Annotated in this window: 53 protein-coding genes and 2 pseudogenes (1 of these 55 only partly in view); 23 read left to right on the top strand and 32 right to left on the bottom strand. The window is 59.0% G+C overall.

The window, feature by feature from the left end:
* The 4 genes in view from MHY13_RS06260 to MHY13_RS06245 are tightly spaced (at most 53 nt apart) and all read right to left on the bottom strand, a layout consistent with a single transcriptional unit that may run on beyond the window.
* On the bottom strand, positions 1-79 hold the 5' portion of the coding sequence (locus tag MHY13_RS06260; RefSeq protein WP_239191829.1) for a hypothetical protein. It extends 1616 nt beyond the left edge of the window; 79 of the gene's 1695 nt are visible here — the first part of the coding sequence; its start codon is at positions 77-79; its stop codon lies off the left edge, out of view.
* A 53-nt stretch (positions 80-132) separates the two neighbouring features.
* Positions 133-1113: a decaprenyl-phosphate phosphoribosyltransferase gene (locus tag MHY13_RS06255; RefSeq protein WP_204610781.1), complete on the bottom strand. Its 981-nt coding sequence runs from the start codon at positions 1111-1113 to the stop codon at positions 133-135.
* Entirely contained in the window at positions 1106-1621 is a 516-nt protein-coding gene (locus tag MHY13_RS06250; protein ID WP_204610779.1) for a phosphatase PAP2 family protein, read from the bottom strand. The genes MHY13_RS06255 and MHY13_RS06250 overlap by 8 nt, the downstream gene beginning before the upstream one ends.
* Positions 1611-3563 (bottom strand): glycosyltransferase, encoded by a 1953-nt coding sequence (locus tag MHY13_RS06245; protein WP_239282393.1) that lies wholly within the window; start codon positions 3561-3563, stop codon positions 1611-1613. The genes MHY13_RS06250 and MHY13_RS06245 overlap by 11 nt, the downstream gene beginning before the upstream one ends.
* A 106-nt stretch (positions 3564-3669) precedes the next feature.
* On the opposite strand from MHY13_RS06245, the gene MHY13_RS06240 reads away from it, so the two are divergent.
* Positions 3670-4932, top strand: coding sequence for a hypothetical protein (locus MHY13_RS06240; protein WP_239191833.1), 1263 nt, complete (start codon positions 3670-3672; stop codon positions 4930-4932).
* Here the strand turns inward: MHY13_RS06240 and MHY13_RS06235 are convergent.
* Positions 4929-5516 carry a three-helix bundle dimerization domain-containing protein gene (locus tag MHY13_RS06235; RefSeq protein ID WP_239191834.1) on the bottom strand — a complete coding sequence of 196 codons (588 nt, stop codon included), beginning with the start codon at positions 5514-5516 and terminating at the stop codon, positions 4929-4931. The genes MHY13_RS06240 and MHY13_RS06235 overlap by 4 nt on opposite strands.
* 58 nt (positions 5517-5574) lie before the next feature.
* Complete coding sequence (locus MHY13_RS06230; protein WP_049377535.1) at positions 5575-5781, bottom strand: hypothetical protein; 207 nt, start codon at positions 5779-5781, stop codon at positions 5575-5577.
* A 465-nt stretch (positions 5782-6246) separates the two neighbouring features.
* Between MHY13_RS06230 and MHY13_RS06225 the strand changes: the two genes are divergently transcribed.
* From MHY13_RS06225 to MHY13_RS06210, 4 genes are read left to right on the top strand one after another with little or no spacing between them, the layout of a single operon-like run.
* Entirely contained in the window at positions 6247-8241 is a 1995-nt protein-coding gene (locus tag MHY13_RS06225; RefSeq protein ID WP_239282391.1) for an AlpA family transcriptional regulator, read from the top strand.
* 53 nt (positions 8242-8294) lie between these two features.
* Positions 8295-9926, top strand: coding sequence for a class I SAM-dependent DNA methyltransferase (locus tag MHY13_RS06220; protein ID WP_239282389.1), 1632 nt, complete (start codon positions 8295-8297; stop codon positions 9924-9926).
* Positions 9926-11116 (top strand): restriction endonuclease subunit S, encoded by a 1191-nt coding sequence (locus MHY13_RS06215; RefSeq protein WP_239282387.1) that lies wholly within the window; start codon positions 9926-9928, stop codon positions 11114-11116. Before MHY13_RS06220 ends, MHY13_RS06215 begins: the two co-directional genes overlap by 1 nt.
* A gap of 35 nt (positions 11117-11151) precedes the next feature.
* Positions 11152-14370, top strand: coding sequence for a type I restriction endonuclease subunit R (locus MHY13_RS06210; protein WP_239282385.1), 3219 nt, complete (start codon positions 11152-11154; stop codon positions 14368-14370).
* Here MHY13_RS06210 and MHY13_RS06205 read toward each other — a convergent pair.
* Positions 14367-15863: an ATP-binding protein gene (locus MHY13_RS06205; RefSeq protein WP_239235657.1), complete on the bottom strand. Its 1497-nt coding sequence runs from the start codon at positions 15861-15863 to the stop codon at positions 14367-14369. The genes MHY13_RS06210 and MHY13_RS06205 overlap by 4 nt on opposite strands.
* Positions 15864-16124: 261 nt before the next feature.
* Positions 16125-17321 carry a UDP-galactopyranose mutase gene (gene glf, locus MHY13_RS06200; protein ID WP_040425343.1) on the bottom strand — a complete coding sequence of 399 codons (1197 nt, stop codon included), beginning with the start codon at positions 17319-17321 and terminating at the stop codon, positions 16125-16127.
* 146 nt (positions 17322-17467) lie between these two features.
* Between glf and MHY13_RS06195 the strand changes: the two genes are divergently transcribed.
* Positions 17468-19387 carry an N-acetylmuramoyl-L-alanine amidase gene (locus MHY13_RS06195; protein ID WP_239282383.1) on the top strand — a complete coding sequence of 640 codons (1920 nt, stop codon included), beginning with the start codon at positions 17468-17470 and terminating at the stop codon, positions 19385-19387.
* Here MHY13_RS06195 and MHY13_RS06190 read toward each other — a convergent pair.
* The 6 genes from MHY13_RS06190 to serS all read right to left on the bottom strand — a co-directional run bounded on the left by MHY13_RS06190 (position 19384) and on the right by serS (position 27469).
* Positions 19384-20214, bottom strand: a complete 831-nt coding sequence (locus tag MHY13_RS06190; RefSeq protein WP_005327047.1) for a Cof-type HAD-IIB family hydrolase — start codon at positions 20212-20214, stop codon at positions 19384-19386. The genes MHY13_RS06195 and MHY13_RS06190 overlap by 4 nt on opposite strands.
* 22 nt (positions 20215-20236) lie before the next feature.
* Positions 20237-21784 (bottom strand): glycerol kinase GlpK, encoded by a 1548-nt coding sequence (gene glpK / locus MHY13_RS06185; protein WP_239228404.1) that lies wholly within the window; start codon positions 21782-21784, stop codon positions 20237-20239.
* Positions 21785-21812: 28 nt separating this feature from the next.
* Positions 21813-22550, bottom strand: coding sequence for an MIP/aquaporin family protein (locus MHY13_RS06180; protein WP_239282381.1), 738 nt, complete (start codon positions 22548-22550; stop codon positions 21813-21815).
* A 3-nt stretch (positions 22551-22553) separates the two neighbouring features.
* On the bottom strand, positions 22554-24278 hold the full coding sequence (locus MHY13_RS06175) for a glycerol-3-phosphate dehydrogenase/oxidase (protein ID WP_239282379.1): 1725 nt from the start codon (positions 24276-24278) through the stop codon (positions 22554-22556).
* Between the two features lie 297 nt (positions 24279-24575).
* On the bottom strand, positions 24576-26111 hold the full coding sequence (locus MHY13_RS06170) for a 1-acyl-sn-glycerol-3-phosphate acyltransferase (RefSeq protein ID WP_239191855.1): 1536 nt from the start codon (positions 26109-26111) through the stop codon (positions 24576-24578).
* Positions 26112-26212: 101 nt separating this feature from the next.
* Positions 26213-27469 (bottom strand): serine--tRNA ligase, encoded by a 1257-nt coding sequence (gene serS, locus MHY13_RS06165; RefSeq protein WP_150850412.1) that lies wholly within the window; start codon positions 27467-27469, stop codon positions 26213-26215.
* A gap of 65 nt (positions 27470-27534) precedes the next feature.
* Between serS and MHY13_RS06160 the strand changes: the two genes are divergently transcribed.
* The 3 genes from MHY13_RS06160 to MHY13_RS06150 are packed head-to-tail and all read left to right on the top strand — an operon-like array spanning position 27535 to position 29741.
* Complete coding sequence (locus MHY13_RS06160) at positions 27535-28284, top strand: GntR family transcriptional regulator (protein WP_239191857.1); 750 nt, start codon at positions 27535-27537, stop codon at positions 28282-28284.
* 36 nt (positions 28285-28320) lie between these two features.
* Complete coding sequence (locus tag MHY13_RS06155; RefSeq protein WP_204610769.1) at positions 28321-29394, top strand: septum formation family protein; 1074 nt, start codon at positions 28321-28323, stop codon at positions 29392-29394.
* A complete protein-coding gene (locus MHY13_RS06150; RefSeq protein WP_239282377.1) occupies positions 29394-29741 on the top strand; it encodes a metallopeptidase family protein in 348 nt (115 codons plus the stop codon). The genes MHY13_RS06155 and MHY13_RS06150 overlap by 1 nt, the downstream gene beginning before the upstream one ends.
* On the opposite strand, the gene MHY13_RS06145 is transcribed toward MHY13_RS06150, so the two are convergent.
* A complete protein-coding gene (locus tag MHY13_RS06145; protein WP_239282375.1) occupies positions 29738-30391 on the bottom strand; it encodes a histidine phosphatase family protein in 654 nt (217 codons plus the stop codon). The genes MHY13_RS06150 and MHY13_RS06145 overlap by 4 nt on opposite strands.
* 9 nt (positions 30392-30400) lie before the next feature.
* On the bottom strand, positions 30401-31297 hold the full coding sequence (gene pheA / locus MHY13_RS06140; RefSeq protein WP_239282373.1) for a prephenate dehydratase: 897 nt from the start codon (positions 31295-31297) through the stop codon (positions 30401-30403).
* Positions 31298-31330: 33 nt separating this feature from the next.
* Between pheA and MHY13_RS06135 the strand changes: the two genes are divergently transcribed.
* The 3 genes from MHY13_RS06135 (at position 31331) to MHY13_RS06125 (ending at position 34470) form a co-directional block, all read left to right on the top strand.
* Positions 31331-32467: an amidase gene (locus MHY13_RS06135; protein WP_239282371.1), complete on the top strand. Its 1137-nt coding sequence runs from the start codon at positions 31331-31333 to the stop codon at positions 32465-32467.
* Positions 32464-33162: a CPBP family intramembrane glutamic endopeptidase gene (locus tag MHY13_RS06130; RefSeq protein WP_239282369.1), complete on the top strand. Its 699-nt coding sequence runs from the start codon at positions 32464-32466 to the stop codon at positions 33160-33162. Before MHY13_RS06135 ends, MHY13_RS06130 begins: the two co-directional genes overlap by 4 nt.
* A 63-nt stretch (positions 33163-33225) precedes the next feature.
* Positions 33226-34470: an LCP family protein gene (locus tag MHY13_RS06125; protein ID WP_239282367.1), complete on the top strand. Its 1245-nt coding sequence runs from the start codon at positions 33226-33228 to the stop codon at positions 34468-34470.
* Between the two features lie 49 nt (positions 34471-34519).
* Here MHY13_RS06125 and MHY13_RS06120 read toward each other — a convergent pair whose 3' ends face one another.
* The 3 genes from MHY13_RS06120 to MHY13_RS06110 are packed head-to-tail and all read right to left on the bottom strand — an operon-like array spanning position 34520 to position 37112.
* Positions 34520-35440 (bottom strand): DUF5926 family protein, encoded by a 921-nt coding sequence (locus MHY13_RS06120; RefSeq protein WP_204610761.1) that lies wholly within the window; start codon positions 35438-35440, stop codon positions 34520-34522.
* Positions 35441-35460: 20 nt separating this feature from the next.
* Positions 35461-36165: a glycerophosphodiester phosphodiesterase family protein gene (locus MHY13_RS06115; RefSeq protein WP_239282365.1), complete on the bottom strand. Its 705-nt coding sequence runs from the start codon at positions 36163-36165 to the stop codon at positions 35461-35463.
* Positions 36165-37112: an L-lactate dehydrogenase gene (locus MHY13_RS06110; RefSeq protein ID WP_179387159.1), complete on the bottom strand. Its 948-nt coding sequence runs from the start codon at positions 37110-37112 to the stop codon at positions 36165-36167. Before MHY13_RS06110 ends, MHY13_RS06115 begins: the two co-directional genes overlap by 1 nt.
* A gap of 87 nt (positions 37113-37199) precedes the next feature.
* Here MHY13_RS06110 and MHY13_RS06105 point away from each other — a divergent pair, with 87 nt between their 5' ends.
* The gene (locus MHY13_RS06105) at positions 37200-38942 is read left to right on the top strand and encodes an alpha/beta-hydrolase family protein (protein ID WP_204610759.1); all 1743 of its coding nucleotides are present in this window, start codon (positions 37200-37202) and stop codon (positions 38940-38942) included.
* On the opposite strand, the gene msrA is transcribed toward MHY13_RS06105, so the two are convergent.
* Positions 38939-39586, bottom strand: a complete 648-nt coding sequence (gene msrA / locus MHY13_RS06100) for a peptide-methionine (S)-S-oxide reductase MsrA (RefSeq protein WP_204610757.1) — start codon at positions 39584-39586, stop codon at positions 38939-38941. The genes MHY13_RS06105 and msrA overlap by 4 nt on opposite strands.
* Positions 39587-39749: 163 nt before the next feature.
* Between msrA and MHY13_RS06095 the strand changes: the two genes are divergently transcribed.
* On the top strand, positions 39750-40352 hold the full coding sequence (locus tag MHY13_RS06095; RefSeq protein WP_005325362.1) for a superoxide dismutase: 603 nt from the start codon (positions 39750-39752) through the stop codon (positions 40350-40352).
* A 42-nt stretch (positions 40353-40394) separates the two neighbouring features.
* Here the strand turns inward: MHY13_RS06095 and MHY13_RS06090 are convergent, their stop codons facing one another.
* Positions 40395-41249 carry a LysR family transcriptional regulator gene (locus tag MHY13_RS06090; protein ID WP_239282363.1) on the bottom strand — a complete coding sequence of 285 codons (855 nt, stop codon included), beginning with the start codon at positions 41247-41249 and terminating at the stop codon, positions 40395-40397.
* Between the two features lie 71 nt (positions 41250-41320).
* Here MHY13_RS06090 and MHY13_RS06085 point away from each other — a divergent pair, with 71 nt between their 5' ends.
* The gene (locus tag MHY13_RS06085) at positions 41321-42472 is read left to right on the top strand and encodes an MFS transporter (RefSeq protein WP_239282361.1); all 1152 of its coding nucleotides are present in this window, start codon (positions 41321-41323) and stop codon (positions 42470-42472) included.
* A gap of 10 nt (positions 42473-42482) precedes the next feature.
* A complete protein-coding gene (locus MHY13_RS06080) occupies positions 42483-43781 on the top strand; it encodes a copper oxidase (RefSeq protein ID WP_239282359.1) in 1299 nt (432 codons plus the stop codon).
* Here MHY13_RS06080 and MHY13_RS06075 read toward each other — a convergent pair.
* Positions 43768-45204: a TM0106 family RecB-like putative nuclease gene (locus MHY13_RS06075; RefSeq protein ID WP_239282357.1), complete on the bottom strand. Its 1437-nt coding sequence runs from the start codon at positions 45202-45204 to the stop codon at positions 43768-43770. The genes MHY13_RS06080 and MHY13_RS06075 overlap by 14 nt on opposite strands.
* 69 nt (positions 45205-45273) lie before the next feature.
* Here MHY13_RS06075 and MHY13_RS06070 point away from each other — a divergent pair, with 69 nt between their 5' ends.
* On the top strand, positions 45274-45906 hold the full coding sequence (locus tag MHY13_RS06070; RefSeq protein WP_239282355.1) for a DUF6474 family protein: 633 nt from the start codon (positions 45274-45276) through the stop codon (positions 45904-45906).
* A gap of 202 nt (positions 45907-46108) precedes the next feature.
* Positions 46109-46405, top strand: coding sequence for an Lsr2 family protein (locus tag MHY13_RS06065; RefSeq protein WP_367398073.1), 297 nt, complete (start codon positions 46109-46111; stop codon positions 46403-46405).
* On the opposite strand, the gene MHY13_RS06060 is transcribed toward MHY13_RS06065, so the two are convergent.
* Positions 46402-47040 (bottom strand): response regulator transcription factor, encoded by a 639-nt coding sequence (locus MHY13_RS06060; protein WP_005327021.1) that lies wholly within the window; start codon positions 47038-47040, stop codon positions 46402-46404. The genes MHY13_RS06065 and MHY13_RS06060 overlap by 4 nt on opposite strands.
* 37 nt (positions 47041-47077) lie before the next feature.
* On the bottom strand, positions 47078-48241 hold the full coding sequence (locus tag MHY13_RS06055; RefSeq protein WP_239282353.1) for a sensor histidine kinase: 1164 nt from the start codon (positions 48239-48241) through the stop codon (positions 47078-47080).
* Between MHY13_RS06055 and MHY13_RS06050 the strand changes: the two genes are divergently transcribed.
* A complete protein-coding gene (locus tag MHY13_RS06050; protein ID WP_239282351.1) occupies positions 48240-48776 on the top strand; it encodes a DUF2020 domain-containing protein in 537 nt (178 codons plus the stop codon). The two genes, MHY13_RS06055 and MHY13_RS06050, sit on opposite strands and share 2 nt — an antisense overlap.
* Here the strand turns inward: MHY13_RS06050 and MHY13_RS06045 are convergent.
* Complete coding sequence (locus MHY13_RS06045) at positions 48773-48925, bottom strand: hypothetical protein (RefSeq protein WP_049377502.1); 153 nt, start codon at positions 48923-48925, stop codon at positions 48773-48775. The genes MHY13_RS06050 and MHY13_RS06045 overlap by 4 nt on opposite strands.
* Positions 48925-49587, bottom strand: a complete 663-nt coding sequence (locus MHY13_RS06040; protein WP_239282349.1) for a class E sortase — start codon at positions 49585-49587, stop codon at positions 48925-48927. The genes MHY13_RS06045 and MHY13_RS06040 overlap by 1 nt, the downstream gene beginning before the upstream one ends.
* Positions 49588-49620: 33 nt before the next feature.
* Between MHY13_RS06040 and yidC the strand changes: the two genes are divergently transcribed.
* Entirely contained in the window at positions 49621-50565 is a 945-nt protein-coding gene (yidC, locus tag MHY13_RS06035; protein WP_239282347.1) for a membrane protein insertase YidC, read from the top strand.
* Here yidC and MHY13_RS06030 read toward each other — a convergent pair.
* From MHY13_RS06030 to MHY13_RS06015, 4 genes are all read right to left on the bottom strand, one after another.
* The gene (locus tag MHY13_RS06030) at positions 50522-51130 is read right to left on the bottom strand and encodes a TetR/AcrR family transcriptional regulator (RefSeq protein ID WP_239282345.1); all 609 of its coding nucleotides are present in this window, start codon (positions 51128-51130) and stop codon (positions 50522-50524) included. The two genes, yidC and MHY13_RS06030, sit on opposite strands and share 44 nt — an antisense overlap.
* A 78-nt stretch (positions 51131-51208) precedes the next feature.
* Complete coding sequence (locus MHY13_RS06025; RefSeq protein ID WP_239191905.1) at positions 51209-51457, bottom strand: GlsB/YeaQ/YmgE family stress response membrane protein; 249 nt, start codon at positions 51455-51457, stop codon at positions 51209-51211.
* A 117-nt stretch (positions 51458-51574) separates the two neighbouring features.
* Entirely contained in the window at positions 51575-52474 is a 900-nt protein-coding gene (locus MHY13_RS06020; protein ID WP_239191906.1) for a universal stress protein, read from the bottom strand.
* Positions 52475-52515: 41 nt separating this feature from the next.
* Positions 52516-52659: a hypothetical protein gene (locus tag MHY13_RS06015; protein ID WP_239191909.1), complete on the bottom strand. Its 144-nt coding sequence runs from the start codon at positions 52657-52659 to the stop codon at positions 52516-52518.
* Between MHY13_RS06015 and MHY13_RS06010 the strand changes: the two genes are divergently transcribed.
* The gene (locus MHY13_RS06010) at positions 52658-53626 is read left to right on the top strand and encodes a pseudouridine synthase (RefSeq protein ID WP_239191912.1); all 969 of its coding nucleotides are present in this window, start codon (positions 52658-52660) and stop codon (positions 53624-53626) included. The two genes, MHY13_RS06015 and MHY13_RS06010, sit on opposite strands and share 2 nt — an antisense overlap.
* Positions 53627-53656: 30 nt before the next feature.
* On the opposite strand, the pseudogene MHY13_RS06005 reads toward MHY13_RS06010, so the two are convergent.
* Positions 53657-54654: pseudogene (locus MHY13_RS06005) on the bottom strand (IS3 family transposase).
* A 74-nt stretch (positions 54655-54728) separates the two neighbouring features.
* On the opposite strand from MHY13_RS06005, the pseudogene MHY13_RS06000 reads away from it, so the two are divergent.
* Positions 54729-54995: pseudogene (locus MHY13_RS06000) on the top strand (integrase core domain-containing protein); the annotation flags it as partial.
* Positions 54996-55186: 191 nt separating this feature from the next.
* Here the strand turns inward: MHY13_RS06000 and MHY13_RS05995 are convergent.
* Positions 55187-55597, bottom strand: coding sequence for a hypothetical protein (locus MHY13_RS05995; protein WP_239191914.1), 411 nt, complete (start codon positions 55595-55597; stop codon positions 55187-55189).
* A gap of 62 nt (positions 55598-55659) precedes the next feature.
* Between MHY13_RS05995 and MHY13_RS05990 the strand changes: the two genes are divergently transcribed.
* A complete protein-coding gene (locus MHY13_RS05990; RefSeq protein WP_239282343.1) occupies positions 55660-56268 on the top strand; it encodes a hypothetical protein in 609 nt (202 codons plus the stop codon).
* Positions 56269-56925 lie beyond the last annotated feature (657 nt).

Below are 56925 nucleotides of genomic sequence, written 5' to 3'. Positions count from 1 at the left end.
AGAAAGATAAAACACCGATCACAAGAACGACCGCTGGGGCACTCCAGCGGGCGATACTCTTGTGGTCGGTGTTAAGCACGGGGAGAAAGTTTATCAGCCCCGCAGAAAATTTCTATATCGATTCCGCTGTGTCTAGAACAACGGCATGATATAAACCGCCATTGCGATGCAGGCGAGCCAGGCCAAGGCGAGAACCTGCAAAGTGCGGTCCTCGAGTGCAATCTCATCCGGTGCGCCGCCCTGGCCGCGGTCCACATCGGCCGCGTAGCGCAGGATGGCGATAGTAAACGGCACCATGGAAATCTGGTACCACACGCCACCGGTCTGGGCGTCGTTAGCGAGCTCGAAGCCCCACAAGGTGTAGCAGATGACCACTGCGGTGGCGGCTAGGGTCCACACGAAGCGCAGGTAGGTGGGCGTATAGCCCTCCAGGGATTTGCGGATTTTCGCGCCAGTCTGTTCTACCAACAGGATCTCCGAGTAGCGCTTGCCGGAGGCCATAAACAGCGAGCCGAAGGCCGCCACCAGCAGGAACCACTGGGAAAGCTCGATGCCTGCGGCTACGCCACCGGCCATGGTGCGCAGCATGAAGCCGGAGGACACCAGCGCAATATCGATCACCGGCATATGCTTCCAGCCAAAGCAATAGCCCAACTGCAGTGCGATATAAATCGCCATCACGATAGCCAGCTGCGGCCCGGCCGTAGCGAGGAAAGACAAGCCGATGGACAGGCAGATGAGCACCACGGCCATGACATAGGCGAGCTTGATCGGTAGCACACCCGAGGCAATCGGGCGGAAGCGCTTGGTCGGATGCTCTTGGTCCTCTCGCCAATCCTTCGCATCGTTAATCAGGTAAATGGAGGAAGCACCGAGGCAGAAGACGACGAAGGCCAAGAGGACGTCGAGAAGCACGCGGCCATGGAACAGCGCTTCGGCGCCGGCCGCGGCGGGGGCGGCCAGCACCAGGACGTTTTTGACCCACTGCTTGGGGCGCAGGGCCTTAATCATGCCATCGGCAAGATTCTTCGGCGGCTTGCGCTTGCGGCCGGTGTCTACGCCAGAGGTGTGCGGTTCCGAATGGAAAAAGTGCTGGTTTCCATCATCACTCATGCTTCATTCCTTTCATCACGACCTCCGCGGTAGCAGCGCCGATGGCCGCACCCACGGCCGTATCTGTTGGGTAGTGCACTCCGAGCACCATACGCGATGCCATCATTACCGGCACGCCGAGAAGAGGCGCCTTGCGGCCGGTAAGGCGGCTTACCGCCACCAGGAATGCGGTGGTCGAAGTCGCGTGCGAGCTGGGAAAGGAGAGCTTGGAGGGCGTTTTTACACCCACGCGCACGTAGGGATAATCCGGGCGCTTGCGGCGCACGATGCGCTTGAGCACCACGCTGGCGGCGTGCGCGAGGAAGGCGGCGGCTCCAACACGGATCCAGCCTTCGCGGCGGCGCTTGTCGATGCCCGCCCCTACCGCAGCGCTGCCCATCCAGCCCAAGGCATGCTCGCCCCAGTGGCTAAGCCCGCGGGCGGTGGGAAGCACACCGGGCACGTCGAAGGCCGCATTTTGGATGGATTCGAGGACGCGCGATTCTGCTACGGAAAGCTTATTGGGCATCGAAGACCTTCTTCCAGGACTCGCGCGAAGTCAGCTCCGGCTGTGCCGCGCGGTATTCGGCGCGCAGGTCGTCGAAGTTCTCCTCGATTTCCTTCAGCAGCTCGCGGGTCTGGGTCACGAGGTCCTTGGCTAGGTCGCGATCACGCTTGCGGAAGGCGACGCCGGTGCCACCCGCGGTGGAGACGGTGGCCGAATCTACGCGGGACAAGGTGAACCAGCGGGCCTCGTCCGGGGTGAGGTTTAGCTGCGGCGCCTCATGGTGCGCAGCGTCTTCCTTACTGACGAGGTGCTTGAGGCCCTTGATGGCCCACGGGATCTTCTTAATCTTGGCCAGGCGGCCGCCGATATTACGGGTGGGCACGCCCGGCGCGCCGGTGGGAGCTGGGAGCTCATCGGCGGATTCCAGGATGACGGCATCGGAGTAGTTCTTGCGGATCTGCGCGATGCGCGGCAGCGAAGACTCCAGGATGTCGAAGAGATGGTCCGGTCCGGCCAGGAAGTCTCGCATGGCCTCAATCTGGATGGCCATGGTGGAATATTCCATGCACATGGTGTGCTTGAGGGTGGACTTAAAGATGGACTTGGTAATGCCCTTGGCCGGTCCCTCGTGGTACATCGCGGCAACGATGAGGCGGTTGCGCAGGTGGAAGTAGGCCTGCCAGTCAATGGCATCGTCCTTATCCGCCCAAGCCATGTGCCAGATAGCGGCACCCGGCCAGGTCACCGTGGGGAATCCATTGCGCGCCGCGCGCAGGGAGTACTCGGTATCGTCCCACTTGATAAACAGCGGCAGCGGCTGGCCGTTGGTTTCTGCCACGATGCGTGGGAAGAGGCACATCCACCAGCCGTTGTATTCCACGTCAACGCGGCGGTGCAGCGCGCGGGAATCGTACTTCTTGGGATCCAGGTGAGTCTCGCGGGTGCCGATGGCGCGCAGCGGGTACTTGGCAAAGTCGTGGTCGTAGACGGCGTGCGGCGCCGCGCCCCACATGAAATCGGCACGGTTGACCTGCTCGCCGGTGGTGCGCAGCTGGGAGCGCTCCTGCAGATTGAGCATCTGGCCGCCGACGATGATGGGCTTAGCCGCGTAGCGGGCCGCTTGAACCGCGCGCAGCACGGAGTCCGGCTCGATGGCGATATCATCGTCCATGTACAGGATGAAGGGCGATTCGGTATTCTCCAGCGCCTCGTACATGATGCGGGAGTAGCCGCCGGAGCCGCCCAGGTTGCCCTGGCGGAATTCGCGGAAGCGCTCGCCAAAGTGGGCCACTGCCTCGTCGTAACCCGGCTCATCGGCCGGGTGCTGGTTGCCTTGATCCGGCATGAGGACGAAGTCGATGATCTCGTCTACTACCGGGTCTTCGGCCAGTGTCTTGAGCGCTGCCACGGCATCAGTCGGGCGGTTAAAGGTGGGGATGCCAACCGCCACGCGCTTGTCCTGCGCCGGCTGCTCGGTGCCGTTCGGCAGCAGCTGTGGGCCGGGGGCGTGGGGGGAGCACCAGGCGGCGTCGGCAAGCGTGGTTTCCTGCTCGGCGGTGATATCGAACCACAGCCAGCCGCCGTCCTCGAAGTTTTTAAGCGGCAGCTCAAACTCGTGGTGGCCGGTGCCTACCAGGTGGTTGGCCACGGAAATGCGCTGGCCATCCTGCTTGGAGCGGTAGAGGGAAATATTTGCTTGACCCTCAATGTCCAGGCTGAGGATTACGGAGCGCAGCTGGGACCAGCGGCGCCAGTAGGAGGCTGGGAAGGCATTGAAGTAGGTTTCAAAAGAGGCTTCCTCACCGGCCGGGATGGTAACGGAGGTGCGGTTAAACCAGCTGAGGCGTTCGCGGTTTTGCTCGGCTTCGATGAGGTAGAGCATCCGCACATCAAAGGGCTCGCCGCGCTTAGGCAGCAGGATGCGCTGCAGGGGCTCATGGGCCTGGGTGTTGTTGGCAGTCACGATAGCTTCGATTCTCCAAACGGTATAAACAGTAGTCAGCGATTTAGCGTAGTTGCTTTTGCATATGTACTACGGTTTACACGCGGAGCCCGTATTATGGAACATCATGAGATGGGTTCCTTGCGCGGCAGCAGTAGGTCTTCTCGCTGTAGCCAGCGCGCCCGTCGCTTTCGCAGAGGAAAAGCCCGCGGTGGAGTTTCTGGACCACGCCCAAATCCTCAGCACTTCGGACGAAGAGGCCATCAAATCGCAAGCACAGTCCATGCATTTGCCGGATTCCGTGCACGAGGTCCTCTACGCTACGTATCCGAATTCGGGCGAGGAATTTTCCCGCACTCTATTCCATGACTTGGAACGCGAGCATCCGCATTTCATCAACGGAAGTGGGCTACAGAAAAATGTCCTCGTCATCGCGGTAGGTTTCGAACCCAATAGCATGGCCGTGCACTGCGGCACAGAGGTGTGCCAGGACATCAAGATTTATGACGAGGGCCGCGTGGACGGCATCTTGGACCAGATGCGGCCGGCGCTGGCGGACGATGACTATACCGTCGGCATGATCTTGGCCACTCGCGCCGCCGCGGATACTACCGTGCGCCGGCAATCTATGCAGGATGTGCCCACGTGGTCCGTATTCATCGCAGCGACTATGGTGCTCGTAGTTCTGGGCGCGGTTGGCCTCATTACCTACTTGTTCATCCGCCGCGCCCGAGTGCGCACGCGCTTCGATTATATTAAGGGCGCTCGCGACGGGGCTGAGGAACTCATCAAGCGCACGGAGGCACGGATTGACGCCCTGCATTCCCCCTTAGCGGGCGACTACCTGAAGGTACAGTGGCGCTCTCTGGTCAATCAGTACACCGATGCGCGGCCGACGCTCAAGGCGCTGGAGAACATCCAGGACTATTCCCTGCACGCTGCCTCCATCAAGGAGGCATACAAAGCGCTCAAGCAGATCAATACGGCCGCGGCGCAGATAGATTCCCTGGAAAATTTCTGCGCCGGTGATACTGCGGTGCGCGCGGACGAGGTGCAATGGCTGCTTGGCGACGCCCAAGCGGCCCTCTCCCGCCAGCCCGACAACGCCAGCTTGCGCCAGATAACGCAGCGCATCAATGACCTGTCCCAGGAACTGTCGCGGGAAGACTTCGACTCCGCCTTCGCTCGCGTCCTCGAGGACTACCACCCCATGGTGGGCGCGCTGCCAGAACGGCTATATCCGCAGCGCGACCGCAAAACTCCCCCACTGTTGGGCACGCCGGAATGGCGCCCCGGTATGGGCACGCACTACATGCCCTATAGGTTTGCGGGCTTCTGGGTGGCTAATAATAACGTCTCCTCCCAGCTGCCCAACCCGTATCGCTTCTAGGCGTTGACCGGCTCGGTCACCGGATCGATACCTAGCTTGTTGAGCATGTAGAGCACGCGAGCTTCGAGGTCATCAGCCAATTCGCGCGCCTCCTCCACGGTATCCGCAGCAGGAATATCCCAAATCTTGATGTCCTTGCCCGCCTCATCGCGCTCTACCTCGCGGCCCAAGAACACGATGTAATCCGGCATCGCTACCGTGCGCACCTCGTCGAGGTACTTATTCGGGGCCTCACCCATGCCGCGCTCGTTCATGACGTGGGCAAGGTGGCCTTCCGCTTCGTTTTCTGGGTGAGCAACGGCGGTATCTACAAAGAGGGCATCGCCGGCGTGCTTGCGGGTCAGTTCCGCTGCAGCTTGGGCCAGCGCATTATTGGTACCGGCAGCAAAGCGAACGTGCAGGCGGTGAGCACCGAAGTAGTCGCGCACCTCACGCTCCACCAAAAGCGGCACGAATTCATCGAGCTCCGCCTTCTTGGTGTGCTTGGCAATAACCTCATCGAGCTTGGCATCGATTTCCGCGGCCGTGTACTCGTGGCCGTAGTTCTCGTGCAGATCCTGGCGCAGGGTTTCAAACTGGTTCATTGTTATCCCCTTTCTCGGATTATTGTCCCGTTTGCTAATTGTTAACCTGTCGTTAACTTTAATAGTTAACGTTGGGTAAAGTCAAACGGTTGGGGATAACCCAATAGTTTTCTGCACCGAAAAGCGGAAAGGCCCGCCGGGAGTTCCGGCAGGCCTTCTTGGACTGTTCCTTCTTTTTATCGGGAATGCGCGATGCCCGGCTACGCAATTTCAAATGCTCTTGCAGCCGCTCCGGCGACATTTTCCACATGCGGCGGTCAGCCATACCGTCACCTCCTTTCCTCAGAGGTGATTAAGCATAGCTTCTAGTGGCCTCGCTCCCGCTCAAGGGCCTTGCCCTCGTTCCAGAACGGAGCCAGCTTGTTGTCGAACATACTCAGCGCGGAGACGATAACCATGCACATATCGACGTCGACAGACAGCCCGAGCCAACACGTTCACCAGCAGGAAATCGGCCACAAAGTGCACATCAATCCCCCGCTTTAGCACCGAACCTGACCGAACACGTCAGCAAGTCATGCGCTTTTGAAGCCCGATCCCCACGAAAACCGAACCACTCTTGGGCGACACTCTTGTAGTTTGAATTACCCAGCCTTAAGACCCCTTCAGGACGATTAACAGACTAAAAGCTGGGCACTCCACTCGAGTTCGTTTAACGTATTGGGCAGAGCAATCAGCAATGACCGCTCACCCTTATTCCCCATCACTACCCTATGAAAGGAGGCCTCAAGTGACCGCAACACTGACACTCGCCGATGTCGCCCGGCTGACCGGCGTTACGCGCCCCGCGGTCAACGAGTGGATTCAGCGCTTTAACTCAGAATCCATCACGCCCTTCCCCTCCCCTTACGGAGAACATGATGGCCACCCCTACTACGCCATCACCGAAATTCAAGACTGGCTGCGAGCAACTAAGCTCGGCCGCCGCGACACAGCCGTTGAAGATGCCCTCTTCTATTCTTCGCTCTACCGAATGCTGCTCCACAATCCGGCACGCGCGGCCTTGGGCCTTTTAAACTGCAACACGGCTCTCTCCCCTCAGGATTTTTCGCCCTCTGCTGCAGTAATCGACTCTCTTACCGCGGCGTACCAGCGCGCAGCAGACAACATTCCTTCTGATGACCCTGAAGCTGACATCGCACAAGCCGCAGAGCAGGTAGCCGAGGCAGCTTTCGGGCCCGCGACCGCGCTCGCCCGTCTTGCAGATGACCTCAGTGCTCAGCGTCAAATAACACTCTCTTCCCGGTTTACTTCCCGCGCTATGCAAGCAGTATCGGAAGCCCTCACGCTAGAGGACCCAACTCCACCTATCATCCCTACTGATGAATACAGCCTAGGTTTCGTCACTGGACTCGCCCGGGAACTCGAGGAAACGCTAGCGCTCAACATCGGATATCGAAAGGACTGCGCACCAGACTCTCTTTATTGGGCCGAACTAGCGTGCCGAAACGTGGAATTCATCGACGCTAGCGAGGAGATCCCAGCGAATTCTCTCATCGTCCACGCTGCTCCTTCCCCTCTCAAGAATGCACCCGAATACTTCGAGCACCTCCAGGACTTGCTCGACAACCTGAACGAGCGCGGCGCAATGTTCTGCATTTCCACCGCAGACATGCTTATCGAGGACTCTTTAGCGCAGGTCGTCCGACGGAGCTTCCTCGCACCGACTGAAACCGGTGCAATTGCACCGCTGCGTTACAGCGCACGGCTGCCCCGAGGCATTTTTCCGGACCGCGGACAGCAGCAGGGCGCACTATGGATTCTCAAGCGCCCTAATCGCAAGGCCATAGGCAACCCTGCCGATGCTGCTGCCGTTATCGCTGACGTGCCGGACCTTAAGACACCCGGTCTCGTCTCAGACTGGGCAACCATGCTCACCACACCGGATGAAGCGCGCAAGCACACCTTTGTCCGTGGTCGTATTCTTCGCGCCGCTGATGCCTGGCGCAGTCGTACTCATTCTCTCGATGACTCGGTCTTTTCTTCTACGTCGACGTCCTCCGCCGCCGATCTCATGCACACCGCACATCTAACAGGATTAGACATCAGTTCAGTAGGGTTGGAGGACGCGCAGCCAAAGATTGGTATGCGCGCTGAATCGGGGGCAACGCGCCTTGAGTACCTACCGTGGAAGGCCGCGACCAACGCTCGCACTGGGGTACTGCAGAAACTCAGCGGCTCCCGCATTGCCGAACGTGATCTCGCCCCTGAAGCAGTAGCAAAACTGGAACTCATCGGTGAACCCGAAATTCTGGGGAGCATTCCACAGGGCGCACGGTGCATCGATCGTCTCCGGTTGGAAGACATTGCACCGCGCGGCACCCTCACAGAACCAGGGGACGTGGTCTTCATCAAGAGCCCAAGACCACGCGCGCTCATCGATGAAGAAGGCGGCAAGCTAGTCACTGCACCGGCTCAAGCACTACGATGCCGCACCTTCCGTGGACGCAGCCACACTCCCTTGGAAAAGGTCTGCCTTCCCTACCTCGTAGAGAAGGCTATTAACGAAGCTGTCTCCTCCGAGCTGAGCTCGCTGTACTTCCCCGTCTTTCCACGTGGGAATGCGAAGCACCTCGGCTCGGTGGAACACCAGCTCCGCGCACGACGCCAGCAGCTCTTAGAACAGTTACATAGCCTCGATGAACTTGAGCACGGCCTCGTCATGTCGATAGGTACCGGTGCTGTCACCATCGCTGAATCTCGTGGACAATCCCCGCCAGGCTAATAACAGAGTTCAACATTCAAACGAACAAAACCCCGTTATATGTAAGGAGAAAAATGACTAACTCAGTCAAGGATGAGCAGAACGTAGAGTCTGCCTCCGCCACCACCCTCAAAGAGCTCAAGGACACTTTATGGAAGGCAGCAGACAAGCTGCGCGGTTCCATGGATGCATCCCAGTACAAGGACATCGTCCTAGGACTGGTGTTCCTCAAGTACGTCACTGACGCCTTCGATGCCCGGCGCGCGGAGCTGCGTGCCGAAGGCGAGGAGCGCGGCGATAGCGAAGAGTACATCCAGGAAGACCTGGAGGATATCGACGCTTACCGTGAGAAGAACGTTTTCTGGGTCGACCCCATCGCTCGCTGGACCTTCCTGCGTGACAACTCGAAGGGCAAGACGAGCGACGCCGGCCAGGAGTACCAGTCCATTGGCAAGCTCATCGATAACGCGATGAAGCAGCTCATGCTGGACAATGAGTCGCTGTTAGGTACCCTGCCCACGAACTTCGCCTCGGATAGCGTTGACCAGCGTCGTTTGGGCGAACTCATCGACTTGTTCAGCACCACGCGTTTCACCGCGGAGGGTCCCGAGCGTGCTCGCGATTTGCTGGGTGAGGTCTATGAATACTTCCTGGAGAAGTTCGCCCGTGCTGAGGGTAAGCGTGGCGGTGAGTTCTACACCCCGCGCCCCGTCGTCCGCACTCTCGTAGAAATCCTGGAGCCGACCCAGGGCCGTGTCTATGACCCTTGCTGTGGCTCAGGCGGCATGTTCGTTCAGGCAGAGAAGTTCCTCGAAACCGCAGAGAAGGACCGCACTGCTCTGGCCATCTACGGTCAGGAGCTCAATGAGCGCACCTGGCGCATGGCCAAGATGAACCTGGCCATCCACGCCATTAGCTCTGCCGGCCTCGGCGAGCGCTGGGCCGACACCTTCGCTCGCGACATTCATCCGGATAAAAAGATGGACTATGTCATGGCCAACCCGCCTTTCAACATCAAGGATTGGTCGCGAAACGAGGAGGACTCCCGCTGGAAGTACGGCGTCCCGCCCAAGCGCAATGCAAACTTCGCGTGGATGCAGCACATCATTTCCAAGCTCACCTCTCAGGGTGAGGCTGGCGTCGTCATGGCTAACGGCACGATGACGTCGAACTCCTCCGGTGAAGGCGATATCCGCCAGGCCATAGTGGAAGACGACATCGTCTCCTGCGTCATCGCTCTTCCTGCACAGCTCTTCCGCGGCACGCAGATTCCGGTCTGTGTCTGGTTCTTCGCCAAAGACAAGAAGGCTGGTTCCAAGGGCACCATCGACCGCACCAACCAGGTGCTCTTCATCGATGCCCGCGAGCTCGGCCACATGATTGACCGCACGGAGCGCACCTTCAGCGACGACGACATCCAAAAGATTGCGAACACCTACCGCTTGTGGCGCGGCCGCACCTCCGCACCTGAGGGCAAGGCCTACGAGGACATCGCCGGCTTCTGTAAGTCTGCTTCCCTCGACGACATCCGCGACGCCGACTTCGCCATGACCCCCGGCCGCTACGTCGGCTTCGCCGAGGTCGAGGAAGACGACGAACCCATCGACGAGAAGATTGCCCGCCTCACCAACGAGCTCACCGCCGCGCTTGACGACGCCGCCCGCCTTGACAAGGCTGTGCGCGAACAGCTGGGGAGGTTGAAGTAATGCCAAAGCTACGAATCCGCGAAATTGGTGAAGTCTTTGATGGTCCTCACGCGACACCCAAACGACGTGAAGAGGGGAAATACTTCCTGAACATCAGCTCACTCCAAAACGGACGCTTAATTCTCGACGAATCCGATTTCATCGATGACGAAGACTTTCAGCGTTGGACTCGTCGAGTAACGCCACGAGAAAACGACCTTCTATTTTCTTATGAAACTCGGCTCGGGGAAGCCGCGTTAATGCCGCCTGACATCGATGCAGCCCTCGGTCGCCGTATGGCACTGCTTCGACCGAACCCAGAAGTCGTCGATCCGACCTTCCTACTCTACTATTGGCTTTCCCCGAAATGGCAGCAAAAGATTGCCCAAAACACCCTATATGGGGCAACCGTAAACCGTCTGCCGATCACCACGTTGCCCAATTGGGAAATAACACTTCCAGAACTTAAAGTTCAACGCCCAATCGGGCGGACATTGGCATCCCTCGACGACAAAATCGCCGCTAACCAGTTAGCAATTCACAAGATTCAGGAGCTGCTGCATGCTCAGTGGCATGCCATCACCAACACCGGAGTTAGTTCTACTGAGCCGATTTCCAGTATCGCCGACGTCAATCCCCGCACGTTAAAGCCGCAAAGCGATGAATGTAGTTTCCTGGAGATGAAGGATCTTCCGGAGTACGGATTGATTGTGGACCGCTGGGGAAAGCGCGAGACCAAAGGAGGCACCAAGTTCAGGAACGGTGACGTCCTTCTCGCGCGCATCACCCCGTGTTTTGAGAACGGCAAGATGGCGATTGTCGACTTCCTTGAGGATGACGAAGTGGGAATGGGTTCTACCGAATACATCGTCTTCCGTCCCAAGGAAGGCATCCCTGCCGCTGCAATCCATGCCATTATCAGCAGCCCCGAATTCCGTAGCTTTGGGTACAAAGCACTTACCGGCACCTCTGGACGTCAACGGATTGCAGCCGACGACCTCAAGGAAATTGCGGTTCCTTGGCCCTCCGAAAGCGCTTCGACAGAGTACAGGCAGCTCGCAGACGCGCTCCTCAAGAAGGCTACGGCGCTTCGAAATGAAAACCAAGTCCTCGCCCGCACCCGCGACGAGCTCCTTCCCCTCCTCATGAGTGGCCGCATTACGGTCGGTGAGGCGGAGAACGTTGCGGGCACGGCGGCGTCGGAAAGCTAAGCACCCCTATCCCTACAACTCCTAAGGAGAAGCTCATGCTGAGCGAAGAATCCCTCGAACTCATTGTTCAGGACCACCTGGCTGAACTGGAATGGCAGGCTGGACACGGCCCGGACTTTGCGCCGGGCTCCGGCGAGCGCGACACGTGGAATGACATCGTGCTGCGCGGGCGACTGCGCAATGCCGTGCGCAACCTCAACCCAGATGTGCCGGAGGAGTACCTTGACCAGGCCATCGGTGAGGTCATCACGCCGAAGTCGCAATCCGCGATTGCGGAGAACCGGCGCATTCACCAGATTCTTGTGGAAGGCTACCGCGGTATCGAGTACATCGACCACGAGGGCAACGTCCAGAACCCGACCATCTACTTCCTGTCCTCGCAGCCGCACAAGAATGACTACTTGTCGCTCAACCAGGTCACCGTTGCGAACCTCGATGGGGAACGTCGCTTCGATGTGGTCTGCTACGTCAACGGCATGCCGCTGGCATTCATTGAGCTGAAGAAGACGGGCGCGAATACCTCCGTCGAGGGCGCCCACAACCAGCTGCAGACGTACGTCAAGGAATTCGGCATGGCCTTCCGCTTCGCCAATATTGTGATTCCTTCGGATGACCTCAGCGCGAAGTACGGTACGCCGTTTACTCCGTGGAACCACTTTGCGCCATGGAACGTGGATGAGGACGGCAGCCCGGTCGACCCCAACAACATGGTTGTGGCCGGCGAGCCGGTCACGCAGCTGGACCTGTTGCTTGATGGTCTGTTTAATGTGGAGCGTTTTGGGCAGCTCTACAGCGACTTCACGGCGTTCGATGACACGGCCGAGGGGCTAGTCATGCGCATCGCGAAGCCGCACCAGTACTTCGCGGTGACCAAGGCTGTGGGTTCCACGATCACGGCGGCGCGCGGCGACAAGCGCGCTGGCGTCATCTGGCATACAACGGGTGCCGGCAAGTCCATGGAGATGGAACTCTACACCGCCAAGATTATGCGTCGGCCGGAGATGCTCAGCCCGACTGTCATCGTGCTCAATGACCGTACGGAGCTAGATGAGCAGCTCTTCGAGACCTTCAACCGGTCCACCATCCTTCCGGAGGCACCGCGCAATATCGAGTCGCGTGCTGAATTACGTGAGCTGCTGTCGCAGAAGACTTCCGGCGGCATCTACTTCTCGACGCTCCAGAAGTTTGGCTTGAACGGCCAGGGTGAGTTGCGTGAGACCGAGCACCCGTTGCTCTCTGACCGGAGCAACATCGTGGTCATCGTCGACGAGGCACACCGTTCCCACTATGGCTTTGGCGATACCGCGGCTGACGGTTACGCACAGCACCTACGCAATGCGCTGCCGAATGCCTCCATGCTGGCGTTTACCGGTACCCCGCTCAAGAAGTGGGACCGCGATACGCGCAAGGTCTTCGGTGACGACGTAGATGTCTACGACATGAACCGCGCCGTCGAGGACGGTGCCGTCGTTCCCGTGTATTTCGAGCCACGCCTCATCCCGCTCAAGCGCATTGCTGGAATTACCGATGACGAGATTGATGACACCGCTGAGGAAGTACTTGCGGGTCTCGACGAGGTAGAGCGCGAACGGATTCAGCGCTCCGTCGCCGCGTTGGAAATCATTTACGGTTCCGACGACCGCTTAGATGCGCTCGCTGAGGACTTTGTACGCCACTGGGAAGACCGCCGCGAGAACATGCGGGAATTCATCGGCGCACCGGGCAAAGCCATGATTGTCACCGCCACGCGTTCCATTGCAGCACGCCTCTACTCCAAGATCGTGGCGCTGCGCCCTCAGTGGCACTCGGATGCCGATGACAAGGGAAAAATCAAGGTCCTCTACTCTGCCGCGCCGTCCGATCCGGATGAGCTCAAGGTCCATATGCGCCGCCCGAGCGCGCTCAAGGCCGTGAAGAACCGCATCAAGGACGTCGACGACGAGCTGGAAATCGCCATCGTTCAGTCCATGATGCTCACCGGCTTCGACGCACCGCCGCTACACACGCTCTACATTGACCGTTCACTCAAGAGTGCACTGCTCATGCAGACCCTCGCCCGCGTCAACCGCACGTTCCGCGACAAGCAGGATGGCCTCCTTGTCGCCTATGCTCCGCTGGTCGAGCACCTGGAGAAGGCTCTGGCTGAGTTCACGCTCAACCCCTCCGACGACGGCACGAAGGTCACGGGACAGGACGTCGAAGAATCGCTCAATCTGGCGAAGGGATTCCTGGCTCGTCTCGACGACATTGTGGGAATCGAATGGAAGAACACCGCTTTCATCGATGACGCCAACCTTCGCCGTGCCTTGCTCGATGTCACTGGTTTCCTTCGCAATCCAAGAACCGAAGGCAACTACGACCCCGAGAAGCCAAACGCGCGTCCCGTCGCTGATGAGTTCAAGCGTCAGGCTGGAAGGCTCGCGCGTGCCTGGGCACTAGCTTCGGGCAGCCCCGACGCCGAGGAATACCGCGACAGCGTGCGGTTCTACTCCGAGGTCAAGAACTGGCTCATCAAGCTCGATGCGGGCGACCGCGTGGCCAATGGCGAGCCAATTAGCGACTCCATCCGCAACGCCCTAGGCAAGCTGGTCGTTGATTCGGCTGAGGCCACCGGTGTCATCGACATCTACCGCCAGGCCGGGATTGAGATTCCGAACTTGCAGGATCTCACCGTCGACCTGTTCAAGGACAAACAATCCCCCTCGGAGGTCTCGTTGCTCATTGATGCGTTGCGCCGCCAGCTCCAGCAGGAAGCCCGCACCGCCACAGGAAACAACGAGCTGCGCTCCAAGCAGTTCTCCGAGCGGATCACTGAGCTGATGAATCGGTACACCAATCAGCAGCTCACGGCCGCTGAAATCATCGCCGAACTCATCCGCCTGTCCAAGGAGATCGTCAAGGAAAGCAAACGCGGTGAACAATTCACCCCGCCACTAGGCAATGACGAGCTCACCTTCTTCGACGCGGTGTCGACAAACGAATCCGCAACCGAGCTCATGGACGACGAAGTTCTTGCTGAAATCGCACGCCAGCTCGTTTCCATGCTGCGGCGCGATGCAAAGACCGACTGGACAGTACGCGACGACGTACGTGCGAAACTACGCCGCTCGGTCCGCAGGTTGCTACGCGACTACAAGTATCCACCGGACAAGGCGCCGGAGGCCATCAAGCTCGTGCTTGAACAGATGGAGAAATTCGCGCCACGGTATTCAGCGGCGGCGCGCGAACAAGGTGACGTTGAACACCGTGGTTAGCCCTGCAGCCGATAGCGCTGCTTCGGGCTCTTCAGCGGCTCAGTGCGCACGATGACGCCTTCCTCAACAAGTTCGTTGATGGTCCTGCGCACGCCGTTGAGGGACAGCCCCGCAGCCCCTGCCAATTCGCGACTGGACGCTGTCCTGTGTTCGCGAAGATAGTCGAGCACGCGCTCGCGGGTTCCGCCACCCAACGCCGCGGTGCGCTCCGGGGTAGTCGGATTTCGCCGCACAAAGGTGAGTTCAAATTCGGTCAATGAATCCCGTGGTACCGGCGGCGGCAGCAGCTGCTGCTCCAATTGGTCGAGAATCTCGATATATCCGGTACCACGATTTTCCGCAACGTACCCATCCCCGTCACCGGCAGGAGTCACCTCCAGCAACGCAGACAAATGCTGATTGCGCGCGCTAGACATACCCGCAGTGCCCAATCGATCAACGGTGACCGTTCCATAAAGACCACCGGGGTTGAGGATCTCCAGCCGGTCGACATACAGGTTCACTTGTACCTGCGTGCCCCGCGCCTGCGGCGAATAGTCACGGTGCATAAGCGCATTAGCGACTGCCTCACGCACGGCCTCCGGAGGATAGTCCGGCAAGTCCTTACGGAAGACTCCCTCGATTACGCCTCCGACGCGCATATTGCGTCGGACTGCCCGCACGGCATCCGCGACCAGCACCGGAATGGGCCCCACCAGACTTTCGTTGTCGAGGAAGCGCTGCTTGCCCATCCCGGCCGCTTTATCAGTGCCGGGATATGCTGCAAAGGTCACGTTGAGCCGCGGGAAAAACTGTTGCGGGTAAGTGCCCGCTGCCATAAGCCCGCCCAAAGTTGGCACTAGTTTTCCGTTGTCGTTCCGGGTAATCAAGTGGAGCGCTAACATCGCCTCTTCATCGCTCAACCGTCCAAAAATGCGTTCATGGATGGAGCGCTCGCGGGCCAAGATCTCGGCCACAATGTCAGGATCCAGATCGTCGATGTCAGCATCCGCAACCGGCTCCAGATCCCATTCCGGCTGGGTCTTGTTTTCCTCCAGCCGGTCAATCTCGTATGGCTTTAGTACGCGGTCCCCATCATGGACCCGGATATAGCTGCCGTGATACTTCGACTGGGAAACGACCCAGCAAGGCTTTTCAAAAGGAGCACATTCGGGAATGGTGCCAACGACAATGCTCGCGCCCTCCCACTCAACAATGTCGATCTGGGCGCGAACCGACGGGGTCACGTGGTCTGCGCATGCGCCAGCCAGGGCATCCGCCATGGCAGTAGCATCAAAGCCTGGTACCGTAACGAACCCGTTGTCTTCATCCAGCCCCAAGATGATGATTCCACCGGTCCCGTTAGCAAAGGCAGAGATAGAGCGAACGAGCTTCTTGGGAAAACCTCCCGCAGCTGCCTTGACCTCGACAGCGCGCGTATCGGTGTCCTGAGATCGCAGGCTTCCAATGATCTCGGCGATCTCCGCCTGGTCATCATCCCAGACCACAATCACTCACCCCTATCAGCGCTCAACGCTCCTGAACGCCCTCAAACACTACACACAACACTACACACACTGTGGTGTGTTGTGTAGTGTTCGCACGTGTTCCTCATCCGAAATTCTCACAGCTCAGGATGTTTTCGCAGTTCAATCATAATTTTCTCGGTCTGCGCAACACTACACAACACTACATACAACACACCACCCAACACTCCATAGTGTGGTGTGTTGGGTGGTGTATGAGTGTTAAGTGTTCTGTTGACGAAGTTCGGCTTAGTGGCCACGCTCCTGTTCGATAGCCTTGCCCTCGTTCCAAAATGGTGCGAGCTTATTATCAAACATGGACAGCGCGGAACCGATAGCCATGTGCATATCCAGGTACTGGTAGGTGCCCAAGCGGCCACCGAAGAGAACCTTATTATCCTTCGACTCCTGAGCGGCGAGCTTACGGTAAGCCTCCAGCTTGGTGCGGTCCTCTGGGGTATTGATGGGGTAGTACGGCTCATCGCCCTTGTCGGCGAAGCGCGAATACTCCTTCATGATGACCGTCTTATCCTTCGGGTACTTATCCTTGCGCTCCGGGTGGAAGTGACGGAACTCATGGATGCGGGTGTAATCCACGTCCGCATCGTTGTAGTTCATCACCGGGGTGCCCTGGAAGTCGCCGGTATCCAGCACCTCCAAGTCAAAGTCTAGGGTGCGCCACCCCAGCTCGCCCTCGGCAAAATCAAAGTAGCGATCCAGTGGGCCGGTGTAGACCACAGGCGCATCTGGGGACTCAGCACGCAACTCTTCGCGTACCTCGAACCAATCGGTATCCAGGCGGACCTCAATATTGTCGTGGTCGGCCATATTCTCTAGCCAGGCGGCGTAGCCGTCGACCGGCAGGCCCTCATACGTATCGTTGAAGTAGCGGTTATTGAAGGTATAGCGCACCGGCAGGCGGGTGATATTCGCGGCCGGCAGCTCCTTCGGATCGGTCTGCCACTGCTTTGCGGTGTAATCGCGGATGAAGGCCTCATACAGCGGGCGACCGATGAGCGAGATGGCCTTCTCCTCCAGGTTTTGCGCCTCTTCCGGGGAGAATTCGCCGGCCTGATCCTTAATGAGCTGGCGAGCCTCATCCGGGGAGTAGTAACGGCCGAAGAACTGGTTGATAAGACCCAGGCCCATCGGGAATTGGTAGGCGGTGCCATCGTGCATGGCAAAGACGCGGTGCTGGTAGTCGGTGAAATCGGTGAACTTATTGCAGTAATCCCACACGCGCTTATTAGAGGTGTGGAAGAGGTGCGCGCCGTACTTGTGCACCTCAATTCCGGTGGTGGGTTCGGCCTCGGAGTAGGCATTGCCGCCGAGGTGATTGCGGCGCTCCACAATGAGCACCTTCTTATCCAGCTGGCTAGCGGCGCGCTCGGCAACCGTTAGACCAAAAAATCCAGAGCCAACAACGATGAGGTCATAAGAAGTCATGGCCTCCACTTTATTGCACTACGGCAGTTGACACGGCGCATCGGCGTGTCGCAACAGATTTCACAGAAGTCACAAACTTACCATCACTATCAACTCTTAACTTTTGGCAACCGTTTTTACAGCTGCACAACCCTAGGGAGATAACAGTGCAACAACGACGTCGACTAGTACCCACCAGGTCAAAATGGTCCACCCCCGTCATCGCGGCGGTCACCTCCATCGCGCTCGCCGTGACGGCCGCATTCGGCGGACAGCAAGTTCTCAAGACCCAAGACTCCAGCAACGGCGGTCCCATTGAGGTCAAAAAATCCTCCTCTAGCTTCAGTGACGGCGAATCCATCGTCGTCGATGACCCCGCCGTAGCCGCGCAGGGCGAAGGCGAAGGCCGCCGCGCGGTCAAGCAATTCCACCGCGACGAAACCTTCAACATGTTCGCCGTCACGTGGGAAGGCAAGCGCGATATCAACTCCTTCGTGCGCTCCAAGCAGCAGGACGGTTCCTGGAGCGAGTGGCTGCCCATGGACGCAATGAACTACACCGAGGGCAAGAACGGCACCGAGCTCATCTTCGTGGGCGATACCAACGATGTGCAGGTTTCTATGGCCAACGTTGACCTCGTGACCGGTTCCAACCTCGACAAGAAGGAAGACTCCCTCCTGGACAAGGCCGCCAAGGGCGCTGATGCCAACCGCCCCGCGCCGCTTGCGTACAACGTCGGCGATATCTCCCCCGTGGCCGATGAGCGCACCCAGGTTGCGGATCTCGACGCCGTGTTTATCGACGGCAACGCCCAGGAAGGCGAAGCCATCGAGCCCACCGCAGAAACCGCGGGCATGCCCAAGGTGGTCACCCGCGCCGGCTGGGGCGCAGACGAATCTAAGCGCTGCCAGCAGCCAACCTACGACGATGGCATCAAGGCCATGACCCTGCACCACACCGCGGGCACCAATAACTACACCCGCGCACAGGCAGCGGCACAGGTACGCGGCGCCTACGAGTATCATGCGCAGAACCTGGGCTGGTGCGATATCGGATACAACGTGCTGGTGGATAAGTTCGGCACCATCTACGAAGGCCGCTACGGCGGCTTGGACAAGGCCGTCCAGGGTGCCCACGTAGGTGGCTTCAACTCCAATAACTGGGGCATTTCCATGATTGGCAACTACGAGACAGCGGAGCCGTCTCGTGAGATGCTCAACTCCGTCGCCGAGATTGCAGGCTGGAAGGCTGCTACCTCCGGCATCGACCCGATGGGCACGGCCAGCTTGTACTCCGGCGGCTTCTACGGCTCCAAGTTCCCGGCGGGCACCATGGCCAACGTGCCGGCCTTCGCGGGCCACAATGATTTCCACAACACCGCCTGCCCGGGTCAGTACACCATGCGCCACTGGGACGAGATTCGAAAGAATACCAAGCGCAAGGCGGATGCCATCAAGTCCGGCAAGAACAGCACGGACCTGAACTGGCAAGAGTCTCCACAGCCAAATACCCCCAAGACTCCGCAGGATATCCCCAAGACCCCGCAGCAGGTGGGCGAAGAAATCACGTCCTCGCTGGGCGACGTCGAGGTACCGGTCTCGACCATCTCCGCCCTCGCTGGAATCGCTGCCGCCGTCTTCGGCGTGCTCATCGCCAGCGAACGCGTAGAAAAGCCAGACGCCGACCAGAAGGTGGCGGGCAACATGACCACCGGTGATATTCCGGAGATTGTCAATAAGGTTGTCCAAGTCTCCAGCAACGAAGGCCTGAAGGAATCGTGGACCTCCGTCCTCAACGCTTTCGGCCCAGTCCTAGGCCTGGCAGTCGGCGGCCCGGACACCACCGATGGCGGCAAGATCCTTTACCAGCTCTTCCAAAATGGCGTGGTGCTCTCCTCCAAGGAGTCCGGCACCAAGGCCCTGACGGGTGAGATTGCCAAGAAGTGGTCCGAGGGCGATAATGCCTCCAAGCTCGGCCTGCCTACCTCCAACGAGGAAAAGAATGGCAAGGAAATCCGCGTGAAGTTCCAGGGTGGCGAGATTGTCTACAACACCGAAACGGAAAAGGTAGACATCTTCACCGACTAGAACCAGCGCTCTAGCACCTTAGCGACGCCCGCCTGGTGGTTAGCCACGGTGACCGCATCCGCGGCCGCCTTAACCTCCGGGTGGGCGTTTTCCATGGCCACACCACAGCCGGCCCACGTCAGCATCTCTATATCGTTGGGCATATCCCCAAAGGCAATAGTCTCCTGCTGGGCGACGCCGGTGTGCTCCGCCAGCCATTCCACCCCGCGGCGCTTAGTCACATTGGGCGCGGCAACCTCCAAGATTCCTTCCTGCATGGAATAGGTCAGGTGCGCAAGCTCGGGATCGATGTGCGGCGCAATGAGCTCATAGAGCTCTGGGGCGGAGTAGTCCGTGTTGCGGATGAGGAACTTTACCGCCGGCTGCCCCACTAGCTCGCCCATGCTGACCACGCCGAAGCCCTCAAACAGGGCGTTTTCGGAATAGTGGCGCTCGACTACGAAGAGGTCCTCGACGGCGTCGGCAAGCGAGCCCCCTGCCCGCTCCGCGCCAAAGCCCACAGTGCCCAGTACGGTCTGGGCCACGTCCACCACTTCCGCCAGCGCGGCGGGCGAAAGCTCGTGGGCGGACATCACCCGATCCTCCGCGGAGTCATACAACACAGCACCGTTCGAGGTCACGCATACCGGCCGCACGGGCAGCTGCTCCAGCACCGGGGCAATCCAGCGGAACGGACGACCGGTAGAAAGCGCAAAATAGGCACCCTGTTGGACTGCCCGCGCCACGGCGTCACGGTTGCGACGCGGGACGCGGTGATTGCGGTCCAGCAGGGTGCCGTCAATATCGCTCGCGATGAGGCGAGGCGCGCGGGCTGGGAAATTCTCCATACCCGCGAGTTTACGTCAGGACTTAGATGTTCAGGTCCTCGTCCTCGTTATCCTCCCACTCCAAGGAGCGCTTAATAGCGCGCTTCCAGTCGCGGTAGAGCCCTTCTACCTCTTCCTTTTCGCGCTTCGGCTTGAATACCTTCATGTCTCCGGTCTGGCTGCCCAAGACGCTGAGGTCATCCCAGAAGCCGTGGTCCAGGCCTGCTGCGAAGGCAGCACCGGTGGCGGTAGTCTCAATATTCTTCGGGCGGTGTACTTCCACGCCGAGGATATCGGACTGGAACTGCATCAGCAGTTCATTCATGGTCATGCCACCATCCACGCGCAGCTCGGTAATCTCCACGCCGGAGTCCGCCACCATGGCGTCGGCGACATCGCGCGTCTGGTACGCGGTGGATTCGAGCACGGCGCGAGCCAAGTGCTTGCGGTTAGCAAAGCGGGTCAGGCCCACGATGACGCCGCGAGCATCCGGGCGCCAGTACGGAGCAAAGAGGCCAGAAAAGGCCGGCACGATGTACACGCCGCCGTTATCCTTAACCTCGCGCGCGAGGTTTTCGATGGACGCAGCGTTGGGAATGATCTGCAGGTTATCGCGCAGCCACTGCACCAGGGAACCGCCCATGGATACAGATCCCTCAAGCGCGTACACGGGGCGCTCGCCCTCGCGCTGGAAGCAGACGGTGGTCAGCAGGCCGTTCTCGGAGAACTTCGGGGTAGTACCCGTATTCAGCAGGAGGAACAGGCCGGTTCCGTAGGTATTCTTTGCGGAACCTGCACGGAAGCAACCCTGGCCGAACATCGCGGACTGCTGGTCACCCAGGATGGCGCGGATAGGAACGCCGGAAAGCGAGCCGCGCTCACGCACGGTACGGAAATCACCCAGGGACGGGCGAATCTCCGGCAGCATGGACATCGGGATGCCCATTTCCTTACACAATTCCTCATCCCACTCCAGCTTTTCGATGTCCATAAGCAAGGTGCGGGAGGCGTTGGTGACGTCGGTGGCGTGCAGCGCTTCGCGGCCGGCATCGCCCTCGGCGCCGCCGGTGAGGTTCCACAGCAGCCAGCTATCGATGGTGCCGAAGAGCAGGTCGCCTGCCTCAGCACGCTCGCGGGCACCTTCGACGTTATCGAGGATCCACTTCACCTTCGGTCCCGCCGGGTAGGAGTTGATGATTAGACCAGTGCGGCGGCGCCACTTTTCTGGTCCTTCCTCACCCGAGAGTTCCTTACAAATGGCGGTGGTACGGGTATCTTGCCAGACAATGGCGTTGTAGACCGGCTTGCCGGTGTGCTTATCCCACACCACGGTGGTCTCACGCTGGTTGGTGATACCTACCGAGTCAATGTCTTCCACGGTGATGTCGCCATTGGCAAGAGCCTCACCGACGGCGCGACGGGTATTGCTCCAGATTTCTTCCGGATCGTGTTCTACCCAGCCTTTTTCCGGGAAGATCTGCTCGTGCTCGAGCTGGCCAACGGCAGCCTGCTCGCCGTTGTGGTCAAAGATGATGCAGCGCGTCGACGTGGTTCCCTGGTCGATAGCGGCGACGTATTTCTTGTTAGTCATGTGTCTAGTCTCCTATACGAAGATGGAATTAGAGCGCAACGGACAACAGGCCAACGGCTACGGCCGCGACCAATGGGGCCACGATGGGGACCCAAGCATAACCCCAGTTCGCGCTGCCTTTGTCCTGGATGGGCAAGATGAATGCATAAGCAATTCGCGGGCCCAGGTCACGGACCGGATTGATGGCATAACCCGTAGGGGTACCCAGGGACAGGCCGACCGACACCACAACGAAAGCAACGGCAAAGTAGCTCATTGGGCCAAGCTCGCCGCCGGTGGGGCCGAAGGCGATGAACATCAACAGTACGCAGGTGGCGATGAACTCCGTCACCGCATTCCAGCCGTTCTTAGGATGTGCCGGCTTGGTAAAGAAGATACCGTTCGTGTCCTTATTGGCGCCGGTGACATTTCCGGCGTCGTCGTAATTATTGGCGTCGAAAAGCTGCTTGAAGGCAGCCCATGCCAGGATGGCACCGAGGATAGCGCCGAGGATCTGGCCCAGGAAGTAGTACGGCACCAGAGACCACTCGAGCGAGCCATTGACGGCCAACATTACGGTGACGGCCGGGTTAAGGTGCCCACCCGTGGGATCGGCCACGCTCGCGCCGACGAAAACCGCCATGCCCCAGCCCAGGGCGATAACGACCCAATCGGAGCCGCGTGCGCCAGAGGTGCGCAGGTTTACCAGCGCACATACGCCGTTGCCTAAAAGGAGCAGCAACGCAGTGCCGATAAACTCCCACAGGAATGCATCAAATCCGGTCATAACTTATACCTCGTTTTGGGTGGGTCGGGCGGATCCTGCGCGCACCAAAATGTCATTGGCCTCACGGTCAGTTACCGCAGCTTCTGCTTCAAGTTCGGCCTGCGTGTGGGCCTTGAATTGGGATACCTCGCGCTCCTTGTCGGCGTCGCTCCAGCCCAGCAGCGGTGCTACAAAATCAGCAACGGCCGGGGCGGCATTCACACCGCGGTCGCCGTACTCGATGGCGATGCGCAGGCGGCGGGACAAGATGTCTTCCAAGTGCAATGCACCCTCGTGGGTGACGGCGTAGCGGACCTCGGCCCACAAGTAGGACTCGGCACCAGGAACTGGCTCGAGCAGGGAGGCATCCTCAGCTGCCGGTGCCAAAACCTCACCCAGCAGGGAGCCATAACGGCCGAGCAGGTGCTCAATGAACTTCTCGCTCAGGTTATAGCGACGAGCCAAGGATGGGACCTGGTTGGCCAAGGCGTGATAGCCGGCGGCGCCCAGGATCGGGGTTTGCTCGGTGATGGACTCTGGGACCTTGGTATCCAGCTCCTCCACTGCCAGGTCCACGGCATCCTTACCGATGACGCGGTACGTGGTGTACTTACCGCCGGCGACAGAGACCATACCTGGGGCCACGCGCGCAACCGCGTGGTTGCGGGAAAGGTTGGTGGTGGAATCGGACTTGCCGGACAGCAGCGGGCGCAGGCCGGAGTAGACGCCCACGATGTCATCGCGAGTGATCTTGCGGCGAACGCGCTGGTTAACCTGGTCCAAGATGTAGTCGATATCGGACTTGGTTGGTGCCGGATCTGGCAAAGATAGGCCCTTTTCCCAATCGGTATCGGTGGTACCGATAATCCAGTACTCGCCCCACGGGATAACGAAGAGGACGGACTTTTCGGTGACGAAGCACAGGGCTGCGTCTGCATCGAGCGCATTCTTCGGCACGACGATGTGCACGCCCTTGGAGGCGTGAACGGTGAACTTGCCCTCCACGCCGGCCATCTCTTGAATCTTGTCATTCCACACACCGGTGGCGTTGATAAAGACCTTGCCGCGCACGGTGGTCTCGCGGCCGGTGGCGGTATCGCGCACCTTGGCGCCTACGATGCGGCCGCCGCGGTCCTTGTCAAAGCCAATGACCTCGGTATTGGTACGCACGTCGGCACCGTACTCGGCGGCGGTACGCAGCACGGTCATGGTGTGGCGGGCGTCATCAACCAAGGTGTCGTAGTAGCGCACGCCGCCCACAATGGCATCGTCCTTCAGACCCGGGGTCACCTTCAGCACGCCCTTGCGGGTGAGGTGCTTTTGCATTGGCACGCTCTTCGAGCCACCCATGAGGTCATAAAGAGTAAAGCCACCGAACATCATCACGCGCTCCCATACGTGGTGGGTCAGCGGGAAGATAAACTTCAGCGGCTTCACCAGGTGGGGTGCCAGGGTGGACATGTTCAGCTCGCGCTCCTTGAGGGACTCCGCCACCAGGCGGAAGTCAAACATGGCCAGGTAGCGCAGGCCACCGTGGAACATCTTGGAGGAGCGAGAAGAGGTACCTGCGGCGAAGTCGCGCGCCTCAATGACGGCGGTCTTGAGGCCGCGGGTAGCGGCGTCCGCTGCCGCACCAGCGCCTACGGAACCGCCACCGATGATGACTACGTCGTAGTCCTCATCCGCGTACCCATTCCATAGATTTTCAAAGTATTCGGGGTTAAAGGATTGGTTGCTTTGCTGGGTCATTACTGACCGCATCTCCTTCCTTGGTGCTTGCATGTGCCTGCGCCATAAATCCATGAATGAGATGGCAAAAGCACAGCCAAAAGCAGTGAATTGTGGTTTCGGTGGAAAGTATCACACCGCGGCTGCAGAGACTTTATCTCCTGAAATCTATGTTAGGAGTCACGGACGCGAGTTACACATGTGGTTACTCACACGTAAGTTTCAGGCCCGTAAGCAGTCAGTTTTCTTAAAATACTTAGACATTCAAAAAGAAAACCCACCCCCTCGCGGGGGTGCAAAGCGGACGAAAATCCTTCGCTATTTCTGCGCTAACCGCGCCATTGCTTCAAGCACTTCGGACATTCCGGCTTTCTCGGCAGAATAAGTGACCGCCTGAGCGCCTTTGACCACCTCAATAGGGGCAGTTTCCAACGCCACCACCGGCAACCGGTCTAGGAAATCCTCATCTCCTGGCTCGTTAGCAAAAACCAGGGCCTCCTCCGGCTTAGCTTTCAGATCCTCGAGGATGCGCTCCACGCCTTGTACCGCAGTCGCGGCAGTGACGGACAGTGCATCGGTATCGAGTCGCGGCTGCACAGCGTCCTCATCAACGACAACGCTCCACACGGCTTGCGGAACTTCCACTTCACCGGCGGGTGATATCACGATCAGGACTTCGGCCGCCGGGTAGATATCTGCCAAAGCCTTGTGCAATCGCGGAGTTAGCGCGCCATCTTCCCAATTCAGCGCGCTGCTCTGCGCCACTACCACGCGGGGGATGGAAGAAAATTGCGCCTTCATGCGGTGCGGCAAGCGCGAAACGATAAGCCGGGATTGGGTGGCTGCCGCCAACAGGCCCTGCTCTGCTACGGAACCAGCCCATATCTCCTTACTGCTGGCCGTGATGGACGCTTGGGTTTGCGCCACATCCGACTTCAGCTGCGCCATGATATCCGCGACCTTATCGCGACCTTCATCCAAGCCGCGGGTTGCCTCTTCTACCACGGCGTTGAGGTTGTTCTTGATCCACTCCAGGGTCTCCGGGGCGGTCCGCGCCTTATTCTTTGGCTCCTCCCCGTCCGCTCCCTTGGCGGCGGCCATGTGGTTGCGCACCAAGTCAACCGTAGTAACCGAGACGCGTTCCTTGAGGCCCACTAGATCGTCGCGCAACCGGCGTACGCGGTGACGCTCGGTTTCTACTTCAGCATCTCGAGCTTCTGCCTCTTCAAGGGTAGGAGCCCCTCCACCTTTACGGGCGGGCACCCAGTATTCACCGGCAGGCATGGGCCCAAATTCGGCTTCGTACTGTTCCCATAGCCCTTCCAATGCCTCTTGCATGCGGCGTCGAATCTCCGCGGTATCAGCTTCCGCATCGCCGGTGGGATAGTACGGTTCGAGGGCGGTAATAAAGACAGGGGTCTTGGTCCGTCCCAGGTTCTTTTTGTGTCCTTTGGTCCACAGGCGCTGCGAACCAAAAATGACCTGTGGGACTACCGGCACCCCCGCCTCATAGGCAATGCGGGAGGCGCCACTTTTCATGCTGCGAATTTCAAAGCTGCGGGAAATTGTGCCTTCAGAAAACACGCCCACGAGTTCGCCGTCCTTGGCCAGCTGTACCGCTTGGCGGAAGGAGGCGCTGCCATCGATACGGTCAACTGGCACGTGATGCATGGCCTTCAACAACGGACCCGCCACCGGTGCTTTAAAGATTCCAGCCTTAGCCAGGAAGCGCACCAGACGCTTCTTGCGATAGGCCAAAAAGGCGCCGAAGAGGAAATCCATGTAGCCGGTGTGGTTGCAGACCAACACCGCGCCGCCCTTATCGGGGATATTTTCTTCCCCCGAAAGGCGCATTTTTAATCCCTGTGCCAGAGTCACCCCCCTGCCAATGTGGGTGATCTGACGATACAGGAAATTCGTCGCAGCGTTCATAACTCTCCAGGACGACGGCGGACTTACTGCGGGGTCAGGACATCCTTGCCCACGAACGGGCGCAGAGCCTCAGGGACAACGACGGAGCCGTCGGCCTGCTGGTGGTTTTCCAGAATGGCAACGAGCCAGCGGGTAGTCGCCAGAGTGCCGTTCAGGGTAGCTGCGGTCTGGGTCTTGCCGTTCTCGTCGCGGTAGCGGGTGGACAGGCGGCGAGCCTGGAAGGTGGTGCAGTTCGAGGTGGAGGTCAGCTCACGGTAGGTGCCTTGGGTAGGAACCCAAGCCTCATTGTCGAACTTGCGGGCCGCCGAAGAACCGAGGTCGCCACCGGCGATGTCGATGGTGCGGTAGGGCAGTTCCATGGCCGCAAGCATGTCCTTTTCCATGGACAGAAGGCGCTGGTGCATTTCTTCCGCGTCTTCCGGCTTGCAGTAGACAAACATTTCCAGCTTGTCGAATTGGTGGACGCGCAGGATACCGCGGGTGTCCTTACCGTGAGAGCCAGCCTCACGGCGGAAGCAGGAGGACCAGCCGGCGTACTGCAGCGGGCCATTGGAGAGGTCGATGATCTCATCCTTGTGGTAACCGGCAAGGGCCACCTCAGAGGTACCGACCAGGTACATATCGTCGGCCGGTAGGTAGTAAATCTCATCGGAGTGCTGGCCCAAGAAACCGGTGCCGGACATAATGTCTGGGCGAACCAGAACTGGCGGGATCATCAGCTTGAAGCCAGCTTCGCGCGCCTTCTGCGCCGCGAGCATCAGCATTCCCAGCTGCAGGAAGGCGCCATCGCCAGTGAGGTAGTAGAAACGAGCGCCGCCTACCTTGGCGCCACGCTTGACGTCGATAAGGCCGAGGGACTCACCCAACTCAAGGTGATCCTTTGGCTCGAAGTCGAACTCAGGAATCTGGCCGACTTCTTCGACCACTACGAAGTCATCTTCACCGCCGGCCGGGGCACCTTCGACCACGTTATCGAGCTTGTACTGCAGCTCTTCCACCTTGGCTTCAGCGGCAGACTGTGCCTCTTCCGCCTCCTTGACCTTGGCCTTCAGCTCATTAGAGCCCTCCAGCAGTGCCGGACGCTCCTCCGGGGAGGCTTGGCCAATCTTCTTGCCAAAAGCCTTCTGCTCGGAGCGCAGTTCGTCGGCCTTTTGGATAGCAGCGCGGCGCTGCTCATCAGCTTCCAAAAGCTGGTCTACGAGGGAGGGATCCTCACCTCGGTTCACCTGGGAAGCACGGACAACGTCGGGGTTTTCGCGGAGTAGCTTGAGATCAATCACGAATGTAAGTTTAGCGTATTGGCAACACCTTGCGGTGGTAATAACCAGCGAATTATGATGGCTTTATGTCCGCCGTTCAGCTCCCCGCCCGCACAATTACGGACGGTCCCGTTCCAAAACACACCCAATTGCACGATATCCTCGAAGAATTGTGCCGCACGACCCTCAAACCCGGCGATATCCTGCCCGGCGAGAGGCTTCTTGAAGAAACCTATGGCGTGTCACGGATCACGGTCCGCCGCGCCATCGGGGATCTTGTCGCGGCCGGAAAATTGCGCCGCGTCCGCGGAAAGGGCACCTTCGTAGCGCCCAATCCCCTTGTCTCCCGGCTCCACCTGGCCTCATTCTCGGATGAGATGGGCGCACAAGACGTCACCGCCTCCTCCAAAATCCTTACCAGCGGACGCAGCAGCGCCCCGGAGGATGCCGCCCTCTTTTTTGATACGCCTGCCCAAACCGAACATATTCACCTGCGCCGCCTGCGCTTGGGCGATGGCGAGCCCTACTCCATTGATGACGGTTGGTATAACTCCACGTATGCGCCCAGCCTGCTAGAAAATGACACCTACAATTCGGTCTACGCCATCCTCGACTCCGTCTTTGATATCCCCATCACCGATGCGGATCAAACGGTCTCGGCGATTTCCGCCGATGCGGACACTGCCCCGCTTCTCGACGTCCCCGTGGGCACCCCACTGCTGCACATCGTGCGCTACTCCCGCTCGGGCGATAGGCCGGTGGAGTGGTGTTCCTCCGTCTACCGCACCGACCGCTACCGCCTGACTACCCGGGTGGCTAGGGAGAACAGTATCTAGCCAGCACCCTGCTTAAAAGGTAAGATTAAAGGCCTTATGAAGAAATCACCTGCGTGGCGTTCCGCTGTGGCCGTCCAGATTGTCTTGATTGCGGCAATCGCGGCGGCCGTTTTCATGGGCATCTATGGCGTTATCAGCTCCCACAAATCGGGCGGCGAAGACACTACCGCTGCCCAGCAGCACAATAGCGGGGATACTTCAGAAACCGCCGCTCCTAAACCGGAGCCCTTCACCGCTGCGGCCGCCGGCGCTTGCTTGACGTGGGACATCGCCCAGGATGGCTCCGCCACCGGGTTCAAGGAAGTACCGTGCTCCGATCAGCACCGCTTCGAGGTTTCCAAGACCGAAGACCTCAGCGTCTACCCCACCAGCGAATTCGGCCCTGATGCCACCCGCCCAGCGCTTACCCGCCAACACCAATTGCGCGATGAGCTGTGCGAATCCGCCACTGTGGGCTACCTGCACGGTAAATGGGATCCGAATGGCAAGTACGATGTGGCGTCCATTCTGCCGCCGCAGTCCGCCTGGGATCGCGGCGACCGCACCTTGCTGTGCGGCCTGCAAACCACCGATGATCACGGCGTACCGCAGCTTACTACCGGCAACGTCGAGGCCTCCGAGCAGGCTAACCTCGCCAAGCCGGGCGAATGCTTGGCCATCGATGACAAGCAGGTTCCGCACGTCGTCGACTGCGCCAAGCCCCACCAAATGGAGACCGTTTCCGTCATCGATGTGGGCAAGCAGTTCCCTGACGGTTACCCGGACGGCAAGGATATGGACAAGTTCCTATCCGATACGTGTACCGCCGCCACCGAGGACTACCTTGGCGGCGAGGAACAGCTCTACCAGTCCACGCTGCAACCATTCTGGGGCTCTATCACCGAGGCCTCGTGGAACGGCGGCACCAAGTCCGTCAATTGCTCCCTTGTGCACGCCCGCGAAGGCGGCGGTTTCTCTGCCATCACCGGTTCCGCTACCGGTGGCCGCCAGGCGCTGACTATCGACGGCCAACCGCCGGAGGAACGCCCTGAGCGCAATCCACTGCGTGAGAGCAAGGACAATAATCCGGCACCCGAGTCCGCCGCCCCCGCACCGGCCCCAGCGCCCTAATGGTGGAGGTATCGGAAGAGCGCTTCGATGAGATGGTCAACGAGGCGCTCGATCAAGTCCCCGAGGAATTCGTGCGCCGCATGCGCAACCTCGTCATCATGGTCGAAGATGAAAATCCCGATAACCCTATGTTGCTAGGACTCTACGAGGGTGTGGCACTGCCTCACCGCACCTTCGATCACACCGGTTTCCTGCCCGATGCGATCTTCATTTACCGCAACACGCTGCAGCGCTGGTCCGGCAGCGAGGAAGAATTAGCAGAGCAGGTCAAGGTCACCGTATTCCACGAACTCGGCCATTACTTTGGCCTCGAGGAAGAGGAACTGCACCGCTTGGGCTGGGGCTAGAGCTCCGTATCCGCCCACCGGGTTAACGTCCACTCACCAAAGTCCTTGCCGCGCGGTTCCATCACCATAAAGCGGCAATTGGCCAGGTAGCCGGTATAGGCAAAGTCGGCGTCAACACCCGTGGCGTGCTTGGTCACCACGCGGATGGCGGCGCCGTGGCTGACAAGGATGACATCGTGGTCGTCGGCAAGCTGCTCCGCAATGCCCTCCAGCACCGGCTGGTAGCGCGCCAGCACATCATCCAAGGTCTCGCCGCCTTCCATCCCGGCGCCGCGCTCGCCATCGCACCAGCCACGCATGGCCACCATGTGCGACCTATGGGCATCCTCGCTACCGTCCATCTCCCAGTCACCGGCGAAAATTTCGTGCACGCCGTCGATTACGTCAACGCGCTGGGAAAATTCCGGCATACCGCGCTCCTGCTCAAAGGCGCGTGCCGCCAGCATCGCGGTCTGCTGAGCGCGCAGCGCAATGGAGCATTTAAATTCCACTTCGCGCTCGCCCACCAACTGCGCTAGCTCCTGGCCTACCTCCGTGGCTTGGTCGCGCCCGCGCTCGGTAAGTTCTGCCCCGGGCGGACGGGTATCGAGGAAGCGGGAAATATTGGAATAGGTCTGGCCGTGGCGCAGCAGGATAATTCTTCCGGGCATGCTTCTAGATTATTGGCCCCTGCGTGCCCGCGCTACCCAATCATCCGCCGCTGCCAGATCGCGCGGTGGCTTTCCCGCGGGCGTTGCCGCCGGCCAGGAGCCGAGGAAAAGCAAGTCCTCTGCCCGCAACCACAAGGCCCGCAGCGCCTCTGCCACCGGTTGATCGTCAATGTGCCCGATGAGGTCCACGTAGAAGCGGTACGTACCAAAGGCCTCCCGCGTCGGCCGCGACTCAATCCGGGACAGGTCCACCCCACGGTGCGCAAAGTCCTGCAACGCCCCCACCAGGCTGCCCGGTTCATTTGGCAAGGTGAAGATGACGCTGGTGCGGTCCTGGCCAGTTCTTGCCGTGGGTTTTCCCGGACGTCCCACCAGGACGAAGCGCGTTGCGGCGCCCTCAACATCTGCCACGTCCTGGGCGATGGTCTCCAGCCCAAAGATCTCGGCGGCCCGCGCCGGCGCTGCGGCCGCATCCGCTTCCCCACGGGCTACAGCCTCGGCCGCGGCGGCATTGGAACTGGCCGGCACGAACTCTACCTCCGGCAAATTGTCCTTTACCCAGCCGCGGATTTGCTGGAACGCCACCGGGTGGGTGCTCAGCCGCGCAATGTCGCCCGCGCCTTGCCGGGTCATGATGCTAAAGGCCACGGGGATATCCACCTCGCGGTAAATCTGCACGGGTTCGGCTTCAACCAGCGCATCAAAGGTGGTGGTCACAGCGCCATCAACGGAATTTTCAATGGCTACGCCGGCGTACTCGGCGTGCCCGGCGCGCACGGCGGCCACGGCCTCCGAAGGCGAGCCAACCGGCATGGTCTCTGCCTGCGGCAGGTGCGCGGCAAACTTATGCACGGCCGCTTCCGTAAAGGTGCCGGCCGGCCCCAGGAAGGCGATGGTGGTAGTCATGCACGTCACCTTAGCCCACTAGACTGGTGCCCCATGGACTTTTCCGTAGAACAACTCCGCGCGGATCTGCACGGCCTTACCCCCGAGGAACACGGTTTCACTTACCTGGATGTAGACCGCGAGCCCTCCGGCCGAGGCCGGCTGAGCGGCTGGGTCCTCTCCGCTAAGGATCTCTGCGATGTCCGCGGCATGCCTACTACCTTGGGAAATGTCGATCGCACCTACTACCCCGAGCACAGCGATGCCTTTATTGAGGCCTTGGAGAAGCAGGGTGCGCACATCATCGGTAAGTCCTCCACCCCGGAGTTGGGTCTGCGCGTAGATACGGAACCAGTAGGCCTGCCCCATCCCGATAATCCCCTCTTTCCCGGCTGCACTCCGGGTGGTTCCTCGGGCGGTGCGGCGGTACAGGTCGCGAGGGGGTTGCTGCGCGCGGCGCACGCCAGCGATGGCGGCGGTTCCATCCGAGTGCCGGCCGCGGCCTGCGGCGTGGTGGGCTTTAAACCGGCAGGCAAAGAACTGGGTGTGCAGGGCTTTATCACCCGGACCGTGGCCGATAATGCCTTTCTGCATGGCCACCGCATGATCACCCCGCGCGCCCGCATCGGCCTACTGGTAGAGCCGCTGTTTTGCGATGCCAACGTCGATGACCACCACCTGCGCGCCGCCCGCGAGGCCGCCCAACGCCTACAGGCAGCCGGCTTCACCGTGGTGCCTATTTCCCCGTATCCGCAGGCCCGGGCCACCTTTGCGCATTTCCGCACGACCTTTACCTCCCGTTTGGCGGGGCTCAACCCGGCGGCAGGCTACGCCGAGTGGATTGCTCAGCAGGGCCGGCGCGTAAGCTCCGCTGAGCTGGCCGCGGCGCGGGCCCATGTCCGGCAGCTGCCCGACTTGCTGGCCCAAGAATGGGGCGTCGATGCCATCCTCACCCCAATGCTGACCACAGACCCGCCGCGTATTGGTTCGTTCCTGTCCTTGCCCCATGCGGAGAATTTCGCGGCCCAGACCCGGTGGTCTCCGTGGGGTTCCCTCTTCAACATGGCCCGCCTGCCAGCCATTTCCGTGCCATGGGCCGTTCCCAATCACCCGCCGGTGGGCGTGCACCTGGGAGGCATTACGCTTTCCGACGCCGCCCTGCTCGGCCTCGCCCACATCCTCCACCCATGACCAAGTCCCTACGCGCCGAGCTGCTCATCGTCCTCACCCTCACCTTTGGCATTTCCGGGGTGCGGGCGGTGTTAAACCTCATCAATTCCCTGGCCGCGCCGCAGCGGCTCGACGAGCAATCGGTCACGCTCAATTCCAGCCAATCCTCTCTTGCCTGGGTGGATATGGGACTGCAGCTGTGCTCGGCCGCCGTGCTCTTTTCCTATGGAGCCTTAGCGCTTTTCCTGCTGGCCAAGGACCGCTTTGTGCCCCGTGCCCACCGCGCCCGCGACTGGCTAGAAGGAGCAGGGCTTGCCGCCCTCATTGGCATCCCGGGGCTCGCCCTGTATGTCGCGGCGGTGCACTTGGGGTGGAGCAAGGAGGTCATCCCCGGCGACTTCGCCAATGCTTGGGTGGAAATCCCCGTTTCCCTCCTCAAGGCCGGCGCCAACGCCTTCGCGGAGGAAACCGTGGTGGTGATGTGGCTGATGACGCGTTTGCGCCAGGCCCGCTGGTCGCTGCCAGCCACGCTGGCCGCAAGCTCCATCCTGCGCGGTTCTTATCACCTCTACCAGGGAGTTTCCGCTGGCTTTGGCAATATCATCATGGGTTTATTCTACGGCTACTACTACCACCGCACGGGGCGGGTATGGCCTTTGGTCATAGCGCACTTTCTTATCGACGCCGTCGCTTTCGTGGGTTATTCCTTCCTGTGAAAATGCCCTTAGGGGGACGTCGCGAAGCAGGCGTTGCTCCCTGCTCCTTGTAAGGTATAGCGCATGACTGAATCAGGACGAGATCCGCATAGGGAGGCCCGCCGCGCCGGCGACGATGCCTCCACTGAATTCGTCCTTGGGGCCGATGGACGTCCCCTCAAGGATCGATACGGCCGCCCCATTCGACGCCGTTCCTCCGCCCGCCCGGCGCCGCGGCGCGTGGAACCCGAGCAACAATCCTTCCGCGCTCCGCAACCACAGCGGCAGCAACAGCCCCCGCGTCGCACTCCGCCGCCAACACCGAGCCGCTACCCCAGCCAGTACCGCGCACAGCAGCGCCCGCCTCGTCGCACCGAACCGCGCCCGGCGCCCCGGCAGCGCCCGCATAGCCGGCGCAAAAAGGTCAATCCGGCCAAGCGTGCCCTCGGCTGCGTTGGCTTGGCGCTCGTTGTCCTGCTGGTATTCAACCTCGTCTTCATGTTCTGGACCGATGCCCGCCTCACCCGCGTGGAGGCGCTGCCAGAAGAACAAGTGTCTAATACCGCCGGCACCAATTGGTTGCTCGTCGGTTCCGATTCCCGCCAAGGACTCAGCGAGGAACAGCAGGCTGAACTGGGCACCGGTGGTGATGTGGGCGAGGGCCGCACCGATACCATCATGCTGCTGCACATCCCACGCACCGGCAAGGCGAAGCTCGTTTCCATCCCACGCGATAGCTACGTGGAAGTCCCCGGTTTTGGCATGGACAAGATCAATGCTGCCTTTACCTACGGTGGACCGCAGCTCCTTTCCCAAACCGTCGAGGGCACGACCGGTCTGCGCATCGACCACTACGCCGAGATCGGCATGGGCGGCCTAGCCAATGTGGTCGACTCCGTCGGCGGCGTAGACGTATGCGTGAAGGAACCCATCAATGACCCGCTGGCCGGCATTGATCTCCAAGGTGGCTGCCAGAAGCTCAAGGGCCGCGACGCCCTCGGGTACGTGCGCACCCGCGCCACCGCCATGGGTGACCTTGACCGCGTGCAGCGACAGCGCGAATTCTTCTCCGCATTGCTGGATAAGGTTGCTTCCCCGGCCACCCTGATTAACCCATTCCGTGCCTTCTCCTTGGTCAACCACACCGCCTCCTCGTTCATCGTGGACGAGGGCGACCATGTCTGGCACCTCGCCCGCGTGGCACTGGCCATGGGCTCCGGTGTAGACACTGAAACCGTCCCCATCGGCGGTTTCCAAGATACCGAGGTTGGCAACGTCGTCCTCTGGGACGATGAAGCAGCCGCCGGGTTGTGGGATTCTCTCAAATAGCGATTAAAAAATGGCCCTTCCTCTACCGGGGAAGGGCCATTTCCTGTCTTTAGCGCAGGGTCACCTGGCGGGACTTGATGTTTTCTAGCTGCTTGCGCTCATCGGCGTTCAGCTGGGCATCATTAGAGATTTCTTCCTCCAAGGCCTTGTCCACGCGGGTGAGGTGCTCCTCATAGGAAGCGTGGTCAACCTCTGGATCCAAGTCGAAGACTGGAGCGATGAGACCGTGGGTGCGGAAAACACCGGCGAACTTGGTGCCCTCGCCCAAGTTCAGCTCACCGCGGGCGGCGACGCGCGCCAGTGCGTTCAGGAATGCGGCTTCATCATCACTCGGGCGGACCCAACGGATGTGGGCCTTGCCGCCGCCGGCATTTGCCCAGAAGGCCGCACCGGTGATGTTCTCGCCCACCTGGTGGGACTCGATGACGGAATCATTAGCGGCGCGTAGCGACTGCGCAATCTGCGGGGTGACCTGTGCTCCCTCCGGAATCCACCATTCGAAGTCCTGGTGAACCTGCACGTCGAGGGTAGCGGAGGCATCGATAAGCTCCTCCAGCTTCGGCTCCGAGCCGTCAGCCGCGGTGGATTCCAGGGTGGCGCCCGGCTCGTTATTCTTCACCCAGTTGAGGGCGAAGGCGAGGTCGCGGCCTGGGTTGTGGGTGTGGGACTGCACCTGCAGGCCCACGAAAGCATCGCCGCCAAATTCGGTGTCCCGAATTAGCGCAGCAGAAGCACCCGGCAGGACGGTGGCTACATACACGTTCTTATCGCAGCCTTTAACATCAAGCTTGGCAAAAGCGGAGGGGACGAACTCCTGCATGGCGACCAGGGAGGCCTCCGCAGCAAGTCCGCCGTAGGGGCGGGGATCCTTTTCCAGGGCGGCGCGCTCCTTGGCGCGGGCAGCGAGCTTTGCCTGGCGGCGGGACATGCCCTCAGGCAGCTGTTCCTTGTTCTTTTTCTTCTTGGCCATGCCTCCAAGATACCTGCTTACTAGAGCTCAATGGCATGTAGGGCCACTTCGGGTTGATTGGTGGCGAGCATATCTACCCCGTTAGCCCACGCCCACTTCATATCCTCCGGCTTGTCTACGGTCCACAGGTAGGTAGGCAATCCCTGCGCGCCGATAATTGCCGGCTGCAGCTTCGCGCGCAGCAACGATACGCCGAGCGCGGTGGGCTTGGACAGCATGACATCGGGACGGTTGACGTGGCGCTCCCAATCGCGACGAAGATAAATCCGGTCCATGTGCGGCGCCAAATTCTGCATGCGGCGAATGGCATGGTGGGAAAAGGAAATGACGTGGATCCGGGGGTCGTCGAAAAGACCCGCATAACGCAGGCGCAGCACCGTTTGCTCCTCCAGGATGTCGCCCTGCCCGGAGGGGTGCTTAGTCTCGATATAAAGGTGGTGCGGTGTGCCCTCGAGTAGTTCCAAAAGTTCATCGAGAAGCATCATGCGTTGGCCCGAACCGATGTCAACGCCGCGCAAATCTTCCCAGTCCATCTTGGAAATGCGGCCGGGGCGCCCCGCGGTGCGGTCCAACGTGGGATCGTGCTGAACCACTACTTTTCCATCGCGCGTCAAGCGCACATCGCACTCGACGCCGTGAATTGGCAAATCTAGGGCTTTTTCAAAAGCTAGAGGGGATAGCTCCGGATATTTTCCGGAGTATCCCCTATGAGCGACAATCTTCACTAGCCGAAGAACTCTTCCTTGATGTCATTCAGGGTCTTAGCAGAAGCATCGAAGCGCTCCTTTTCGTGCTCACTGAGCTGCAGCTCAATCGCGCGCACGATGCCGGAACGGTTGATGATGGCAGCGGTGCCGATGTAGAGATCCTCTACGCCGTACTCGCCCTGCAGGTAAGCAGATACTGGCAGTGCCACGTCCTGGTTCTGGATGACGGCGGCGGTGATGCGGGCCAGGCCCATGCCGATGCCAAAGGAAGTAGAGCCCTTAGCGTCAATGATGGAGTAGGCGGCATCACGGGTATCTTCGAAGATCTTCTCGATGCGCTCTGCATACTCCGGATCCGAGTCCAGCTTCTTGGACATCGGGACACCAGCGATATTCGCGGTGGAGACGGCCGGCAGCTCGGAATCGCCGTGCTCGCCCACGATGTAGGCGTGTACGGACTTCGGTGCAACATCTTCCAGCTCGCCCAGCATGTAGCGGAAACGAGCGGAGTCCAGCACGGTGCCCGAGCCGATGACGCGCTTGTGGTCCAGGCCGGAAGCCTTCCATACGGCGTAGGTCAGGATATCCACTGGGTTGGAGGCAACCAGGAAGATGCCATCAAAGTCATTCGCCATGACGTCAGAGACGATGCTGTTCATGATCTTGACGTTCTTGCCCACCAGGTCCAGGCGGGTCTCGCCCGGCTTCTGTGCGGCACCGGCGCAGATGACGACCATATCGGCGTCTGCGCAATCAGCGTAGGTGCCCTTGGTGACGCGGGTGCGGGTAGGGGCCCAGACAACACCGTGGTTGAGGTCCATGACGTTGCCTTCTAGCTTCTTTTCATCGATGTCGATGATTGCCAGGTGGTCAACGATGCTTTGGTTGATGAGAGCGAAGGCGTAGGCGACTCCTACGTCGCCGGCGCCGATGAGAACTACCTTGTTTCCTACATGATTTGCCATGACCCCATTGTGCAACTATTTGGGGATCTTTGCACGGGCTAGATCTCACTCTGAAATTCCCACCGAAATCTGGGACAATCGGGCATTATGAAACGCGCTCTCCGCCGCGCTGCACTAATCGCTCTTGGCGTAGCCGCGGATCTCACGCCCATCGTCCGTATGACCAGCCGGCAAACCTTACCGCCCAATATGTCGGCTGGAATTTTGGGTGCGGAATTGGCCACGTGGGCGGCTATTTCGCCCTCTCTCCTTCCTCGCCCGTGGTGGGTGACCGCCGCCAACGTGGCAATTGGTCAGGGCATTGGGCATCTTGGGGCGGCGTCGACAAGCTTTGTCCTCAATAGCATTGGCAAGCGCCCGCAGGACCGCCTTGGCCCTCAACATCGACAAATTGTGCACCTTGCTATTGGCGCCGGGACTGCATTTAATGCCGTGCTTTCGCTGCGCAACCAGAAAAAGCAGGCGGAGTTGGTCAATAAGCAACTCGTGCGTGGGCCCGCCACGGCGGCCATCGGCTTGGCCGCGGGCACCGCGGGCTACGGCACTCTCCTACTCATCGGGGAAGCAACGCAGCTTGCCGTCACTAAACTGTCACGCCAGCTAGGCCGCTGGGTGCCTGCACTCATTGCTTGGCCGGTGGTTACCGCCGGACTGAGCCTCACGGCATTTGCGCTTTCTGATCGCGTGGTCTTTCGACGCTGGCTGCGCTCACTATCGCACCAAGCGCAGCGAATTAATAAACAGATTTTTCCCGGCACTTCTATGCCGTGGGAGCCGGAGCGCTCCGGCAGCCCGTGGTCGCTCGAGCCGTGGTCGGCATTGGGACAGCAGGGACGCCGGTTTGTCTCCAATGGCCCCCGCGCCCGCGATATCCGCACAGCGACGGGAATCGATGCCAAGGAACCCATCCGCATCTACGCCGGATACATCCCAGGGCGCTCCTTCCAGCAATCCGCGGAGAAGATCCGCGCCGAACTCGAACGCACTGGTGCCCTGCGGCGAGAGACTATCGTCATCCAAATGCCCGCCGGCTCGGGGTGGATCAATAATTGGGGTGCTTGCTCTTATGAGTTTTTGACCGGCGGTGATTGCGTCACCGTCACCATGCAGTACTCCTACCTGCCCTCGGTTTTTGCCTACCTCGTGGATAAAAACGCCCCGAAGCAGGCGGCGCGCGAATTGATTCGGGTGATACAAGAAGAAATAGATAAGCTGCCCGAGGAAAACCGCCCACGGCTCTATTTTGCAGGTGAATCGCTTGGCGCCTACGCCATTATGGATAACTACCATAATGTGGAAGACCTACTTTCCGCGTGTAATGGCGCAGTTTTTTCCGGCCCCCCGCGCATGACACACTTTACTCAGCGCCTGCGCCGGGATATTGGTTCCCTAGAACGCCTGCCCGTTATCGATGGCGGTAAACATGTGCGCTACGCGGCGGCTCCTGACCATACGCTGCACGACGCCTTTGGCAATGACTACGCCCATACCTGGCGCCGACCCCGCATGCTCATTGCCCAGCATGCTTCCGACGCCATCGTGTGGTGGGATCTCAACCTTCTCATGCGCAGGCCCACCTGGATTCATGAACCGCAGCCGGAAGCGCTGCACGCGGATACCTTCCGGCAGCTGCATTGGGTTCCGTTTATTACCTGGTGGCAAATTGGCTTGGACCAGATCAATTCCCTCAACGTCCCTGGCGGGCACGGACACAACTATTTTGAAGAAATGCTCTGGTATTGGGATGAGGTCTTAGGATCCCAATCCCGCCAATCGCTCACGCCGAAGTTAGCCAAAAAGATTGCCCGCTTTATTCGGCGCGATGCTTAGTCGCATTTCACCCCAGTACTGTGGTGCGGGCAGTACCCATTAGGTACCTTATATAAGTACTGCTGATGCTCATCCTCAGCCAGGTAGTACTCCCCAGAATCAGTTTCGGAGAGGAGTTTGACTTCCGTGGTGGTATCTCCAAATCCGAATTCTTTGAGCTTCTCTGCATAGGAATCCACGATGCCCTGGATTTCTACGCGCTCTTCCTCCGTGCGTGGGTAGAAAGCAGAGCGGTATTGCGTTCCTACATCGTTGCCCTGGCGGAAGCCCTGGGTGGGATCATGCGCCTCAAGGGCCTGCACCACAAGATCACGCAGGCTGATACGCTGCGGGTCATAGACCACCTCCACCGCCTCGGCATGGTTGGTTAGCCCACGACACACCTCGTAGTACGTGGGATTCGGGGTGGTACCGCCTGCATAGCCCACCGAGGTGGATTCCACGCCTTCGGTCTCCCAAAACATCTTCTCCGCACCCCAGAAACATCCCACCGCAATGAGGATGGAACGCTGGCCTTCTTTCCACGGTCCGGTAATCGGCGTTCCTAAAACAGCGTGCGGAGCAGGGTCCAGAATCGGTTCGGTTCGCCCCGGCAGGGCTTCGTCTGCGGCGACGAGTTTAGGCTCCGGTTTAAACATCCACATGAGGTATAGCTCCTTCCTTATTCCTTCTTCCCAACGTTGTACTGCGAAAAGTTATTCCGCGGCCAGTTAATATTCCCGCTAGTTCCACAATTCGAATTAATCATGGCGAAATCTTTCCACGGTGCCTATCATCGGGACACGTACCCGAAGAAAGGATTTAAAAATGGCTGTTTACGAACTTCCTGACCTCCCATACGCATTCGACGCACTGGAGCCACACATCTCCGCAGAGATCATGGAGCTCCACCACGATAAGCACCACGCAACCTACGTTGCTGGCGCTAACGCTGCACTCGAGGCACTCGAGGAAGAGCGCAACGGTGAGGCTAACCCGGATCGCATCCGCGCCCTCTCCAAGAACTTGGCGTTTAACCTGGGTGGCCACACCAACCACTCCATCTTCTGGAAGAACCTGTCCCCGAACGGTGGCGGCGAGCCAACCGGCGAGCTGGCAGAGGCTATCAACCGCGACTTCGGCTCCTTTGAGAAGTTCAAGGCTCACTTCTCCGCTGCTGCTACCTCCCTGCAGGGCTCCGGCTGGGCCGTTCTGGGCTACGACCACATTGCTGGCCGCCTCATCATCGAGCAGCTGACTGACCAGCAGGGTAATACCTCCATCAACTTCACTCCGCTGCTGATGCTGGATATGTGGGAGCACGCTTTCTACCTGCAGTACAAGAACGTTAAGGCTGACTACGTTAAGGCCGTATGGAACGTCTTCAACTGGGATGACGTTGCTGAGCGTTTCGCTGCAGCCACCAAGTAACTCCTTTTAGTTACTTCGGCCGCCCCTTCGGGGCGGCTTTTTCTATGCCCGGATAAATTCCCGGAATTGCTGCACTGGGGGCGCATCGTCCCCGGCGCGCCACACTAAACCGAGCTCGCGGTACGCTGGCGGCGTAAGGGGGATCAGGCTCCCCACCTGTAGATAAGGATCATCCAGCGGCAAAAGCGCCACCCCGAGTCCTGCCGCTACCAGCCCCGCAACGGTAGTAAGTTCCATCGATTCGAAGACGAGGTGGGGGCTAAAGCCAGCGTCGTCTGCAAGGGCATCGAGAAGCATGCGCGTGCCATAGCCTGGGAGCATGCCGATGAACGGGTCTGCAGCGAATTCCGCTAGTTTCACCTCCCGCCGGTTCGCTGCCCAGTGGTCTTCCGGCACAGCAAGGCCTAGTCGCTGCACCTTAATCTGGTGCCAGCCCAGGGCTGCATCAGGCCGCGGGCCCACGAGGGCAAGGTCGGATTCGCCGTTTTCCACCCTGCTCACCAGCTCCTGCGCCGCGCCTTGATGCAGACGAATATCTACGTGCGGGTGCTGCGCGCGATAGCTCTTGAGCAGGTCCGGAACTAGCCAGGTGCCCAGCGAGTGCATGAAATCTAGGCGCACGGTGCCGCGTTCTGGATCCATGAGGCGGGCAACATCGTCCCGCCCTACCTGGTAGGCGCGGAGCATTTCCCGCCCTGCCGCAGCGAAGGCCCTCCCGCGCGTATTCACGTGCAGGGTGCGCCCAGTGCGCTCGAAAAGGCGGGCGCCAAGACTAGCTTCTACGCGCTGTACGCGGCGGGTCAGCGCGGATTGGGAGATTCCCAGTTCATCGGCCGCAGCACCCACGCGACCTTGATCTACCACGGCGAGGAAGCCGCGGACATCCTCCACATTCATGCATACTCCGCATCGTTTAGTGTAATTTTCTACATTTTACACATGCTGCATGTCCGGGCAGGCTAAATGATATGACTCGAACGCGGCGCGCAACGGTAGCCATGCTCCTTGTGGGCTTGGCTATATTCTCCAGCCTGTATTCCACCCAAGCCATTCTTCCCACGCTGGTACACAACATGGGCCTTTCTTCCACTGAAGCGGCCATGACCGTATCGGCCGCCACGGGCGCGCTGGCCCTATGCGTGGTGCCCGCATCGATTCTCTCCGAGCGTTTCGGCCGCGGCCGTATCCTGCTCATTTCGGCCGTTGCTGCGACCGGTGTGGGGCTCATTGTTCCCCTCGCCCAGGAGGGGTGGCAGCTCATCGTGGTACGCGGCCTGCAGGGTGCGCTGCTGTCCGGCGCCCCCGCCACGGCAATGGCATGGCTTTCTGAAGAACTCGATGACAAAGCCCTGCCGCGGGCTATGGGCCTATACATTGCAGGCACCTCCGTCGGTGGCCTTACCGGCCGCCTCATTCCCACCGGACTGGTGGAGATTTCCACGTGGCGCTGGGCGCTCTTCGGCTCGGCGCTGGTCTCACTCGCCTTCGCCATTACGTCTTGGCTGCTACTTCCTACCCAACGCAATTTCCGGCCTAAATCCATCCATCTCAAGACCGAAAGCCGGGCGCTTTTGGGCCATTGGGCCAACCGGGATTTGGCCTTGCTCTTTCTCACCGCATTCCTGTCCATGGGCACGTTTGTCTCCATGTATAACTTCTTAACCTTCCGGCTCATCGATGATTTTGGTCTGGCCCCTTCGCTAGCCGGCTTGGCCTTTTTGTTTTACCTCACCGGCACATGGTGCTCAGCGCGAGCAGGTTCACTGGTCGCACGCATAGGCCATGGGAAAACCCTGTTCGCCTCTGCCGTGCTTTTTGCCCTTGGCATCGCGTTCTGCGCCGGTAACCTTCCACTGACGCTTCTCGGCATGATCGCCTTTACCGTGGGCTTTTTCGCCGTACACTCCACCGCCTCCGGGTGGGTGGGCCAGATTGCCACCCACGACCGCGCGGAGGCTTCTTCGATGTATGTGTTCTGCTATTACTTTGGCTCTTCTGTGGTGGGCGCATGTGCCGGCCTGCTTTTCGACGCCCTATCGTGGCCCCTCTTCATTGCCTTCTTCACCGCCGTAGCCCTCGCCCTTACTGCGCTGACTTGGACCAAGATTAAATCCGACTAAAATCGGTTTTATGCCTGAGAATAAGTGGTCGGCGCGGACATGGCACCGCAAGGCCTCCCGTCCCGTATCCCTGTGGATGATGGTCTTCATCCTCGTGGGTGCAACGCATACCTTGGTCCCGAACTACCGGTGGGTGCTCATCCACCTATTCACCCTCGGACTGGTGAGCAATAGCATCATCGTGTGGTCCCAGCACCTCACGGAGAAATTCACCCAACAGCGCCTCCCCGAATCCACTCGACCTACCCAATTGGCCCGCATCTATGGCCTCAATGCCGGAATCATCCTCGCGTTAATCGGCCAAATCCTCATGGAGTTCTGGTCCCAACACTGGATCGTCACCCAGGTGGGCGCCACGCTCATTGCCCTGATGATGCTCTGGCATGCGGCATCGCTCTTCCAGCAATGGCGCGGTGCCAAAGATAAGCGCTTCCGCCCCGTGGTGGGCGCCTATGTACTTTCCGCCCTGTGCCTGCCGGTGGGTGCCATCTTTGGCGGCCTGCTGGCCGTCTATCCCGGCCAGCCCACGTTGCTGCTCGCCCATATCGCCGCCAATATCGGCGGATTCATCGGCTTGGCCGCGGCCGGTTCTCTTACCATCCTTTTCCCCTCCATCTGGCGCACCCAAGGTATTAATCGCCACATACACTCCTCCTTTGCGCTGCTCGCAGTCGGTGTGGTTGCCACCATCGTGGGCGCTTTCCTCGGCTTCCCCCAGTTGGGACTTATAGCCTACTGCTGCGGTTGGGCGCTGAGCTTGCAGCAGTGGCTCGCTAATGTGCTGACGGTGGCTAAGGACCCGCGCGATCGCATCACCTTTGCCTCGGTCTCCGTGCTCATGGCCTCGCTATGGCTGGTGCTGTCTTTGGTGTATTACACGGTGCAGCATTTCTTTATGCCCGAGCCGGCGCTGCCCACCCTCTCCTTGCTGGTGGGGTTTGCCGGTCAACTGCTCATCGGCGTGATGAGCTACCTCTTGCCCAGCACCATGGGTGGCGGCCCCGCTGCCGTCCGGGCGGGCTTGCAGCAACTGGACAAACTCGGCCTCCTGCGCGCCACCTTCGTCAACGGTGGGCTGCTCATCTGGATCGGCACCGATATTTCCCTGCTTAAGGTGGTCGCCTCCCTCTTGTGCATCCTGCCCCTGGCGGTCTACCCCGTGCTCATCGCCCGGGCGGTCAAGGCCCAGAAGCAGGTCTTGATGAAGAAGGCGGAGGGCCCGGATCCGAAGCCGGGGCCAGAATGGAACCAGGTCTATGCGGGCGTAGCGATCCTCGCGGTCGTCTACGCCCTATTTACAGCGCTGTAGTACCCAGCGCGCCGGTATCCATCCACTCGCGGACCGCGCGGGTAGCCTGGACGTCGCCGGAATTATACTCCAGCAAGCGCTGCCGCGCCACGAGGTCACCGGCTAGCGCCTCGCGGCGCGCGTTCACGGATTCTTCGCCGTCGAAGTCTTCTTCTGGCCAGGTAAAACCCGCTTCCGGGGCGACTACCTTCAGGCCTAGGCCGAAGGGGCCGGCGAAGGATCGTTTGACGTGGGCGAACATATCCACCCACTCCGGTGAGGAGATAAACTCTTCTACTTCCCGCTCATCCACCTCGCGGAAGCGCTGCGCGGACATGCGCATCCAGTGATTTTCACCGTGGGACGAGTAGCAATATGCAGCAAATGTTTTGCCCTCCGCATGGGCTTTAGCACGCACATCCATCAACCAGCGCCAAAACGCCGCAAAGTTCTCTGCCTCGGCGCGCCCACCCAACGGCTCCCACGTAACAAACGGGACGTAGTTACCGTCGTACCACGCTCCCCATAGATACGCGCCCTGGTCCAGGTAGGCTTCCATATCCACGTCTACCTCCACGTCTGCGCGCGGAACGTGCACGTCGCCGCCGCGGCGCAGCAACACCTCCCCGGCGCGCCAGGCAGCAGCAAGGCGGGAGGGCTCGCCCAGGTCGGCGTCGATAAGCGCCTGCACGGTAGTAATCCCGCGCTCGCGGTAAGGCTTAGCGCGGTCGCCGGATAGGAAAAGCGAAATATCATCCGCCGCCACCAGCTCTTGCTCGCACAAAGACCAAAAGCGGCAGCTCGCGCACTCCTTGACCCGCACCGGGGCGGTAGGAAGCGGCTGATTCCAGGCGCGTTCCAGATCAAACTTGGCTGTTTCCGTAAAAAATGCCCGGGTGCGGTCCTGGCCGATGGCCCCGCCCCGGCCGGAATCGAGTCCGAGATCCCGCAAAGCACGGGCGGCAAACGCTAAGCGGTAACCATCTACCGCATGATGGCGCAGCTTATACGGCGCCTCGAGCGGCTCACTCAGGCCCAAGCGGTGGGTAGGCACCGCCGGCGTCATCTTGGTGTCGTTCTTGCGGGCCACACGGTGATTGGACACGATAATTGGGGTGTACTTATCGCCCTCGCGCAACAGCAAATCTACGCGCACCATCCACTCCTCGGTGGCGAAGACCGCGTTGGTGATGTGCGTATACCCGGAAGCTAAGGCCTCAAGGGTGCGCATGGAGCGCTCCCACTCATCGCCTTCCAGATCGATGCGGCGAAACCTGCCAGAGCCCTTGCGGGGAAACATCTCCATGACGGCCTCCACTGCAGCCGCGTGGCGCTCCGCCCGGGCAATCGAGGCATGGGTACGCGGCATCTCGGGGTGCGCGCGCCGCTGTACTAAGCGGTAGCGGCACCCCACAAGGTCCGAAGCAACAACCACATCCTCCACACCGGGTGAGCTTAATAGAACGGCAAGGTAAAGTTGAATCCAGACTCGATCAAACGTGAGGGAAATTTAATGAGCATTCTGAAGAAAGTTAAAAAGGCCCGCCAAGAAGCACGCGCCCAGGCAAAGGCCGCCAAGACCCGCGCCAAAGCAGAGGTAAAGGCCCAGTCTAAGGACCGCCGCCGCCAGCAAAAGCTCCTGGCCAAGCAGGAAAAGCGCCTCATTAAGTCGGAGGAAAAGGGCCTCAAGAAGCGCCGCAAGCACGAGGAGAAGATGGCCAAGAACGAGCTAGCCAAGCTCAAGGCCGGCCGCTTTAACTCCGATAATGTCAAGCGCTACGCCGGTGCGCTGCGCACCGCCGCCCCCCTGCTGCTGCCGCTCCTCTACCGCGGCTACGTGGGCCTGAAGACCGAGGGCGAAAAGCGCAAGGCCGCTAAGGCCGGCGTGAGCTCGGATCAGATGGCTTCCTTCTCCGGCTACGGTGCGCCGCTCAAGGCCCGCACCGCCGGCATCCGCAACTCCCTCGATAACACGGACGTTCCGGCCGGCTTCAAGCGCGATGTGCGTGACCGCCTGCAAGAAGTGGACTCCGCCATCGATAATGCCGAGTTCATGACCGAGCAGCAGCGCCGCCGCGCTCACAAGACCATTAGCTCGGAAATTGACTCCATTACTGCGGAAATCCAGCAGCGCCTGGCCCAGTAAAAGAGATACACGCCGCCACCGCCTCCTATTCGGTGGTGGCGTTTAATTATTTTCTATAAAGATCCGGGATTTTTCGGGAAAAGTATTTTCGGCCAGAAAAAGTTGCTGATAATCTTCTCACCGCCCTACCCCTTTAACACCGTTTATGCTCTCTGTGCTTGGTGCAATTTTTAGAAGTGGAGGAAATATTTCCCGCCGTGAAGTGACCCAATTTTACGACGACTTGGACCACACCCTAATCCCCGAAGACCGGCTAGAAGTCGTTAGCTTCAGCGTAAACGGTCAAAATTACCTTATCGATCTCTCCACGGATAATGCGCGGCATTTCCATAATCTGCTCGCCCCCTACGTGGACGCCGCCCGCATAGCCCCCGCACCTGATGCGCAGCGGGCAAGCCCCAGCCAAATCCGCGAATGGGCCCGCACCCAAGGCCTGCCAGTGGCGCACCGCGGAAAGATCCCGCAGGACGTTATCGAGGCGTATAACGCCGCTAATTAAAGCACTCCTTGCTCGCGCGCTGCCGCCACAGCGGAGGTGCGCGAGCGCACGCCCAACTTGTCATAGATGTGCACGAGGTGGGACTTTACCGTGGCCTCAGACAACATAAGGTCCTGGCCAATCTGGCGGTTCGACGCACCCGCCGCAACTAGCTGCAAGACCTCCAGCTCACGCGGCGTGAGCGAGGTGCGTGGCGTACGCACGCGAGTCATCAGTCTATCGGCCACGATGGGAGATAGCGCCGAATCACCCTCCGCAGTCGAGCGCACTGCGGCCAGCAGCTCGTGCGGTGGTGCGTCCTTGAGCAGGTAGCCCACGGCGCCAGCTTCGATAGCGCCGAGGATATCCGCATCAGTGTCATAGTTGGTAACCACGAGGACCTTGGGCGGGGTGGCCATCGCGGAGCGAATCTGCGCGGTTGCCTCCGCGCCGCCCATAACGCGGGTTCCTTCTACGCCCGCGCCGAAGCGCAGGTCCATCAAAATGACATCGATGCCGCCCGCCTGCGCTGCCGACACCGCAGCTTCGGCCGTAGCGACCTCCCCTACGACGTCGATATCCTCTGCGCCCTCAAGCACGGAGCGCAGACCCAGGCGGACGATTTCGTGGTCATCTGCCAATAGGACCCGAATCACGACATTCCTCCTATCGATGTCATTGTCAACCAAAAGTTTAATCTACCCGGTTGCCTAAGGGCATACTAACTGACACGGCAGTGCCCTCCCCCGGTGCGGATTCAATAATGACCTCCCCACCTAGCTCCTGTGCCCGGCGCCTAATTGCGGCCAGCCCAATATGCCCCAGCCCTGCCGGGGTACTTTCCACCGCGGCTGGATCAAAGCCCTTGCCGTTATCCACCACGTCCAGGCGCACCTCATCGCCCTCATAGGTCACCGTGATCCGGGCGCGGCTTGCCTCTGCATGCTTGACGACGTTCCCCACAGCGCCCTGCGCAATCCGCAGCAGCGCCGCCTCTACCTTCATGGGCAGCTGCTGTACCTCTCCTTCGGATTCCACCTCGACGTGGATATCTCCGGTAGCGCCGAAATTTTCCGCCATACGGGTCAACGCGGCCTCAAGGGATGCCTCATTGAGCGTCGGCGGCTGCAAAGCGGCAATCATTGCCCGCGCTTCGTGTAAATTATCCGCGGCCGTCCTGCGGGCCAGCTCGATGCGCTCTCGCGCCTTGTCCGCGTCCTGCTTATCCAGATCACGGTCCGCCGAATGCAGGAGCATTTGAATGGAAGACAGTCCCTGGGCAAGGGTGTCATGAATCTCGTGCGCAATGCGCTGACGTTCGGCCACCATGCCGGCATCGCGCTCCGTGGCTGCCAGCTGCGAACGGGTTTCAATCAACTCTTTATTCATCCGCGACAGTGTCCGGAAGGCGTAGGTGATCGCTATCGTCACCAGCGCCGAGACCGCCGGCCCCATGACGCCGCCGAAGGTCAGACCCTGCGGAATCTGCACCACCACGGTGATGATCGAGGCAACGATGACGCACGCGATGCCCGCCGCCATGTCCAGCACCGTGAGGTACAAAAAGAACATGGCGAAAACCAAATAGATTGCCGCGGGGGCCACGAACAGATCCGCAACCCACAGCACCGAGAGTATGCACAGCCACAGGTAGCGCACAGGCCGGGCCCAATATTCCCCGTATACCGAGCCTGCGAAGTACACGGCCGCAAAGCCCACCAAAAGCAGCAGGTTGATGATCGCTTGCGAAAGCGGCATCCGCGCGGAGGTAAAAATGCCCACCACCAGCAGGCCAGCGGTCAGAATATGGATGCCGGTGCGCAACGCATCGGTATCCCGGTCTATTGTGGAGCTCATGCGCAAAAGCCTACTTCCCCTACTCGCCCTAGCCGCTTTTGGGATCGCCGGCTGCGATTCATCCGCACCCACCCCTGCACCAACCACTACGGTCACTCCGGAGGCTTCGGAGGCACCGGAGGTTAACGTCGCCCAAACCGCGGAAGTCAATGACTGGAGCGATTGCCCCTACATCGGCCCCGGCTGGCTCGAAGAAACCAACGGCCAGCGCCTGACCAAGCAGGGCATCGACACGCGCTTTCCCACCCCGGCCTGCGTCTTTTGGTCCTACCAGGACGAGCCACAGGCCACCGTCATCGTGCGCGATATGCCCACGGTCGACGACGCCCGCGCCGCAGTGGATTGGGCCGCGCCTATCGACGCCACCGAACCGGCCTCCTTCGACGGCTGGGAAGGCGGCCGGGGCGTGGTCAATGAGCACGCCGTGTACGCCGTACAGAAGGACACGCACGCGGTGCTGGTGTGGAGCAACCAGCAACAAACCGTTAAGTCAGAGCAAATCGCCCACGAAGCGATCGCCAACTTGGGCCTTTAAACCGCGACGTCGTTATACGGCATCATCGGCGACAGCCACGGGAATACAACCTCCATAAGTAGGAAGAAGACTCCCACCGCAATAGCAATGGCCAAGATGACTTTCACCGGCGTCGGCCCCGGCAAGAGATTCCACAAAGCGCGATACATTATTTCTCCTCTTTTTCTACTTCCATAGCGTGCACAATCATGCGCTCCGCGTTGGAAAACTGCGGGTGGCACGTGGTCAAGGTCAAGATCTCGCGGCTCGGTTCGGCGTCCGACTCTGGCACGGGGTTGGTCACCGAGACGTCGCCAGGCGTCGTAATATGCCGACCAGCCACATGGGAATACTCCGGCGGAATTCCATTGAAACAGTCCGCCTGCTCGCCTTCGATGGGCAATACGCGATAGGTAATTCGCTCCTTGTGCGTCTCCACCACGATGTCATCGCAGGTCTCTAGCTTGCCCAAGTCATTAAAGGGAGCTCCCTTGCCCACGCGGTGGCCCGCAACCGCAAAATTGCCCATCTCTCCCGGCATCTGGGAATCCTCGTACCGGCCCGGGCCGCGCAGCAGGTCATCTTCATTAGTGCCCTCAATAATGGCGAAGCGGTAGTCAGAACCGAACGTGGGAATGTAAAGCTGCGCGAACGCCTCACCCAACTCCGGCTCTAACTTCTGCCGGGGATTTCGCCATTGCTCTTCGAGGTGGGCGCTCGCCTCCTCCTGCAGCTGACCGGATTCTACATTTGTCCAATAGGCTTCATAGAATGCAAAGAGTAAAAGAACCACGCCAATGGTTAGCATGAGTTCCCCAAGAACTTTAGTCATGCCTTAAACCATACTGCCCATGAAAGGTTAAGCATGTACGAAGTCTTCATGTACCCAGTTTCCGGAATCATGAAGTTCTGGCACTGGCTCATCAGCAGCTTCGTCGGTGAATCTACGGCCTGGCTGATTTCCATCATCTTGCTGGTTATCACCGTGCGCGGCGTCGTTGTTCCCCTGAACTGGATTTCCGTACGCTCCGCCCGTATCGGCGCACTCATCCGCCCGGAGAATAACCGCATCAAAAAGCAGATGAATAACGCCACCACCACCGAGGAGATGGCGGAGCTCATGCAAGAGGAAAAGAACCTCATGAAGAGTTATAACTACAACCCCGCAGCTGGTTGTGTTCCCCCGCTCATCATGATTCCGGCCTTCATCGGCCTTTATCAAGTGCTCCTGCGCATGTCCAATATTGAGAGCGGCTCCACCACCGTGGGCATGTTGAATGCCTCCGATGTTTCGGCCTTCCGCGAAACCACCTTCTACGGCGCTCCGCTGACGGATTTCGCCCGCGAACACGGCGACCTCATAAATCCCATCCTCATTGCCGCCATCGCCTTTACCATGGCTAATTCCGTCATTTCCCTCGTGCGCAGTTTCCGCACCACTCAATTTGATCAGAAGGTCAACCGCCGCGTCTTCATACTCATGGGCTTTTTGCTGTTGGTAATCCCTTTCTTCCTGTGGCACCTAGCCCAAACCGGACCTATCCCAGTAGCAATCATTCTTTACTGGGGCTGCGCCTATCTCTTCATGCTGATCCAAACCGCTATCTTTGAGATCATTTTGCACCGCGACTACCCGCTTACTGAGGATGTCCACGCTATGCGCCGCGACAGCATTCGCCGCTGGCGCAAGCGCGAAAAAGAACCCGCCCTCTCAAAGGAGGAGAAGAAGCGGGTCAGCCAGCTACGTATGGAGGCGCGAAAGTACCTTAAATCGAATAATCAACAGGGGGAGCAGAAAGCATCTGAGTAGCCAGGTCGCGGGCCGTCTGCAGCGGCCCAATCTCCTTGGTGAGCCGAGCACCCGCACGGCCGCCATCCAAGAGGATCAACAGCTGGCTCGCCTGCGAGGACGATGGGTAACCATTGCGCTCGGTTAGCAAGGCGGTCAGTGTGGAATGCACCCAATTACGGTGTTCAACGCAGGCAGCCACGATACCGTGTTCCGCCTCGGTTTCGGGGCGCGGATACTCTCCGGCCGCATTCAAGAAGTGGGAGCCGCGGAATTCCTGCGTGGGTTCTTCCTCGATCGCCTTATCAAAAAAGGCCAGGATCTTTTGATCCGGATCCGTCATCTCCGCGGTACGCTGTTCCCAATCTTGGCGGAACTTCTCATCCAAAGCTTCTACATAAGCGATAACGAGCGCGTCTTTGGAACCAAATAAGGAGTACAAAGAAGCTTTAGCCACATCTGCCTCGCGTAGGATGCGGTCAATTCCGATAACGCGAATGCCCTCGGTGGTAAAAAGCTTGGTCGCTGATTCCAGCAGCCGGCTGCGCGGGCTGGGCCGATTGCGGCGCGACTTCTTCTCTGCCATGGGTTCCTCTCTAAAACGACAAAGCCGGTTCATCTATACTTTATAGACAAACCGGTATGTACGCGAATTATATTCGGGTTACTTCTTAATGAGCCCCACAATCCACAGCAGGATACAGGCGCCACCAGTAGCGGCAAGCAACGAGAAGATCCAACCGCCTTCCTCAATATTCAGGAAGTGGATAATCATGCCGCCGATAACACCGCCAAGCACACCAACGATAAGGTTGGTCAGCAAGCCATGATCGCGCTTCATAATCTTTTCTGCCAACCAGCCGGCGATGATACCAATAATGATCGAGCTAAAAAGCCCCAAACCCAAGTTCATATATTCCTCCTAAATTAGTGGGTAAACCTTAGCCTACACGAGCGCAGGCTACCTAAGAGGATACCGAACAACAAGAGCGCCCCGCCCAGGGGGCGAAGCGCTCTATGACAGCAGCTTTTAGCCTTCCTCATCCGGACGGACAACCATCATCGGGCACGGTGCGGACTGCAACAGTGCGCGAGAGGTCGAGCCCAAGAGCATACCTTTAAAGCCGCCACGACCGTGCGAACCAACAACCAATAGCTGCGCGCCTTCTGCAGCCTCGGTCAAAGCGCTCACTGGACGGTCACGGGTAATGAGCTTCTTTACCTCAACCTCTGGGTATTCTTCACGCGGCTCCTTCAGATTCTCGGTCAGAAGCTCGCTCTGCTCCCTTTCAATATCAGCCCACTCGGACTGGGCGGCCGAAAGCCCCGCCAAGGAAGCCTGCACCTGCATATCCATCCAAGTGTGCACGGCAATCAAAGCAGCACCGCGGGCCTGTGCCTCTCGGAATGCGTAAGAAGTAGCTTTCTGCGATACCTCGGAACCATCCACACCAACGACGACAGGGCCGTACTTGGTGGAGTCCGTAACATGATTATCCTCTCGAACGACGACCACCGGGCAAGAGGCATGGGACACAACCGAAGCGGAGACAGAACCCATCACCATGCCGGACAGGCCACCCATGCCGCGGGAGCCCATGACGATCATGGTGACATCGTGCGACATTTCTAGCAGCATGTCGATCGGGGAGCCCTCGGCCACAGTGTGACCAATCTTCAGCTCTGGGGCTACCTCATGAGCGATGGCGCGAGCTTCCTCGATCTTCTCGAGCGTTTCGGCCTGCAAGTCGTCGAAAAGCTCCTTTGGCGGAACCATACCCTCTGCGTACAGGAACTGTGGCATGGTGTAGCTGGATGCGATTCGCAGTGGAATCTCGCGCTTCATAGCCGTATTTGCGGCCCAACGTACTGCATTCTTCGATGCATCCGAACCGTCAACGGCAACGACTACAATGTCTTCCTTAGCCATGATGTGTCCTTTCGGTGGTTATACCTTAATTGTAGTACGGATTAGGCTTGAGGGTTGACGGTTGCAGCCTCGGAATTCGACGGGAACATAACAGTGTAAACAAACTCCAGCACGTTACGAATTACAGCGCCAATGCCTTCAGAGAAAAAGGCGACAACCGGTTCAATGAGAGAGTTAAATTCCATGGACAAAACATTAATACATCGCAGAAAAGGTTTCACGCCTTTACCGATTAAAGACGGCCTGAATCCAACCCGCGTGCGCACCTCCGAGGCAGGCATAACTGCCTGGGAGTTTCTTAGTGCAGTCATCTCGGCACAACGCCACCGACACCCCGAGGACGACGCTTCGGCACTCCAGGCGCGTTTCGACTCCGGCGAGGTTGTCCTACGCAATCAAACCAAGCTCCGTCCGGACTCAATATTGAGCCAGGACGAGGATGTCTTTTTCTACCGCATGCCGGCGCCTGAAACACCGGTGCCTTACGACGTCCCCATCCTCTTCGAGGATGAACATATCCTCGTCGCAGATAAGCCACCGTTTATGGCAACCATGCCACGCGCCCGCCACATCGTACAGACCGCTACGGTCCAGCTACGGCGAATGACAGGTAACGACGAGCTTGCCCCAGCGCACCGCCTAGACAGACTTACCTCCGGAATTTTGCTATTCACCAAACATCGCGAGGTTCGCGGCGCCTTCCAAACCCTCTTCGCGGAAAAGAAGGTACAAAAGACCTATCAGGCGATCGCCGAATACCGCCGCTTTCCGACGCCCCTCCAATGGGCCTCCCACCTCACCAAAACCCCTGGCGAAATCCAAGGACGAATAGGTCGTGGTACCCCCAACGCTTTTACTACTCTGGCCGCAGTAGAACTAATAGACAACGCCCCGTATGAAAGGATCCATGGCGCCCTGCCGCAATTAGGCAAATACACGCTTAAACCCACCACGGGCAAGACCCATCAATTGCGTCTTCACATGTGGCAAGCTGGAATACCCATCCTAGGTGATCCCGTCTATCCAGTAATCTATCCTGAGGACGCGGAGGATATGCGTATCCCAATGCATCTCACAGCAAGCCACATCGAATTTACTGACCCCATCAGCGGGAAGAAACGGGCGTTCGAGTCCGCCCTTCCTCGGGCCTGACCCCCGGAAAGTAGACACGTCGGGGGTTAGCTATGCTGCTTGAGTCAGTGTAGCTGAATTAAGCGCTTCGAAGTCATCGGGGGCTAGAAGGTTGCACCAGGAGTGCCGTCTGCGCGTGTTGTAGCGCATGCACCACCGGAAGACTTCTTGGCGGCAGATGATGTGATTGTCAAACACTTTCCGATCACGCAGAACTTCACGCTTGAGACTGGCGTTAAATGATTCTGCCAGGGCATTATCGGCACTCGTTCCCACCGCTCCCATGGATTGGCGTACACCAAGCTGGGTGCAGTGGTCCCGAAATGCTTGTGAGGTGTACACACTGCCGTGATCGGAATGGAAAATTGCCCCTTTAAGGCTTCCGCGGACTTTTCTGGCATGACTCGGTGGCCAGGCTTGCGCCGGGTGGTGATGCATCGACGCCGTTTAGTAAAGCCTTTCAGTCCCATGGATTTCATGATGCGTGCGACCTTCTTATGGGTTATCGGGGGAAAGTCCGTATCGTTGTTGAGGCTTGCAGCGATGCGTTTAGCGCCATAAAGCCCGTGCTCGTCATCGAAAATGGTCTTGATTCTCGCACCAAGAAGGGCATCGGAGCACGTCTTTAACCTGCGTTTTGCGCGGGTGTTGACCCATTTGTAGAACGAGGAGCGATTGAGCTTTAACACGTGGCACATCCGCTTGACCGAGTACTCGGTTCGGTGGTCATAGACAAACTGGAAGCGGATTACCAGCGTGTCTCTTCGGCAAAATACTTCGCGGCCTTGCGCAGGATGTCACGTTCTTCGCGCAGCTTCGCGTTTTCTTTTGTCTCGCTGGCGGATTCGTTCGGAATCAGTCGTCGCCTGGGCCTTGTCACGCATGTTCTTCGAGCGGGCACGTTTGCCGGTGGCGTGCTGCTTAAGTCAGGAATAAAGTGAAGAACCATTGATTCCTAGCTCTGCTGCAGCCGTGTGAAGTGAGAGGTCCTCATTGTTTTCGTAGAGGGCCACAGCATCACATTTGAACTGTTCGGAGTACCTAGGCATGGTGGTAGATTACCTTTCTTCCCAACCCAACCGGGCTGGATATCAGGTGTCTACCTAACGGGGGTCGGGTCCGCTCGCAGTACGTCAGCGTTGTCTACAACGAGCGACTTGCTCAGCACAGGATTGCCGCTTCTACTGGGACGGTTGGTGGCTCCTATGACAATGCTCTAGCTGAAAACGTTAACGGCTCCTACACGAATGAGCTGATTCATGCTCGCAGGTGGGAAGACGTTGTCGAGGTAGAAATCGCGACGTTCGAGTGGGTGTCATGGTGGAACGAGACTAGGCTCCACCAAAGCTTGGGATACCGAACCCCGGTCGAGGTGGAACCCGAATTTTGAAGGCAGAACCCGCCACAGGAAATAATAGAAATCAAGGCAAATGCCTAGGAACAAAACTCGGGGCGCTTCAGGGCTACTGGATAGTAGAGACAGCCTCGGGTTCTTAAGATGTGGGCCAGAGTGAACGAATAGTGAAATGACAGTCGTGTCCCTTGAGAATTGGCTCTTGGAGAAGGTCGGGAGGTAACGGTCTATAGGCCATCACTCACGATTTTTTTAATAAAGCGTGAGACAGTAAAGGTCGCAAGCGCCGATAAAATGACTGCAAATATTGCATCAATTCCCCAGTCTTGCAGTGTCTGATTATGCGCAATCGAAGAGGGGAGAAAGACTAACATTAAGCAACTCGCAGAAACCATAAAAAGTTGCAGATTGCTGCTGATTACAGTACCGATGTTGACATTTCTATCAAGGAGTTTTCCGCCGAAATAGAGGAATATCGTTGCAGGTGCTGCTATCAGAAAAGTGGTTAGAGGGATGGGGGCTCGAGGGTCAGAATCCATCATCATAGTGACAGTTGTGTAGAGCAAGCCGAGAGAGAACGAAGATAACAGTAGTACAACAAAGGTGAAACATTTCTGCATAGTGAGCTCCTTTTCCATTAGACGGAACGTTACGGTGGTGTCGTACGTTACACAACCTCCGAAGAAAGGATTGACTTCATATGGATTCTGGAAAAACCTCAATGCGACGTAAGGCTCTGGCAATAGTATTCGCTTCATCTCTTGCTATTTCTGGCTCAACTGTCGCACACGCAAATGAAGGTACTGAGAGTCAAGGATCTTACGAAGCAGGAAATGATTTTCCTAAGAACCCAAGCGAAGCTGATCTCGCAGAAGCTGGATTGACCCGTGCAGATGCCGATAAGATGACTCAGGACTACGTCCGTGGCATTGAAGAAGCCCAGAAGTCAGGCGAAGTAAGCGAAGAAGAAGCGAATCAAATGCTGGAACTCGCGGAGTCTCCAGACTCTGGTGACAACGATGGTACAAGCACGCGAGCCCTGCCTTTGTGGGCAGCAGCTGCAGTTGTTGGCTGTGCCGGAGGTGTAGTTGTTGGGGAAGGGAAAACCCAAATTAAGAATGCTCTTAAAGAAGGAGCTTCTGTAGATGAAGCTACGGATATTGCTGTTGGAGCAGCCGTAGATTGTGTATTTGGCGCTGTGCCAGGCGGTGTGATTACTGCATCTCTTAAGAAGACCCTCACGCAACCGGTCAAGGCCGCTGTTAAGCCTGCTGTAAAGAAAGGCGTAGAACAAATCGCTAAAGAATAGTGGAACCCAACGTGTAAGCCTCGGTATAGCAGGTTGAATGTAAGCGCTGTCAGTGAACTTACTGGCAGCGCTTTGCGCTAGTTGCTTAAACTCACCCAACTTAGGTTAAAGCTTCATTTTATGCCTATCACCAGCATGAATGGAGCATTCTCTGTAAAACTGATTTGTGCTGCGGTTAGCGATTGTGTATTCCCCTCAAATTCCTGAAGGATCTACCGGTTCTATATGTTCTTTATGTCCTATCGGGCATATAGCGGGGACTAAAACGCCTGTTTAACCTGGGATTATGAAGATTCCTTTGCTAGGTTTCAGCACTTTTCGGGGGTGGAATCTCAATTTCTAAGCATGCGCTTGGTTTCAGCACTTTTTGCTTCCCGCGTTTTGGGCATAAGAATACCCGCAGTTAACGCGAGTATTTGAATCTTAGAATGGCAGTTTTTAGAGAAATCTTTGCTGGGAGATTAATAAACATGCTGATCAAAGAAGATTGAGCACGCTACCTTATCGCTTTGTTTGAATTCCAGTACGGACTCGCCGGTCAAGTCCTGGGTAGTGGTGTATCTGTTTTCGAATCTGGGGTTAGTTTCATGGCGGTGGTTTAGGGGCCATCTCGGGGATAAGGGGTGAGGGTATTCACGCGGCGATCTCCTGGTTGTT

The sequence above is a fragment of the Corynebacterium sp. ACRPE genome (assembly GCF_022347435.1).
In the GTDB taxonomy this organism is placed as follows: Bacteria; Actinomycetota; Actinomycetes; order Mycobacteriales; family Mycobacteriaceae; genus Corynebacterium; species Corynebacterium tuberculostearicum_D.
Note: the sequence above shows the minus strand (reverse complement) of the source record. Positions and strands in the feature narration are given on the sequence as shown.

Excerpts from the sequence above, each read along its gene's own strand:
- MHY13_RS06255 (WP_204610781.1), bottom strand. The coding sequence starts at position 1,113 with ATGAGTGATGATGGAAACCAGCACTTTTTCCATTCGGAACCGCACACC.
- MHY13_RS06250 (WP_204610779.1), bottom strand. The coding sequence starts at position 1,621 with ATGCCCAATAAGCTTTCCGTAGCAGAATCGCGCGTCCTCGAATCCATC.
- MHY13_RS06240 (WP_239191833.1), top strand. The coding sequence starts at position 3,670 with ATGAGATGGGTTCCTTGCGCGGCAGCAGTAGGTCTTCTCGCTGTAGCC.
- MHY13_RS06235 (WP_239191834.1), bottom strand. The coding sequence starts at position 5,516 with ATGAACCAGTTTGAAACCCTGCGCCAGGATCTGCACGAGAACTACGGC.
- MHY13_RS06230 (WP_049377535.1), bottom strand. The coding sequence starts at position 5,781 with ATGGCTGACCGCCGCATGTGGAAAATGTCGCCGGAGCGGCTGCAAGAG.
- MHY13_RS06220 (WP_239282389.1), top strand. The coding sequence starts at position 8,295 with ATGACTAACTCAGTCAAGGATGAGCAGAACGTAGAGTCTGCCTCCGCC.
- MHY13_RS06215 (WP_239282387.1), top strand. The coding sequence starts at position 9,926 with ATGCCAAAGCTACGAATCCGCGAAATTGGTGAAGTCTTTGATGGTCCT.
- MHY13_RS06210 (WP_239282385.1), top strand. The coding sequence starts at position 11,152 with ATGCTGAGCGAAGAATCCCTCGAACTCATTGTTCAGGACCACCTGGCT.
- glf (WP_040425343.1), bottom strand. The coding sequence starts at position 17,321 with ATGACTTCTTATGACCTCATCGTTGTTGGCTCTGGATTTTTTGGTCTA.
- MHY13_RS06190 (WP_005327047.1), bottom strand. The coding sequence starts at position 20,214 with ATGGAGAATTTCCCAGCCCGCGCGCCTCGCCTCATCGCGAGCGATATT.
- glpK (WP_239228404.1), bottom strand. The coding sequence starts at position 21,784 with ATGACTAACAAGAAATACGTCGCCGCTATCGACCAGGGAACCACGTCG.
- MHY13_RS06180 (WP_239282381.1), bottom strand. The coding sequence starts at position 22,550 with ATGACCGGATTTGATGCATTCCTGTGGGAGTTTATCGGCACTGCGTTG.
- MHY13_RS06175 (WP_239282379.1), bottom strand. The coding sequence starts at position 24,278 with ATGACCCAGCAAAGCAACCAATCCTTTAACCCCGAATACTTTGAAAAT.
- MHY13_RS06170 (WP_239191855.1), bottom strand. The coding sequence starts at position 26,111 with ATGCGCCTTTCGGGGGAAGAAAATATCCCCGATAAGGGCGGCGCGGTG.
- MHY13_RS06160 (WP_239191857.1), top strand. The coding sequence starts at position 27,535 with ATGTCCGCCGTTCAGCTCCCCGCCCGCACAATTACGGACGGTCCCGTT.
- MHY13_RS06155 (WP_204610769.1), top strand. The coding sequence starts at position 28,321 with ATGAAGAAATCACCTGCGTGGCGTTCCGCTGTGGCCGTCCAGATTGTC.
- MHY13_RS06150 (WP_239282377.1), top strand. The coding sequence starts at position 29,394 with ATGGTGGAGGTATCGGAAGAGCGCTTCGATGAGATGGTCAACGAGGCG.
- MHY13_RS06145 (WP_239282375.1), bottom strand. The coding sequence starts at position 30,391 with ATGCCCGGAAGAATTATCCTGCTGCGCCACGGCCAGACCTATTCCAAT.
- pheA (WP_239282373.1), bottom strand. The coding sequence starts at position 31,297 with ATGACTACCACCATCGCCTTCCTGGGGCCGGCCGGCACCTTTACGGAA.
- MHY13_RS06135 (WP_239282371.1), top strand. The coding sequence starts at position 31,331 with ATGGACTTTTCCGTAGAACAACTCCGCGCGGATCTGCACGGCCTTACC.
- MHY13_RS06130 (WP_239282369.1), top strand. The coding sequence starts at position 32,464 with ATGACCAAGTCCCTACGCGCCGAGCTGCTCATCGTCCTCACCCTCACC.
- MHY13_RS06125 (WP_239282367.1), top strand. The coding sequence starts at position 33,226 with ATGACTGAATCAGGACGAGATCCGCATAGGGAGGCCCGCCGCGCCGGC.
- MHY13_RS06120 (WP_204610761.1), bottom strand. The coding sequence starts at position 35,440 with ATGGCCAAGAAGAAAAAGAACAAGGAACAGCTGCCTGAGGGCATGTCC.
- MHY13_RS06110 (WP_179387159.1), bottom strand. The coding sequence starts at position 37,112 with ATGGCAAATCATGTAGGAAACAAGGTAGTTCTCATCGGCGCCGGCGAC.
- MHY13_RS06105 (WP_204610759.1), top strand. The coding sequence starts at position 37,200 with ATGAAACGCGCTCTCCGCCGCGCTGCACTAATCGCTCTTGGCGTAGCC.
- msrA (WP_204610757.1), bottom strand. The coding sequence starts at position 39,586 with ATGTGGATGTTTAAACCGGAGCCTAAACTCGTCGCCGCAGACGAAGCC.
- MHY13_RS06095 (WP_005325362.1), top strand. The coding sequence starts at position 39,750 with ATGGCTGTTTACGAACTTCCTGACCTCCCATACGCATTCGACGCACTG.
- MHY13_RS06090 (WP_239282363.1), bottom strand. The coding sequence starts at position 41,249 with ATGAATGTGGAGGATGTCCGCGGCTTCCTCGCCGTGGTAGATCAAGGT.
- MHY13_RS06085 (WP_239282361.1), top strand. The coding sequence starts at position 41,321 with ATGACTCGAACGCGGCGCGCAACGGTAGCCATGCTCCTTGTGGGCTTG.
- MHY13_RS06080 (WP_239282359.1), top strand. The coding sequence starts at position 42,483 with ATGCCTGAGAATAAGTGGTCGGCGCGGACATGGCACCGCAAGGCCTCC.
- MHY13_RS06070 (WP_239282355.1), top strand. The coding sequence starts at position 45,274 with ATGAGCATTCTGAAGAAAGTTAAAAAGGCCCGCCAAGAAGCACGCGCC.
- MHY13_RS06050 (WP_239282351.1), top strand. The coding sequence starts at position 48,240 with ATGCGCAAAAGCCTACTTCCCCTACTCGCCCTAGCCGCTTTTGGGATC.
- MHY13_RS06055 (WP_239282353.1), bottom strand. The coding sequence starts at position 48,241 with ATGAGCTCCACAATAGACCGGGATACCGATGCGTTGCGCACCGGCATC.
- MHY13_RS06045 (WP_049377502.1), bottom strand. The coding sequence starts at position 48,925 with ATGTATCGCGCTTTGTGGAATCTCTTGCCGGGGCCGACGCCGGTGAAA.
- MHY13_RS06040 (WP_239282349.1), bottom strand. The coding sequence starts at position 49,587 with ATGACTAAAGTTCTTGGGGAACTCATGCTAACCATTGGCGTGGTTCTT.
- yidC (WP_239282347.1), top strand. The coding sequence starts at position 49,621 with ATGTACGAAGTCTTCATGTACCCAGTTTCCGGAATCATGAAGTTCTGG.
- MHY13_RS06030 (WP_239282345.1), bottom strand. The coding sequence starts at position 51,130 with ATGGCAGAGAAGAAGTCGCGCCGCAATCGGCCCAGCCCGCGCAGCCGG.
- MHY13_RS06025 (WP_239191905.1), bottom strand. The coding sequence starts at position 51,457 with ATGAACTTGGGTTTGGGGCTTTTTAGCTCGATCATTATTGGTATCATC.
- MHY13_RS06020 (WP_239191906.1), bottom strand. The coding sequence starts at position 52,474 with ATGGCTAAGGAAGACATTGTAGTCGTTGCCGTTGACGGTTCGGATGCA.
- MHY13_RS06010 (WP_239191912.1), top strand. The coding sequence starts at position 52,658 with ATGGACAAAACATTAATACATCGCAGAAAAGGTTTCACGCCTTTACCG.
- MHY13_RS06015 (WP_239191909.1), bottom strand. The coding sequence starts at position 52,659 with ATGGAATTTAACTCTCTCATTGAACCGGTTGTCGCCTTTTTCTCTGAA.
- MHY13_RS05995 (WP_239191914.1), bottom strand. The coding sequence starts at position 55,597 with ATGGAAAAGGAGCTCACTATGCAGAAATGTTTCACCTTTGTTGTACTA.
- MHY13_RS05990 (WP_239282343.1), top strand. The coding sequence starts at position 55,660 with ATGGATTCTGGAAAAACCTCAATGCGACGTAAGGCTCTGGCAATAGTA.